At 44.6% G+C, this 57671-nt stretch carries 41 protein-coding genes and 1 other RNA gene (1 of these 42 running past the window's edge); 16 read left to right on the top strand and 26 right to left on the bottom strand.

Going from position 1 to position 57671, the window contains the following annotated elements:
- The 3 genes from MSG36_RS19655 to MSG36_RS19645 form a co-directional block, all read left to right on the top strand.
- Window positions 1-244, top strand: the 3' end of a protein-coding gene (locus MSG36_RS19655; protein WP_248369378.1) for an iron-sulfur cluster assembly scaffold protein. It extends 449 nt beyond the left edge of the window; 244 of the gene's 693 nt are visible here — the last part of the coding sequence; its start codon lies off the left edge, out of view; its stop codon occupies window positions 242-244.
- Window positions 245-265: 21 nt separating this feature from the next.
- Window positions 266-1255 (top strand): GGGtGRT protein, encoded by a 990-nt coding sequence (locus MSG36_RS19650; RefSeq protein WP_248369376.1) that lies wholly within the window; start codon window positions 266-268, stop codon window positions 1253-1255.
- 228 nt (window positions 1256-1483) lie between these two features.
- Entirely contained in the window at window positions 1484-2125 is a 642-nt protein-coding gene (locus MSG36_RS19645) for a MarC family protein (protein WP_060983341.1), read from the top strand.
- Between the two features lie 83 nt (window positions 2126-2208).
- Here the strand turns inward: MSG36_RS19645 and ushA are convergent, their stop codons facing one another.
- On the bottom strand, window positions 2209-3909 hold the full coding sequence (ushA, locus tag MSG36_RS19640; protein ID WP_248369374.1) for a bifunctional UDP-sugar hydrolase/5'-nucleotidase UshA: 1701 nt from the start codon (window positions 3907-3909) through the stop codon (window positions 2209-2211).
- Between the two features lie 504 nt (window positions 3910-4413).
- Here ushA and dapD point away from each other — a divergent pair.
- A complete protein-coding gene (gene dapD / locus MSG36_RS19635; RefSeq protein WP_048608022.1) occupies window positions 4414-5445 on the top strand; it encodes a 2,3,4,5-tetrahydropyridine-2,6-dicarboxylate N-succinyltransferase in 1032 nt (343 codons plus the stop codon).
- Between the two features lie 104 nt (window positions 5446-5549).
- On the opposite strand, the gene MSG36_RS19630 is transcribed toward dapD, so the two are convergent.
- A complete protein-coding gene (locus tag MSG36_RS19630; protein WP_048608024.1) occupies window positions 5550-6083 on the bottom strand; it encodes a DUF3332 domain-containing protein in 534 nt (177 codons plus the stop codon).
- Between the two features lie 254 nt (window positions 6084-6337).
- Window positions 6338-10234, bottom strand: coding sequence for a phosphoribosylformylglycinamidine synthase (gene purL, locus MSG36_RS19625; protein WP_248369372.1), 3897 nt, complete (start codon window positions 10232-10234; stop codon window positions 6338-6340).
- A 329-nt stretch (window positions 10235-10563) separates the two neighbouring features.
- Here purL and mltF point away from each other — a divergent pair, with 329 nt between their 5' ends.
- Both mltF and MSG36_RS23880 read left to right on the top strand, forming a co-directional pair.
- Window positions 10564-12132 carry a membrane-bound lytic murein transglycosylase MltF gene (gene mltF, locus MSG36_RS19620; protein WP_248369370.1) on the top strand — a complete coding sequence of 523 codons (1569 nt, stop codon included), beginning with the start codon at window positions 10564-10566 and terminating at the stop codon, window positions 12130-12132.
- Between the two features lie 317 nt (window positions 12133-12449).
- Entirely contained in the window at window positions 12450-12581 is a 132-nt protein-coding gene (locus MSG36_RS23880; protein ID WP_017059878.1) for a hypothetical protein, read from the top strand.
- Between the two features lie 61 nt (window positions 12582-12642).
- Here the strand turns inward: MSG36_RS23880 and tadA are convergent, their stop codons facing one another.
- The 8 genes from tadA to MSG36_RS19580 form a co-directional block, all read right to left on the bottom strand.
- The gene (gene tadA, locus MSG36_RS19615; protein ID WP_248369368.1) at window positions 12643-13194 is read right to left on the bottom strand and encodes a tRNA adenosine(34) deaminase TadA; all 552 of its coding nucleotides are present in this window, start codon (window positions 13192-13194) and stop codon (window positions 12643-12645) included.
- A gap of 238 nt (window positions 13195-13432) precedes the next feature.
- Window positions 13433-14263, bottom strand: a complete 831-nt coding sequence (locus MSG36_RS19610; RefSeq protein WP_248369366.1) for a hypothetical protein — start codon at window positions 14261-14263, stop codon at window positions 13433-13435.
- Between the two features lie 599 nt (window positions 14264-14862).
- The gene (locus tag MSG36_RS19605) at window positions 14863-16152 is read right to left on the bottom strand and encodes a hemolysin family protein (protein WP_050633779.1); all 1290 of its coding nucleotides are present in this window, start codon (window positions 16150-16152) and stop codon (window positions 14863-14865) included.
- Window positions 16153-16353: 201 nt separating this feature from the next.
- Window positions 16354-17916, bottom strand: coding sequence for an AbgT family transporter (locus tag MSG36_RS19600; protein ID WP_050646965.1), 1563 nt, complete (start codon window positions 17914-17916; stop codon window positions 16354-16356).
- 298 nt (window positions 17917-18214) lie between these two features.
- A complete protein-coding gene (locus MSG36_RS19595; RefSeq protein ID WP_048608036.1) occupies window positions 18215-18664 on the bottom strand; it encodes a prepilin-type N-terminal cleavage/methylation domain-containing protein in 450 nt (149 codons plus the stop codon).
- Complete coding sequence (locus MSG36_RS19590; RefSeq protein ID WP_248369365.1) at window positions 18654-19994, bottom strand: hypothetical protein; 1341 nt, start codon at window positions 19992-19994, stop codon at window positions 18654-18656. The genes MSG36_RS19595 and MSG36_RS19590 overlap by 11 nt, the downstream gene beginning before the upstream one ends.
- Window positions 19991-20623 carry a pilus assembly protein PilW gene (locus MSG36_RS19585; protein ID WP_248369363.1) on the bottom strand — a complete coding sequence of 211 codons (633 nt, stop codon included), beginning with the start codon at window positions 20621-20623 and terminating at the stop codon, window positions 19991-19993. Before MSG36_RS19585 ends, MSG36_RS19590 begins: the two co-directional genes overlap by 4 nt.
- Entirely contained in the window at window positions 20604-21110 is a 507-nt protein-coding gene (locus MSG36_RS19580) for a GspH/FimT family pseudopilin (protein ID WP_050619887.1), read from the bottom strand. The genes MSG36_RS19585 and MSG36_RS19580 overlap by 20 nt, the downstream gene beginning before the upstream one ends.
- Before the next feature lie 102 nt (window positions 21111-21212).
- Here MSG36_RS19580 and MSG36_RS19575 point away from each other — a divergent pair, with 102 nt between their 5' ends.
- The gene (locus tag MSG36_RS19575) at window positions 21213-21644 is read left to right on the top strand and encodes a type IV pilin protein (RefSeq protein ID WP_348983459.1); all 432 of its coding nucleotides are present in this window, start codon (window positions 21213-21215) and stop codon (window positions 21642-21644) included.
- 186 nt (window positions 21645-21830) lie between these two features.
- Here MSG36_RS19575 and dnaJ read toward each other — a convergent pair whose 3' ends face one another.
- The 5 genes from dnaJ to grpE all read right to left on the bottom strand — a co-directional run bounded on the left by dnaJ (window position 21831) and on the right by grpE (window position 29125).
- Complete coding sequence (gene dnaJ / locus MSG36_RS19570; RefSeq protein WP_048608049.1) at window positions 21831-22979, bottom strand: molecular chaperone DnaJ; 1149 nt, start codon at window positions 22977-22979, stop codon at window positions 21831-21833.
- Window positions 22980-23284: 305 nt separating this feature from the next.
- Window positions 23285-25198, bottom strand: coding sequence for a molecular chaperone DnaK (gene dnaK / locus MSG36_RS19565; protein ID WP_017059868.1), 1914 nt, complete (start codon window positions 25196-25198; stop codon window positions 23285-23287).
- A 389-nt stretch (window positions 25199-25587) separates the two neighbouring features.
- Window positions 25588-26625 carry a polysaccharide lyase family 7 protein gene (locus tag MSG36_RS19560; RefSeq protein ID WP_248369357.1) on the bottom strand — a complete coding sequence of 346 codons (1038 nt, stop codon included), beginning with the start codon at window positions 26623-26625 and terminating at the stop codon, window positions 25588-25590.
- A gap of 255 nt (window positions 26626-26880) precedes the next feature.
- Window positions 26881-28155, bottom strand: coding sequence for a dicarboxylate/amino acid:cation symporter (locus MSG36_RS19555; protein WP_019823920.1), 1275 nt, complete (start codon window positions 28153-28155; stop codon window positions 26881-26883).
- A gap of 388 nt (window positions 28156-28543) precedes the next feature.
- Window positions 28544-29125, bottom strand: coding sequence for a nucleotide exchange factor GrpE (grpE, locus tag MSG36_RS19550; RefSeq protein WP_017069543.1), 582 nt, complete (start codon window positions 29123-29125; stop codon window positions 28544-28546).
- A 143-nt stretch (window positions 29126-29268) separates the two neighbouring features.
- Between grpE and nadK the strand changes: the two genes are divergently transcribed.
- The 3 genes from nadK to bamE all read left to right on the top strand — a co-directional run bounded on the left by nadK (window position 29269) and on the right by bamE (window position 32625).
- Complete coding sequence (gene nadK, locus MSG36_RS19545; RefSeq protein ID WP_017066747.1) at window positions 29269-30153, top strand: NAD(+) kinase; 885 nt, start codon at window positions 29269-29271, stop codon at window positions 30151-30153.
- Window positions 30154-30433: 280 nt separating this feature from the next.
- Window positions 30434-32098: a DNA repair protein RecN gene (gene recN, locus MSG36_RS19540; protein ID WP_017059862.1), complete on the top strand. Its 1665-nt coding sequence runs from the start codon at window positions 30434-30436 to the stop codon at window positions 32096-32098.
- A 167-nt stretch (window positions 32099-32265) separates the two neighbouring features.
- On the top strand, window positions 32266-32625 hold the full coding sequence (gene bamE / locus MSG36_RS19535; protein WP_004735159.1) for an outer membrane protein assembly factor BamE: 360 nt from the start codon (window positions 32266-32268) through the stop codon (window positions 32623-32625).
- Between the two features lie 183 nt (window positions 32626-32808).
- Here the strand turns inward: bamE and MSG36_RS19530 are convergent, their stop codons facing one another.
- Window positions 32809-33120 carry an RnfH family protein gene (locus MSG36_RS19530; protein WP_017084430.1) on the bottom strand — a complete coding sequence of 104 codons (312 nt, stop codon included), beginning with the start codon at window positions 33118-33120 and terminating at the stop codon, window positions 32809-32811.
- 3 nt (window positions 33121-33123) lie between these two features.
- Window positions 33124-33552, bottom strand: a complete 429-nt coding sequence (locus tag MSG36_RS19525) for an SRPBCC family protein (protein ID WP_012603332.1) — start codon at window positions 33550-33552, stop codon at window positions 33124-33126.
- Window positions 33553-33671: 119 nt separating this feature from the next.
- Between MSG36_RS19525 and smpB the strand changes: the two genes are divergently transcribed.
- Both smpB and ssrA read left to right on the top strand, forming a co-directional pair.
- Window positions 33672-34157 carry an SsrA-binding protein SmpB gene (smpB, locus tag MSG36_RS19520; protein ID WP_004735156.1) on the top strand — a complete coding sequence of 162 codons (486 nt, stop codon included), beginning with the start codon at window positions 33672-33674 and terminating at the stop codon, window positions 34155-34157.
- Between the two features lie 66 nt (window positions 34158-34223).
- Window positions 34224-34590, top strand: a transfer-messenger RNA (tmRNA) gene (ssrA, locus tag MSG36_RS19515).
- Window positions 34591-34935: 345 nt separating this feature from the next.
- On the opposite strand, the gene MSG36_RS19510 is transcribed toward ssrA, so the two are convergent.
- From MSG36_RS19510 to MSG36_RS19490, 5 genes are all read right to left on the bottom strand, one after another.
- The gene (locus MSG36_RS19510; RefSeq protein ID WP_248369355.1) at window positions 34936-40464 is read right to left on the bottom strand and encodes a putative Ig domain-containing protein; all 5529 of its coding nucleotides are present in this window, start codon (window positions 40462-40464) and stop codon (window positions 34936-34938) included.
- 471 nt (window positions 40465-40935) lie between these two features.
- Window positions 40936-42816: a RimK/LysX family protein gene (locus tag MSG36_RS19505; RefSeq protein WP_248369353.1), complete on the bottom strand. Its 1881-nt coding sequence runs from the start codon at window positions 42814-42816 to the stop codon at window positions 40936-40938.
- Window positions 42817-43121: 305 nt separating this feature from the next.
- Window positions 43122-43931: a M15 family metallopeptidase gene (locus MSG36_RS19500; protein WP_248369351.1), complete on the bottom strand. Its 810-nt coding sequence runs from the start codon at window positions 43929-43931 to the stop codon at window positions 43122-43124.
- A gap of 81 nt (window positions 43932-44012) precedes the next feature.
- Window positions 44013-44741: a DUF429 domain-containing protein gene (locus MSG36_RS19495; protein WP_248369349.1), complete on the bottom strand. Its 729-nt coding sequence runs from the start codon at window positions 44739-44741 to the stop codon at window positions 44013-44015.
- 58 nt (window positions 44742-44799) lie between these two features.
- A complete protein-coding gene (locus tag MSG36_RS19490; protein WP_248369347.1) occupies window positions 44800-46512 on the bottom strand; it encodes a class I SAM-dependent methyltransferase in 1713 nt (570 codons plus the stop codon).
- 270 nt (window positions 46513-46782) lie between these two features.
- On the opposite strand from MSG36_RS19490, the gene MSG36_RS19485 reads away from it, so the two are divergent.
- The 4 genes from MSG36_RS19485 (at window position 46783) to MSG36_RS19470 (ending at window position 52191) form a co-directional block, all read left to right on the top strand.
- Window positions 46783-47721, top strand: a complete 939-nt coding sequence (locus MSG36_RS19485) for a hypothetical protein (protein ID WP_248369345.1) — start codon at window positions 46783-46785, stop codon at window positions 47719-47721.
- Window positions 47722-47917: 196 nt separating this feature from the next.
- Complete coding sequence (locus MSG36_RS19480; protein WP_048615218.1) at window positions 47918-48685, top strand: 1-acylglycerol-3-phosphate O-acyltransferase; 768 nt, start codon at window positions 47918-47920, stop codon at window positions 48683-48685.
- A gap of 147 nt (window positions 48686-48832) precedes the next feature.
- On the top strand, window positions 48833-50188 hold the full coding sequence (locus MSG36_RS19475; protein WP_061019472.1) for an MBL fold metallo-hydrolase: 1356 nt from the start codon (window positions 48833-48835) through the stop codon (window positions 50186-50188).
- Between the two features lie 455 nt (window positions 50189-50643).
- Complete coding sequence (locus tag MSG36_RS19470) at window positions 50644-52191, top strand: alanine/glycine:cation symporter family protein (protein ID WP_017069529.1); 1548 nt, start codon at window positions 50644-50646, stop codon at window positions 52189-52191.
- Window positions 52192-52354: 163 nt separating this feature from the next.
- On the opposite strand, the gene MSG36_RS19465 is transcribed toward MSG36_RS19470, so the two are convergent.
- From MSG36_RS19465 to MSG36_RS19455, 3 genes are all read right to left on the bottom strand, one after another.
- Complete coding sequence (locus MSG36_RS19465; RefSeq protein ID WP_010440610.1) at window positions 52355-52948, bottom strand: GPR1/FUN34/YaaH family transporter; 594 nt, start codon at window positions 52946-52948, stop codon at window positions 52355-52357.
- A gap of 824 nt (window positions 52949-53772) precedes the next feature.
- On the bottom strand, window positions 53773-55323 hold the full coding sequence (locus tag MSG36_RS19460; RefSeq protein ID WP_248369343.1) for a Na+/H+ antiporter NhaC family protein: 1551 nt from the start codon (window positions 55321-55323) through the stop codon (window positions 53773-53775).
- Between the two features lie 275 nt (window positions 55324-55598).
- On the bottom strand, window positions 55599-57296 hold the full coding sequence (locus MSG36_RS19455) for a chitinase (protein ID WP_248369341.1): 1698 nt from the start codon (window positions 57294-57296) through the stop codon (window positions 55599-55601).
- Between the last annotated feature and the right edge of the window lie 375 nt (window positions 57297-57671).

The raw sequence follows: 57671 nt of genomic DNA, 5'->3' as shown, positions 1-57671 counted from the left end.
AGTGGGTACCAGTTACTCAACCGCTGCAAAAGGCGTACGTTACCTAGAGCTTGCAGAAGGTTACGTGACTAAGCTTGCACTTGATGATCACAGCGAAGTGATTGGCTACGAATATCTCAACCTCGGCAAAATGATGAAGGCGATTAACCAAGGCGTGCCAGCGAATGAAGCGGCCGACCTTGCGACAGGGACCTATGGCCGCTTCGATGAAGCCGTGACCACTATTAACCCACGCCAACACTAATTGCCAATTTAGAGGAAAGATATGATGAACACTCAATTTAATGAATCAGTAACTCGCGTATTGGCAGAAATGAACTTCGACTCTTTGGAGCAAGCTGACCAATACTGTAAAGCCCACAACGTTGATCCAAAAGCGTTAGTAATGGACACCCAGCCTATCGCTTTTGAAAGCGCTGCCGATGCCTATATTCTTGGCTCAGCACTAGCGCTATTTCGTAAAGCCACCAGCGCAGAGCAAGCAGCGAATATTATTGGTGAAGGCCTTCAAGCATTCACCAAACCCGGCAGTGTTGCTGAGCAACGCCAAGTTGGTATTGGGCATGGCGCGCTAGCAGCTCGTCTTCTCAATGAAGAGAGCCACTGCTTCGCCTTCCTTGCGGGTCACGAGTCTTTTGCTGCTGCAGAGGGTGCGATTAAAATTGCGCTAAACGTCAACAAGTCACGTCAAAACCCATTGAAAGTTATCTTAAACGGTCTAGGTAAAGATGCGGCTTACTTAATCTCTCGTATCAATGGCTTTACTTATGTTCGCACTCAATTTGATTACCAAACGGGTGAACTCGTTGAAACAGAACGTCGCCGTTTCTCAAATGGCCCTCGTGGCGAGATCTTATGCTACGGCGCCGATGATGTACGTGAAGGTGTAGCGATCATGCACCGAGAAGAGGTGGACGTAAGTATCACGGGGAACTCAACCAACCCAACACGCTTCCAACACCCGGTTGCGGGTATCTACAAAGCAGAACGTACTCGCCAAGGTTTGCCATACTTCTCAGTTGCTTCAGGCGGCGGTACAGGTCGAACATTACACCCAGATAACGTAGCAGCAGGCCCAGCGTCTTACGGCATGACAGATACCATGGGCAGAATGCACGCTGACGCGCAGTTCGCAGGTAGCTCTTCTGTTCCTGCTCACGTGGCAATGATGGGCTTCATAGGCATGGGCAACAACCCAATGGTCGGAGCGACGGTTGCATTGGCTGTGGCAGTGAGCGAATCTCAAAACGCATAATGACAAAGTGAACTCCTCAACCTGCCTGTTATGTAGAGTCTGTTAGTTGAGAATCAAGCAATAACGAACGACTAAAACTCTACACCTATCACTAAAACCAAACAGCCAGCCTTATGCTGGCTGTTTTTTATTCATACTTGCTCTACTATCTATTTCTAATAATTATTTGTATCTAAGATTAAAGACATTCAGCTGTCGCATTTAACTACATATTTTCAAAGGATTAATATGAAAGAGCTCATCATTCATACCATTACCGTGTTCATGGGCTTTTTTGCCATAATGAACCCTATCGCCAACACTCCGATCTTTCTTGGATTAACGGGTGACAATGATAGGGAAACGGTCAAGTCTATCGCTTTCCGCTCGGTGTTCATCGCCTTTATAATCGTCAGTACCTTTGCAGTGTCAGGTAAGCTCATCTTCGACCTATTTGGTATCACGCTTTACGCACTTCGCATCACTGGCGGGATCCTAGTTTTCTTGATTGGCTTTCACATGCTGCAAGGAGACTCAACACACTCTAAAGCGAAAGAGAAGGTCAACTCAGATGCTCAACAAGATGCTGCGCTCAGTATCGCCGTATCGCCATTGGCAATGCCAATATTGGCCGGCCCGGGTACCATTGCCACCGCGATGAACTTTGCCAGCACCGAAGGCATCTATGAAACCATCATCACCATCGTCGCCTTTGGTCTCTTGTGTGCATTAACCTACGTATTGTTTGTATTTGGCGAGCGCTTCGTTAAAGCAGTTGGACCAAGCGCATTGAATGTAATTACCCGAATGATGGGTTTGATACTCGCCGTTATCGGTATGCAGATGCTGATTGAGGGTATAGAACAGGCTTACAAGGCGCTGTTTGTTTAAGCTCAGACTACGAAAATCTAATACAAAAATAGCCAGCTATTTGCTGGCTATTTTCTTTGTCGCTTTTGTTTATGAGTTATAAATTAGTTCGCAGGGCAGCCTTTTACTTCTGAACCATTACTCATGTAGATTAGATCACCATCCACTGGTGCGTAATTCGCTGCAGTGACATCGGGGTTATTAACAAAGAACTCGCGTAGCACTGAGGCATCCGTTAACTGCGTCGATTCAACATCAATTACTGGGTAGTCATCACCACCAGCAGCACTGAAACTTATCACGGAGAACGTGTAGGTGTCCGCTAAGTCAAAGCCTTTGCCGTTGATGTCACGAATGGTCACATCACCCAAATCACAGTCTACAGTTAAACTAATATTATCCAATTGAGCGTAAGCGCCAGAGCCTGCAGTCATAGTCGCAACAACGTCTAAATACGCTTTCACTTCAGCTCCCGTCATCGTTGCTTTAGTCACGAAATTACCGAAAGGCTGTACCGTCAGTACATCACGATAAGCAATATCACCCGCCGCAATTGAGTCACGAACACCACCAGAGTTCATTACACCAAAGTCAGCATTCACTAAGTCGTAAGTACGGTATGCTTCACCTAATAAATGACCCAGATTAGTTTGTTCTGAGCGAACAACATCACGATCACCTTCCAACTTATCATCAGTTTTCGAGATAATGACATCCAACAGCTCTTGCCCCTGCTGCTGATACGCGGAAAGAGTCGCTATTACTGTTGCGTTAGGTTCGATTTCAGCTTGGATAAACTGATAATCACCATTTTCGTCTTTCTCTTTCAAGTTTACCGGCACTAAGTCGTACTTCGCTAAATGCAGTTTACCGTCATAAAACTCAAAGTCAGCTCTGCCTACATACTTACCCCATTCATGTGCTTGCATGATGTAAGTACCATTCTGCTGATCTGGCTTACAGTCATCTCCCGGATTAAAGTCTGCGTATTCATTACCTTCCATACAAACTGGATTTTGAGAGTGTCCGCCAATAATTGCGTCTAGCTGACCTTCTTCTAGAGAGCGAGCAAGTAACACATCACCAGGCGCTTCACTACCATGTTGACCATCGGCGTAGTGACCCATATGCGTGGTAGCAAAAATCAAGTCAACCGTTTCATTCGCCTCGATTTCTTTTATAGCTTTTTTGATTTCTACTTGCGGGTCCGCAAAGTGAATCGTTGCGACATTATCAGGGTTAACCAACTTTGCCGTGTCTTTGGTTGTTAGTCCAATAACAGCCACTTTTAGCCCATTAATAGTGAAGACTTTATATGGAGAGAAAAGGCGTTCATCAGTAACTGTGTCTCCATCTTTGATATAAATATTCGCCGCTAGCATTGGGAAATCAGCTAGCTCAGACTGCATCTCAAGCACATCCAGGGTATTGTCGAATTCATGATTACCTAATGCCATTGCGTCGTAACCAAGAAGGTTCATACCAACAAAGTCTGGTACTGCGTCCTGCATGTCAGACTCAGGCACACCGGTATTAATATCACCACCAGACAATAGAATGGTTTCACCACCGTTTTGGGTGACTTCAGCTCGAATGCTATCGATCAAAGTCTTGCGAGCAGCCATTCCGTACTCACCCTTACTGTTCTCCCAAAAACGACCGTGGTTATCATTAGTATGTAAAACAGTAAACTTGGTACAAGAAGCAGCAGTGTCACATGTCACTGCGGTATCATTGCTGTCCGAGCCACAACCAACCATCGCCACGCCGATAGAGAGCACCAGTAAAGACTTAGTAAAATTCATAGAAGATCCTTTATTAATCGTTTTAATGTCGTTATGGCTGGAAATATACTTAATTAATATAGGGTTATAGTGATCTTCATCTTAATTACGCAGCTGAAAATTTGAGTATTTACTCGGACTGTAGGCACAAGCGATTAATCAACAGAAGTCGAATAATTCTGATAATAAACATAAGTTTATAAAGAAAGTGTGACTCAGCCTATTGATACTGCTAACAACACGGTGAGTTGAATATGAGTGACGGATATAGAAATGAAAGCATACTGAGTGGTTGAATAAAACGCCGTAGCATTAAGAACATGGTGCAATATCCGGATAATGAAAACTATCGCCAGAAAGACAAGCAATATCATTTTACAGACTTTATCCCAATGCGCCCTTTCATAACGAGGGCGCTCTCTTTATGATGAACGCAATTAAATTAACTTTGCTAGCGGCAGCGCTTGTTATTCGAGCCGTTGTTTTGGAATAGCAAAATCAAGACTCAACACATGGAGATTCAACATGGCTTACTTTTCACTAGCCTTCGGTACGGCAACCAAAAATCGCGACAATAAAATCATTGAAGCGTTCTTCCCTAACCCACTTCTAAATCCAAGCGATGCTCTTGTAGCGGCTGTGGCTGAAGTATCAGGTTACTCTGAAGGCAACCAAGCTATCGAAATCTCTGCTGCACAAAGCGCAGAACTCGCGAAAGCATTCGCAGCAAACGATGATGCAGCTAACGCATCTTTCGCAGAAAAAGCGGCGGCGTCTGAACAGCCACTTGTTCTTGTTGTTCTTGCTACTGACGAGAAGCCAGCATCAGTTGCTGAAGGCTTCCTAAAGCTACAACTTATCTCTAACCGCCTAGTACAGCCACACGGTACAGTACTAGACGGCATCTTCGGCCTACTGCACAACATCGCATGGACAAACGAAGGCCCAATCGACCTTCCTGAGCTGGCTGAGCGTCAAATCGAAGCTCGCCTTGCGGGTCGCGCTCTGTCTGTAGATTGCGTAGACAAGTTCCCTAAAATGGTGGATTACGTGGTACCAACAGGTATTCGTATTGCTGACACTTCTCGTGTTCGTCTTGGCGCACATGTGGGTGAAGGCACAACAGTAATGCACGAAGGTTTCATCAACTTCAATGCTGGTACAACTGGCGTGAGCATGGTTGAAGGTCGTATCTCTGCAGGTGTTGTTGTAGGTAACGGTTCAGACATCGGCGGCGGCGCTTCTATCATGGGTACTCTGTCTGGTGGCGGTACTATGGTTATCTCTATCGGCGAAAACTGCCTACTAGGCGCAAACGCTGGTCTTGGCTTCCCTATGGGCGACCGTTGTACGGTTGAGTCTGGTCTTTACGTGACTGCGGGAACTAAGGTTCGCATGCTAGATAAAGAAGGCAACGAAGTAGAAATCATTAAAGCTCGCGATCTAGCTGGCGTTTCTGACCTTCTGTTCCGTCGTAACTCAATCACTGGCCAAATTGAATGTCTTGCGAACAAGTCTGCTGTTGAGCTAAACAGCGAGCTACACAGCAACAACTAATCTAAGCGCTAGATGCTAAATGCTAAATGCTAAATGCTAAAAACTACGAAGCCGTTGGGGTTAAATCCAACGGCTTTTCTTTTATATCTGCAGATCAGAGTGGGTTATGCTTTCTCTGCGGCTAGCTGCTCAAGAGCTTGAATAGAAGTCTCTGAAACTAGTGTGCCATCCATGTAGTAGCTGACCTTGTCACCATCACGAACGCCTGTCAGTACTGCTTTTTGACCATCGTTGTAAGTAATGTCCATACGAATGGTGTTCTCGTCGATTTGCTGCATCTCACCCCACTCAATCTGACGATTGTTGAAGCCAAGTGGCGCATCTTTCAGTGAATCATCAAGGCTGTCGTTCACATCAATCATAGTATCGACTTTACTATCGAAGATGTGAGGCGCGCCAGTCAATGGGTTTTTACCCGCCCAAAATTCGATCGAGTTGAATACGATGTAATCGGCTGCGGTTGTTAGTGCATAAACCGGAGCAAGCAAGAAGTTGACCCCTGCACGAGCGTAACGGTTATCTACAACCTCAACGTTGAACTTCATTAATTTACCAGTAACGGCGTTACTACCGACACACCCAGCTAACGACATGACAATCGCTGCCACTGCAACTGCTTTTGTGATTGTTGTTTTCATAGTTCCCTCTTATGCCACGATGATTGATTCAGTTTTTGCATAGCCAAACCTGCACACATACAGAAATTCATGGCCTAACAAATTGATTCCATAACATTTAGCGTAGTGGAGATTTTTAGAACAGCAAACTGCAAATGTTAATTTCTTCGCTCTGGTTCCTAAATTTTGAGAAATAAAAAAGCGCAGACCTTTCGATCTGCGCTTTTCATTTTTGCATAACCTAGCCTAGATTAATGCGGCTAGTAAGAAAGTGATTAACCCACATTCTTACGTGCGTTTTGGAACATACGCATCCAAGCGCCATTCTCGCCCCAACCTTCCGGAGACCAAGAGTTTGCAACCGTACGGAATACACGCTCTGGGTGCGGCATCATGATAGTCACACGGCCATCTGTAGTCGTTAAACCAGTGATCGCGTTTGGCGAACCATTCGGGTTGTTCGGGTATTGCTGCGTTTGGTTACCGTTGTTATCAACGTAACGTAGTGCAACCGTACCTGAGTTTTCAATCGCGTTTAGGTGGTCGTTGTCACGCACTTCTACGCGGCCTTCACCGTGAGAAACTGCGATTGGCATACGAGAACCTTCCATGCCGTTAAAGAATACAGAATCTGACTTCTGAACCTCAACTAGGCTGAAACGCGCTTCGAAACGCTCTGATTCATTGCGAACAAAACGTGGCCAGTACTCAGCACCAGGGATAAGTTCACGTAGGTTAGACAACATCTGACAACCGTTACACACACCTAGAGAGAAGGTATCTTCACGCTTGAAGAAGTTTTCAAATTGGTCACGCGTAGAGTCGTTAAACAGAACTGACTTAGCCCAGCCTTCGCCAGCGCCTAGTACGTCACCGTAAGAGAAGCCACCACATGCCACAAGGCCGTTGTACTCTTCTAGAACCGCTTGACCCGTTAGGATGTCGCTCATGTGAATATCTGTCGCTTCGAAGCCTGCACGGTCAAATGCTGCTGCCATTTCAACGTGAGAGTTAACACCCTGCTCACGCAGAATCGCCATCTTAGGCTTAGCACCTGTATTGATGAATGGCGCTGCAATATCTTCGTTTACATCAAAGCTTAGTTTTACGTTCAGACCTGGGTCTGAGTTGTCTTTCTTCGCTTCGTGTTCTTGGTCAGCACACACTGGGTTATCACGCAGACCTTGCATCTTGTGCGTGGTTTCAGCCCAGATAGTACGTAGTTCAGTACGGTTACGTTCAATTACTACAGACTCACCAGACTTAATCACTAGCTCATCAGACGCTTCAACAGAACCAATAACATGTGAACACGTTTCTAGGCCGTTTTCTGCAAGAGTAGCAAGTACTACGTCTAGGTCATCGTTGCGAACTTGGATTACTGCACCCAGTTCTTCGTTGAATAGTGCCGCAAGTGTATCTTCGCCTAACGCCGCAATATCAGCGTTAACACCACAGTGACCTGCGAATGCCATTTCAGCTAGCGTTACGAATAGACCGCCATCGCCTTTATCGTGGTAAGCGACAACTTGGTCGTTCGCTACAAGTGCTTGAACGCCTTCGTAGAAACCTTTTAGTTGCGCTGCGTTGTCTACGTCTGCTGGCTTATCACCAAGCTGCTTGTAAACCTGTGCAAGTGCTGTCGCACCCATACGGTTTTTGCCGTTACCTAGGTCGATAAGAACCAGTGAAGTGTCACCTTTGTCAGTGCGAAGCTGAGGAGTAATCGTCTTACGAACATCTTCAACACGTGCGAACGCAGTGATAACAAGAGATAGCGGAGACGTTACTTCTTTTTGCTCGCCGTTCTCTTCCCACTTAGTCTTCATCGACATTGAGTCTTTACCCACTGGGATAGTTAGCCCCAGTGCTGGACATAGTTCTTCACCAACCGCTTTAACCGCTTCGTAAAGACCGGCATCTTCACCTGGGTGACCTGCTGGAGACATCCAGTTAGCCGACAGTTTAATGTGTTTGATATCGCCGATGTTGGTCGCAGCGATGTTAGTGATTGCTTCACCAACCGCTAGACGAGCCGATGCGCCGAAGTCTAGAAGTGCAACTGGCGTACGCTCACCAAGAGACATTGCCTCACCGTGGTAAGAGTCGTAGCTTGCCGCTGTTACAGCACAGTTAGCAACAGGAACCTGCCATGGACCAACCATTTGGTCACGAGCTACAAGGCCTGTTACCGAGCGGTCACCGATGGTGATAAGGAATGTTTTCTCAGCGACTGTTGGCAAGCGAAGAACACGGTCAACCGCTTCGTTCATCTCGATACCAGAACGGTCAATCGCAGGGTTGTTTGCTTTTAGCGTTTTCGCGTCACGGTGCATCTTAGGTGTCTTACCTAATAGGATGTCCATTGGCATGTCGATTGGCGTGTTGTCAAAGTGTGAATCTTCAAGTTTAAGTTCACGCTCTTCCGTTGCTTTACCAACCACTGCGTATGGTGCACGCTCACGCTTACAAATCGCGTCGAATGTTGCCATGTCTTTATCAGCAACTGCCATTACGTAACGCTCTTGAGATTCGTTACACCAGATCTCAAGTGGGCTCATGCCCGGCTCATCGTTTGGCACGTCGCGTAGGTTGAAGATACCGCCACGCTCACCGTCGTCTACTAGCTCAGGAAGTGCGTTCGAGATACCGCCCGCGCCCACATCGTGGATGAATGCGATTGGGTTCGCATCACCTAGTTGCCAACAACGGTCAATAACTTCCTGACAACGACGCTCCATTTCTGGGTTTTCACGTTGTACAGAAGCGAAATCAAGATCTTCAGAAGAAGAACCAGAATCCATTGAAGATGCCGCACCGCCACCAAGGCCGATGTTCATCGCAGGACCACCAAGAACGATTAGGCTTGCACCTACTGGGATCTCTTTCTTCTGAACGTGCTCGTCACGGATGTTACCAAGACCACCAGCTAGCATGATTGGTTTGTGGTAACCACGCACTTCTTCACCTGCGTGAGAGTTTACTTTCTCTTCGTAAGTACGGAAGTAGCCAAGTAGGTTTGGACGACCAAATTCGTTGTTGAATGCCGCACCACCAAGAGGACCTTCAAGCATGATGTCCAAAGCAGTCACGATACGGCTTGGCTTGCCAAAGTCAGTTTCCCAAGGTTGAACGAAGTTCGGGATCTTAAGGTTAGATACAGAGAAAGCAACAAGACCCGCTTTTGGCTTACCACCAATTCCGGTTGCGCCTTCATCACGGATTTCACCGCCTGAACCTGTCGATGCGCCCGGCCACGGAGAGATTGCCGTTGGGTGGTTGTGCGTTTCAACTTTCATCAAGATGTGTGTTTTTTCTTGGTGGTAGCTGTACTGGCGAGTTTCTGGATCTGGGAAGAAACGACCTACTTCAGAACCTGTCATTACTGCTGCGTTATCTTTATAAGCAGACAGAACGTGCTCTGGTGTCGTTTCAAAAGTGTTCTTAATCATCTTGAACAATGATTTTTCTTGCTTAACGCCGTCGATAGTCCAATCAGCGTTAAAGATCTTGTGACGACAGTGCTCTGAGTTCGCTTGTGCAAACATCATTAGCTCGATGTCAGTCGGGTTACGACCTAGCTTCTCAGTGAAGCTTTCAAGAAGGTAATCAATCTCATCTTCTGCAAGTGCAAGACCTAGGGTAACGTTTGCTTTTTCAAGCGCTTTACGTCCGCCAGTTAATAGGTCAACTTCCGCATAAGGAGCAGGTTCAGCAACGGTAAATAGTGCCGCCGCTGATTCGAAGTCAGTGAAAACCACTTCCATCATACGGTCGTGCAGGATTGCTTTCAGCTCAACAAGTTGAAGCTCAGAAAGTTCAGCAGAGGTTTCAATGTAGAAAGCAGTACCGCGCTCTAGACGTGACACTTTAGCCAGTCCGCAGTTGTGTGCGATATCTGTTGATTTTGAAGACCAAGGCGAGATAGTGCCCGGGCGTGGCGTTGCAAGCAGCAGTAAACCTTCAGGTTCATGCTCTTCAATCGTTGGACCGTAAGTCAGTAGCTTTTCTAGCTTCTCAACTTCAGACTCATCTAGGTCTGCCGTTAGATCAGCAAAGTGGGCAAACTCAGCGTAAATACCTGTTACAGGTAAGCTTAATTCACGACAAAGCTCTAAAAGCTTGTTAACACGAAACTCAGATAGAGCTGGGGAGCCACGCAAAATTCTCATGTGCTTACGTCTCTTATGCAGTTGATTAAGGTAGTATTGGAATAAATTCAGTGGGTTATAGGAACAACCTAACTGTTTTCTTCGAAGCTATTCCCGAAGGTTGCCAAACCTATGCCGATTCCACCTCTTCAATGCGAGCGCATTATAAAGCATTTCTTTTTGTGACGTAACACCAAAAGCAACCGTTTGCGTGATTTTTTTTATCTTTCTGCGTAAATGGTACTTTTGCTGCATTTATCACCACTTTTACAACTGTTTAATTAAACCTGCTTTGCCAGCCTTGCGGGGTTTGGTATAAAGGGGCTTCCACTTTTCGAGATTTCATTTTGATGCCTAAATTTACGCTCATCTTTTCGTCTAAGTTCCTTCTGCTCGCCATCGCCCTATTTGGGTTGGCTGGATGCCAGATTGAATCTGAACCTAAAAGTGTCCTTGAGCAGATACGAGATCGTGGTGTTCTTCGTGTCGGCACCCTAAATAACCAACTCTCTTATTACATCGGTCCTGATGGCCCTGCAGGCTTGGATTACGAATTAGCTCGTGAATTTGCGCAGGAGCTTGGTGTAAAGCTTGAGGTTAAACCCGCTTACCGTTTGTCTGGCTTGTTCCCTGCACTGCAGAAAGGCGAGATCGATCTTATCGCGACCGGCTTAACGCAAAACAACAAACTGACACGCGCTTATCGCGCCGCGCCCGCTTATTACTATGTAAGCCAACAGGTCGTATACAAAAAGGGCCAGTGGCGACCAAGGAACCTTGAGCAACTGATCAATTTTGAGAATGAGCGTCAGGCTGACTTTGTTAAAGCGCAAACTGAATCAGAAGAGGCGGCGTCTACTGACACATTAACGCCATCTTTGGTTGTGGTGAAAGACTCACACTTTGAGCCAACACTAAAACATCTGCAGAAAACACACGATGACTTTATCTATGATGCGGTCGGTAATGCTGATATCAACGACCTGTTAAAAGAAGTTTCGACTGGCGAGCGCTTATTCACTGTGGCTGACTCGATTGAGCTGTCACTGGCACAACGTTTATACCCAGACGTAGCTTTGGCTTTTGAATTGACAGAAGACCAACCTATCTCTTGGTATCTACAGAAGTCTGAAGATGAAAGCCTGTATGCTCTGTTGATTGAGTTCTTCGGAAACCTAAAACAGTCTGGTGAACTGGCTTCCCTGGAAGAGAAATACATCGGCCACATCGGTACTTTTGACTACGTTGATACTCGCGCCTTTATCCGCGCACTAGACAGCAAGCTGCCAAAATGGTCGCCGCTATTTCAAAAGTACTCTCAAGAATTTGATTGGCGTTTGATTGCCGCTTTGGCCTATCAAGAATCACACTGGAACCCTGTTGCGCGCTCACCAACGGGTGTTCGTGGCATGATGATGTTGACACTACCTACCGCGAAGAGTGTCGGGGTAACCAACCGTCTCGACCCGAAACAGTCGGTACAAGGCGGTGTTGAGTACCTGCGTCGTATCGTTAATCGAGTGCCCGATTCAATCACTCAGCACGAGAAGATCTGGTTTGCCCTAGCCTCATACAACGTAGGTTACGGACACATGATGGATGCTCGACGCTTAACCAAAGCACAAGGTGGTGATCCTGATGCTTGGGGTGATGTAAAAGACCGATTGCCTCTATTGAGACAGAAGAAATACTACAGCCAAACTCGATATGGGTATGCACGTGGCGATGAAGCGAGAAACTACGTTGAAAACATTCGCCGTTATTACCAAAGTATTATTGGCCATGTAAATAAGCGCAATAAAGAACAAGAAGCGACCCTTGAAGGTTTGGTGGTGATCCCACCTTTAGAAACCTCGGGTGCTGAATCGAGTATCAGCGCAGCTCAGTCGACAGTAAGCAGTTCTGAGCCTTCACAGTAAAACCCAAAAGAGCAATGCCATCTAGCATTGCTCTTTTTTATTGTCTTTTTTCGACTCTTCTTTCGTCGCTACGTGATAAGGAGAAGAGACAGGGAAAATAATAATGAGAGCTCGAGTGTCATATTACAGTAACAATCGAACCTTATAACGGCACACCACAATCAAGATTATGCTCTGTTGCACTACGATGCTGGCTTTAGACTAGAACTGCTCTTCTATTTAAGCCAAGCGTGCGACACGCCAAACAAACGAATAACACTATAATTAAATCGTTAGTCCAAACTAAAAAGTCAGACGACAAATAGGAAATCATTGAAATGATGAAGAAACTGAAATCGAAACGCCTTGATAAGACCGTTGCTGCAAACCGTCGTAAGCGTATGCTTTCAAATAATAAGAAGAAGATCATTTGGCGCAATCGCGCTTTCATGCAGATGATTGCTGAGTAAATGTAGTTACTCAGTCAGTTTGCTTGGCACTCTTGCGATTGAGAGTGCCGAAAGCACGCTGCTATTTCTTGTCGCTAGCCTTCATCTCTGCTTCTAAACGCTGCTCTTCCAACAGACGTTCTTGCTTTCGCTTCTCTTTTATCTCTTTTCTACGACGCTTGAAAAACGCCTGTAATTGTTCACGGCACTCTTCCTCTAACAAACCATGTTCAACGTCGGCATAGTGGTATGAGGCTTGGCTTTCAAACAAATTCAACACTGTACCTGCAGCGCCCGCTTTTAAGTCTGGAGCACCAAACACAATACGCTTTACTCGGCTATGTAACAAGGCACCTGCGCACATTGGGCAAGGCTCTAGCGTGACGTATAAAGTGGTATCGAGTAGGCGATAGTTTTCTAAGGTTTGACCGGCTTTACGCAAGGTTTCAATTTCTGCGTGTGCCGTTGCATCGTGGCTGCCAATCGAACGGTTCCATCCTTCAGAGATAATCTCCCCATCTTTCACTAATACAGCACCCACTGGAACCTCTCCCTCGCTCTCTGCTTGCTTAGCCACCTCGATGGCGCGTCGCATGAAGATTTCATCTTGAGGGGTGAATTGATGGTCTGACAAAGGGAACTCCAGAAAAACAATAGGAACAAAAAAGGTATGCGGTGAAGCATACCTAATATTCATCACTATAAACAACCGCCTTGTGTTGCTCAGTAATTTTTTGGCTCTCAAGCAAAAAAGCCACTCGTTCCTTGAGTGGCGTTGAAGATAAATTTACAGACTGGCTTAACCAAAACAGCGTCCTAGCTGAAAGCAGGTAGTTTATAGAAAGTCAGGATCTACATAATAAAGGTGAACCTTATAAAGCGATAACAACACCCGCAGTGAAGGTGGTATCTTCAATATCAGAGTTGTCAGCAGCCACTTTAACGTACGGCTGAACTTCACCAGAATTAACATAAGTCACTTTCAATGTAGATGTTGACCATTCGCTATCAACTTCTTCTCCATCAACATAGATGCCTTCAGCAAGTTGAGAGTAAGCGTCTAGGTCGTAAGAAAGTACAACCGTTTTGGCGATGTTGTAATCAAGGCCTAGGTTCACTTTCACGACTTGTGATTCGTTGTTGCCCTCAGCCATGCTTAGGTTTTGGATACCAATATCCGGTAGAAGGTGACCATCAGGGGTAGGTGCAGGTAGAATAACATTACTATTTGTAGCTCCTTCAAACGGCACAAAAGGATCAATACCAATATCTGGAAGTGTGTGCGGGTCAATACCAATATCTGGTACAGTATCTTTGCCACCAGATGTTGGATCCCAGAAATCTGCACCTACGGCATCTAAACCGTGGTGGTACTCCACCCCACCAGAAAGCGTTAAAGAAGAACCGAAAGTGTATGCGGTTGAAGCTTTCACACGTACTTCATCAGCACCACCGTAGCCGCCCTGTACATAAGAACCGCCTAAATCAAAATGCTCGTTAATGCTGTAGCCATAGCCTAATTCAACAAAGCTGTCATTTGTTACTTCTCCCGTAACAAAGTGCTGACCATCCTCACCAAAGTTATAATCTCCATACATACCAATTACATCATTCTCGTCTCCATAAACTTCAATTGATGTCGCATGCGCTTGTAGTGAAATAGCAGATAAAATAGAAGCTGCTATAAAAGTAATATTCTTCATTCTTAAAACCTTAAATACGTGTGCAGAGCGTTAATTTCGTGACTCTTCCCGGTCAAGAGCGATGAAAACGATACATAGCGCAAAGATTCAAAACAACGTAAAACACCTCATTAAAGTTTTTGGTTTTCTAAACTAAAAGTCATTAACCTACCCTTACATAAATGATAATTATGACAATAATAATTTCAATAAAATCAGACAATTAAAATCATGGTTACTGAATTAATTTAGCTTTTTATATTCTCGCATAGTTCTCTAAACGCGAATAGCTATACTCTTACAAACATAAAAATGCCTGTCTACAGAGAAAAATAAAATAGTTTTTACATCAATAATCTGAAGAAAATTTGATAAGGCAAAGTAAATAGTAGAAAGGAATAATTAAAATAAAAAATCATAGATATAAGACAACAACTCGTTGTGTATAGGCTGGTTTGCACAATAGAATTGATAAACTAAACAAGAATGAATTGGCTCGTTCGGTATTACGAAAATAGGTATGCGGTGAAGCATACCTAATCTTCGTGATAATGAACAATAAAGAGATAACAGACAACAAGAGACAATGAACCATTGCCGCTTGCTGGTTGATCGAACTGTTAGCTATTAGCGTCTTCTGTGTCATCGACTATTGGCGTCGCTTTGATACTCACAATGCGATTGTTCTCAACAGAGATAATTTCAAACTGCCACTGCTGGTATTGAACAACTTCGCCTGCATCCGGTAAACGCCCGATTAACCAAGTCACAAGGCCATTCAACGTTTGGAAGCTCTCGCTTTCGCCCTCAATATCTGACAGCTCTAAACGGTTTTTCAGTTCACTGATAGGAATCAATCCATCCACCAGCAAACCGTCTTCCACTTGCTCGGTCCAAAGATCGTTTGGGTTATTCGATAGCTCGCCAGCAATCGCCTCAAGAATATCGTAATGAGTCACAAGGCCTTGAACATCGCCATACTCGTCGACAATGAATGCCATCTCGGTACCCGACTCTTTAAAGTAGCCAAGTAAACGCAGAGCTTTCATCGATTCTGGAACATAGATCGGCGAGCGAGACAGCCCCATGATCACTTGAATGCTTAAATTGCCCGCCTGATTCAGTAACGCTTTGGCTGACACTGTACCCACCACTTTATTGAGGTGGTCTTGGCACAATGGAAACACACTGTGTTTTGATGAGCGCAGTTTCTTTAATATCTGCTCAACGGGTTGGTCGACATCCAGAAAATCGATGTCTCGACGGGGAGTCATCAATGAGCTCACAAGGCGATCATCAAGCTGCAATATATTACGAATCATCTCTTGTTCGCCGCGTTCAATCACACCCGATTCAGAGCCCTCTTTCACAAGAGCATGGATATCGTCTTCAGTAACGCTATCTTCTTCACCGCCTCGGCCCATCAACTTAAGAATACCTTCCGTTGAAGCCGACAGCGCAAACACAAACGGCGTCGCGATTTTAGATAACCAGAAGATTGGCAGCGCGACTAACACAGCAATGTTTTCAGCTTGAGACTGAGCAAAACGCTTTGGTACCAACTCACCGACAACGATGGCGAAATAAGTAATACCTACCACCACAACTGCAGTAGACAAGATATTTGCTTGTGTTGGGTCTAATCCCCACAGTTCAAGTTGAACGGCCAGTGGAGCCGATAGCGTCGCCTCACCCACAATACCGCTGAGTAGGCCGATTACCGTGATACCGATTTGGATTGTTGAGAGGAAGCGGGTTGGGTTTTCTTTGAGCTCAAGAGCAATCTGAGCGGAGCGGTGTTTTTCGGCTAAGCGTTTCAGCCGACTATTTTTTGCTGCTACCAATGCAATCTCTGACATGGCAAACAGACCATTTAAAACAATTAACCCTACTAAAAGCAGAATCTTCATGTGGCTTGGATTTCCTAAATTTACCGGCCAACAATTAGCCGTAATCCGGAGTATAAGCTGAGTTCGTTTATTTTGGATATAAAAAGTTTTGGATATAGAAAAAGTCTTGGATATAGAAAAAATAGCGAAAAAAAAGCCCGCACATTTCGGTGCGGGCTTCGATGATTTTTATGTTACTTACTTTTGCTTTTCTTACTTCGCTTACATTGTGTAAGTGTAAGGTGCTTGGATACCTAGTGGGATACCAAGAGCCCAGTAAGCTAGCAAGAAGATAGACCAACCGATTAGCATCGCAATCGAGAATGGCATCATTAGAGAAGCTAGAGTACCGATACCTGTCGACTTAACGTAGCGCTGACAGTAAACAACAACCAGTGGGAAGAACACCATTAGTGGAGAGATGATGTTAGACACAGAGTCACCTACACGGTAAGCCGCTTGAGATAGCTCAGGAGAGATACCCACAACCATTAGCATTGGAACTAGGATTGGACCGATAAGAGCCCACTTAGCTGAAGCCGAACCTACAAGCAGGTTAACTGAAGCCGTTAGTAGAATCATACCAACAACCGTTGCTTCACCAGGAAGGTCCATCGCTTTCAAGCCTTCAGCACCGTAAAGTGCCAGCATAGTACCGATGTTTGATTGAGCGAATGCAGATAGGAACTGAGCACAGAAGAACGACATTACAATGTATGCGCCCATCGTTGCCATCGTCTCAGACATTGCTTTGATAACATCATTACTATTCTTGAATGTACCCGCTACACGGCCGTAGACGATACCCGGAATAATAAACAGGATGAAGATAAGAGGAACGATAGACTTCATCACTGGTGCTGAGAACGCTGTTAGCTCACCTTCAGGCGAACGAAGTGCTGAGTTTTCAGGAACCAAAGCTGCGATAAGCAGACCAATACCCGCAACCATTGCCCAACCAGCAAATTTGAATGCTTTAGATTCAATCGCCGTGAACGTACCTAGATCAGGAGCTTGCTCTGCATCTTCATCAACAGGAGTGTTAGCAAGACGAGGCTCGATAATCTTCTCAGTTACGTACCAACCGATAGCAACAATAAGAACTGAAGATAGGCCAGTAAAGAAGATGTTCGCTAGAGGGTTAACCACGTATGCAGGGTCAAGAACGTTTGCCGCTGTTTGAGTGAAACCTGCTAGTAGCGGATCAATACCTGAAGGGATAAAGTTCGCTGAGAAACCACCTGATACACCAGCAAACGCTGCTGCAATACCCGCTAGAGGGTGACGACCCGCAGCGTGGAAGATGATACCGCCAAGAGGGATTACTAGAACGTAACCTGCATCTGCTGCTGTGTGAGACACGATAGCAACAAGAATTAGCATTGGCGTTAGTAGCTTAGCTGGCGTGAAGTTAAGCATCTTCTTAAGGCCAGTCGTAATGAAGCCTGAAGAGTCTGCAACGCCAACACCTAGCATAGCAACAAGTACGATGCCTAGAGGTGCGAAGCCTGTGAACGTGGTAACCATATTCGCTAGGAAGCTAGCAAGCGCTTCACCAGTTAGTAGGTTGTTTACTTCAAGAGCAGCACCCGTTTGAGGGTTGATTAAGTCGAATGAAAGATTCGATAAAAGTGCAGATGCTACCCATACAATAACTAGAGCCCAGAAGAACAGGATTGCTGGATCTGGAATTTTGTTGCCGGCGCGTTCAATGAAGTTTAGAAAGCGGTCCATACCACTGATCTTCTCAGTCGATGGTGCTTTTTTTACGGCTTGGTTACTCATTGTAACTCCATATGTGATGTTGTTTTGTTTAGGCCTAATATAAGTTTTGACCACGGCCTATTGGTACAGCACATATTCTATTAAAGTCGTTGTTAAAAAGCACAAGATTCCACCTGATTTTCCATAAATGGAGACATATTTTGCAAAAATACCATACAACCACAACAATATAAAAACACAAAAAACACCATTCTATATACAGAGTTTTAACTAGCACGCAAACAATGTCCGAGAAGTGAAAATTATCAGTAAAAGGAGTGGCATGAGCCTTGGCATGCAGTAAACGTTTGCTTGAGGGTCAATCAAACTCACTGTATTTGGAGAGCATAGTTTCGAGGTAAATACTTTGTGCGTGGTTCATACGATCTTGCCATGCAATTGTGACAGTAATGCTTTTTAACGCACTAGACAGAGCACCGTTTGCATCAGTCACTTCACAGGTCATGGCATAGGCAGAACCCGACAAACCGGATAAAGGATCTGAACTTGCTATGTTGAGACAATGACTCGCCTGATTTAGTTCCGAAAAAGGAATTAAACCTACCGCCCCACTCACATTAGACGCCCGAGTTCGATAATACTCCATCTGCCTTTCAGCAAAATGCAGCGCCTCTACACTATGGAGCGCAAAATCCGATTTTTGTTCAGCGTAGACCTGCAATTTAACCAGCCCTAGTGAGGCAACACCAATCAACAGAAAAGAGATAAGAACCTCTATCAAGCTAAAACCTGAGTTCTTAGAAATCATTCCATGATCCTCGCTTCCACTGATAAGTTGAAGGCGGATCAATCGGATTAGAATGCGCACGAAAATCTAAGTCCATGTCACCAACAATGGTCGTCACACCTGCAGGTGAATCAAAAATAAGGCCACCAGAAGGCAAACCAGATGCAAACTGAATCCCGACACTTTTTTTAATGACGCTAGCCTCATCAATATCTTTGATAAAAGGTGCAAAAACGTTATTAGCAGCAAGCGAATTCCAGAAACCATCGACTCGATTTTTCACGTGGCTCTTTTGATAATCGACCAAATGATAAATCACTCCGTTGTAAGCCATTGCTCCATTAAGTGCCAACACACCATCCTGCACAACCAAAAGCTGTGATGGATTGATTGTCGCCGCAACCGCAGCGTTGATATGGCAGTTGCCTTCAATCCACAGCCCCTTGGTTTGCCCTGCAGTAAAGTGGTCCATTATCTCAGTACCGCACTCCGTCGCATTCAATAGCTGAACATGCTTAAACAAATCCGTATCTTGTGATAAATCGACAATATTTTGCTCGGTTTTAGCGACACCAAAAAAGGTGTAAAAGGGATTCATATTGGGATCAGGATTAAAGTCTTTTTGGAAAGGCGCTGGATTAGTGCCTTGATAGTAATCAGGGGCATAAATCGAATGAGTAGTACCGGAAGTACCTTTCGGGATCTCCGTTTTATAGTCACTATGGCATATGCCATCGAAGCCAGAAAATGGACCATCAACACTCGGATCCAACACCTCTAACCCTAATGCCTGCCCAGAATTACTATGTTTTGTGTCATATTGATAGGTGAAGAGATCAGCAAAAGAGACGCTGACACACTCGTATTCATTGCCGCTGATTGGGTCTTCTTTTGCTGTCGGTTTCAAGCTTAAGGTACCAATAAGCTCAATAGGCCCCGTCGACTGAATCGCTCCACTGCCGAACTGAGATCTTTCTCTTATTGTTTTAAAAAGTGACTGTGCGTTTGAGGCTGACGCTACGATGTAAGCGCTAGAAATCGCACTATCAGAGATGTCGATCTGCGGTTTATTTTCGTAAGGAGTACACCAATCAGAAAAATCTGCAGGACGAGCACTCGCGTCTTTGATATCAGCAATTGTCTTGTCTAATTCAAGTAAGTAGGAGTAGGTACACTCTAAGCCCCCTTCCGAGCCCCAGTGTTCTTGTCTGCCCTGCACTTCATTCTGTGCGACTTTAATTTGATGGAAAACACTGCGATACGTGCCTAACGTCACCACCAAAGCCCCCACTAAAAGAACCGATGTCACCAACAAGGTCACTACGCCGCGTTGCTTTCTAGACATCATCATTGCCAATTCCTTTGCTTGACGGAAACCGAAACCGACTTAGAAACACCCGCGGTTGGAATTGAAGCTGTGATATTGATATCAGTGAGCGTGGTCTTGATAGAGTTTTGCCCTAATGCCTGAGAATTAATGTTGAACTCGTCCACTTCGATAAGACTGTCATCGAACAATGAATAACACGATGTGATTTCATTGAACGAAAGGAGGTCATCTGAAACAAGCGTGCCTTTTTCACATATTTGTAGTCGAGTACCATTCTTACGGTAAACGATATGTCGATGATCTTTACTTGCGCTCGAACCCTCTCGGAAGTAAACAAAACCAACCGCAACACCACCGCTCACTTGAATGGTATCTGTCGCGCCAGACAACTTGATTGAGTAGCCATTAGAACCATCGTAGCCCGCTCGTTGAATATCTTCTTTCATGACCTGCATGGTGCTGGTTAGGTTTTGTAGCAGTAATAATTCAATCCCCTTATCTTTGGCAATTCGCTGCCCGGTGATGAACACACTGCCGATAATCGAAATCGCGAATAGGCCAATAACAGACGCCACCATTAACTCAATCAATGATGTGCCTTGTTGCTTGCTAGGCACTGCCACTATCGGCTTAACACGCATAATAGCCATACTGTGCGCTCGACTCGCCGCATACCTTTATTCGACCCGGTGGGCTAGATAGTTTGATTAAAAGTCGATCGGTTGATACACCATTAGGAAAGAGATAAATAGTCCCTCTGGATGGCCTTCCTCTTACACTCTCAAAACTGATTCTTGCACCTGTGTAGTTATGGGAAAACGATACATCTCGAAACGGTTCGCCTGACAACATCAGTAATGTTTCTCCAGAAAGATCCTCCGTAGGCTTTAACCGCACAGTCCATTCTCCGGTAGATTGCACTTCATTTTTATCCATAGAGAAATGCACCCACAGATCTTGGTTCCTTTTAACCGATTCAGACTTGGCTTGAATGAGAAAACCATTCAACTCTCCGGCGAGTCGCTGCATCTTGACGGTTTCAGTAACCGAACTAAAACTCGGGGCAGCCGCAGCTATCAGTATCGACAGCACCGATACCGTTACTAACAGCTCTAATAAAGTAAACCCGCGAGTCATTTCCCAAATTCCTATGTAACTCAATGCGTAACTGCATTTAATCTTGCACCGATGCTACCACCAGAGAAAAATGGGCAGAGCTATGAAAGGAAACTACTCGCGATGATTCGAAGAAATATATGCAACAACAACAACTTAAGCATTAGAGGAATGACATTGATCGAATTATTGCTCGCTGTCGTCATCGTAGGGATGCTTGGCACCATTGCGTACCCGAGTTATACCAGCCATGTTACCAAGGCGCATCGAGTTACAGCGATGGCCGACTTAACCAAGATACAATTGGAAATAGAAACCCTATACACAGGGAACTATGCATCGGCAGCGGAGAATATTATTTCAGGAGGGACATGCTTGTTTTGCGATACCGATACTAACCGGTACACGCTGGCGATCTCTGCGAGTAGCACTACCTATTCGATTCAGGCTGAACCACTTTCACCACAAACCAACGATGAGTGCTTAGGTTCAACGACCGATATCTTGGAATTACACCACTCAGGGGGTTCAGAACCAGAAGCGTGTTGGAAGTAGAAAGAGCAACCGCCAAAGGGCTCTAGAATTTATCTGAGAAACCTCGTTCTCTTTCTTCTCGAGATTCCTTCCCCCTGATCTACAGATACAAAAAAGCCTGCTACATGAGCAGGCTTTTCCATTCTTATCAACAACTTAAATTATCAAAATTCAATGTATCAATAACCTAAGACATCAATAAATTGATTACTTAGTTAGGTCATCGAAGAAGTTTTTAACGCCGCTGAAGAAACCTTCAGACTTTGGCTTGTGCTTGCTTGCCGCTTCGCCACAACATGTTTCTTCGAATTCACGCAGTAGTTCTTTCTGACGAGAGCTTAGCTTAACTGGAGTCTCAACCACTAGCTTAACGATTAGGTCACCCACACCGCCGCCACGAACCCCTTTCACGCCTTTGCCACGCATACGGAACATACGACCCGTTTGTGTTTCTTCTGGCACTTTAAGGTTTACACGACCATCCAGTGTTGGAACTTCAACTTCACCGCCTAAAGCAGCCATAGAGAAGCTTACTGGCACTTCACAGTAAAGGTTGTTGCCGTCACGCTCAAAGATGTTGTGCTCTTTTACGTGTACTTGTACGTACAGGTCGCCAGCTGGAGCGCCTTGCTCTCCCGCTTCGCCTTCACCTGATAGACGAATACGATCGCCAGTATCAACACCAGCAGGGATCTTAACGTTAAGTGTTTTCGTCTTCTGTTTGCGACCTTGACCATGACATGAGTTACATGGGTCTTTGATGATCTTGCCTTTACCGTTACAAGTAGGACAAGTCTGTTGAACCGCAAAGAAACCTTGGCGCATTTGTACTTGGCCGTGGCCATGACAAGTGCCACACGTTTGTGCAGAAGAACCTGCTTTCGCGCCGCTGCCATCACAAGTATCACACTCTACAAGCGTTGGTACTTCGATTTCTTTAGAAACACCACGAACCGCTTCTTCTAGAGAAAGTTCCATGTTGTAACGTAGATCTGAACCACGTTGTGCACGCTGTTGACCGCCACCACGACGACCGCCGCCGAAGATGTCGCCAAATACGTCACCGAAGATATCGCCGAAGTCACCTTGGCCACCGCCGCCGAAACCGCCGCCGCCGCCCATGCCACCTTGTTCAAAGGCTGCGTGACCGTATTGGTCGTAAGCTGCTTTCTTTTGAGAATCGGTTAGGATCTCGTACGCTACTTTTACTTCTTTAAACTTATCTGCTGCGGTCTCGTCACCCTGGTTACGGTCCGGGTGGAATTTCATCGCTAAGCGTTTGTACGCTTTTTTAATATCGCGCTCTGATGCATCGCGGCTTACGCCTAATACTTCGTAAAAATCACGTTTTGACATGTTCTAGGTCACCAAAATAATTGCTACTACCGAATGATCACTTCAGTAGTCTGTGTATCAATCTAGATAAAAGTTCTGCCGGCTGAAACGCCGAATAAAGCTATTATCTAGATCGACAAGTCTAAATACAAATTTACGGGCGTGAGAGTTACCTCTGACGCCCGTATATTTAGAAATCGAAAAACGAGTTTTCTATGCTTAAACACGTTAGTTCAAGGAGAAGGCACGGACTTTCTTAGCCAATAAAGAGGCAGATGTAAGTGAGTACCTTCGACGCAGAAATTACGTGTTATAGCGACGAAAAATTATTTTTTGTCTTCTTTTACTTCTTCGAACTCAGCGTCTACAACATCGTCGTCTTGCTTAGGTTGTTCACCAGCGTCAGCACCAGCTTGTTCAGCTTGAGCTTTCTGTTGAGCAATTTCCATTAGCTTTTGAGCTGCTTGCATAAGTTCTTGAACTTTAGCGTCGATAGCTTCTTTGTCGTTACCAGACTTAACTTCTTCTAGTGCCGTGATAGCCGCTTCGATTTTAGCTTTCTCGTCTGCAGGTAGAGCTTCACCAGCTTCTTCTACTTGCTTCTTAGTGCCGTGAATCATTTGGTCAGCTTGGTTACGTGCAGTTACTAGCTCTTCGAACTTTTTGTCCGCTTCTTTGTTAGCTTCTGCTTCTTGTACCATTGCTTCGATCTCTTCCTCAGACAGGCCGCCTGATGCTTGGATAGTGATCTTCTGCTCTTTACCTGTTGCTTTATCTTTAGCAGATACGTTCAGGATACCATCAGCATCTAGGTCGAATGTTACTTCGATTTGTGGCATGCCACGTGGTGCTGGTTGGATACCTTCTAGGTTGAACTGACCAAGAGACTTGTTGTAAGTCGCTTGCTTACGCTCACCTTGAAGAACGTGGATAGTTACTGCGTTTTGGTTGTCTTCAGCTGTAGAGAACACTTGATCCGCTTTAGTAGGGATAGTTGTGTTTTTCTCGATAAGCTTAGTCATCACGCCGCCCATCGTTTCGATACCGAAAGATAGAGGAGTAACGTCTAGTAGTAGAACGTCTTTAACGTCACCAGCTAGTACACCACCTTGAACAGCAGCACCCATTGCAACAGCTTCGTCAGGGTTCACGTCTTTACGTGGCTCTTTACCGAAGAATTCAGTTACTTTAGCTTGAACCATAGGCATACGAGTTTGACCACCAACTAGGATAACGTCAGTGATTTCGCCTACAGATAGGTCAGCATCTGCTAGAGCAACTTTTAGTGGCTCAAGAGAACGTTGAACTAGGTCTTCAACTAGAGACTCAAGCTTCGCACGAGTCACTTTGATGTTCATGTGCTTAGGACCAGTCGCATCAGCAGTAACGTAAGGTAGATTTACGTCAGTTTGAGTAGTAGAAGAAAGCTCGATTTTCGCTTTTTCTGCTGCTTCTTTAACACGCTGCATTGCTAGTGGATCAGCTTTAAGGTCGATGCCTTGCTCTTTCTTGAACTCATCTACTAGGTAGTTGATCATGCGGTTATCGAAATCTTCACCACCAAGGTGAGTGTCACCGTTAGTTGAAAGAACTTCGAAAGTCTTCTCGCCTTCTACTTCATCGATTTCGATGATAGAGATATCGAATGTACCACCACCAAGGTCGTATACAGCGATAGTGCGATCACCACCTTGCTTGTCTAGGCCGTAAGCTAGAGCAGCAGCAGTTGGTTCATTGATGATACGTTTAACATCTAGACCAGCGATACGGCCAGCATCTTTAGTTGCTTGACGTTGAGCATCGTTGAAGTAAGCAGGAACAGTAACAACTGCGCCAGTTACTTCTTCGCCTAGGAAGTCTTCAGCTGTTTTCTTCATTTTCTTAAGAACTTCAGCAGATACTTGAGGAGCAGCCATTTTTTGGCCTTGCGCTTCAACCCATGCATCACCGTTATCAGCTTTAACAATGTTAAAAGGCATGATTTCGATATCGCGTTGAACTTCTTCATCTTCAAAACGACGACCGATTAGACGCTTAATTGCGTATAGCGTGTTTTGAGGGTTAGTAACTGCTTGACGTTTCGCAGGTTGACCAACTAGCGTCTCGCCGTCAGTGTATGCGATTACCGATGCTGTTGTGCGTTCGCCTTCAGCATTTTCTAGTACGCGTGGTTTGTCGCCGTCTAAAACAGCAACACAAGAGTTAGTAGTACCTAAATCAATACCAATGATTCGACCCATCAGGCTATCTCCGAAATATAATCTATATTAGTTTTTTGCTATACCCACATATGTGGGGGGCGGTAATCAGGGATTCAACCCTAATACACAAAATTTAAGTGCAAATGTAATTTGCTTTCGTATGCACCATAGATAAGGGCTGCAAACTGGTTTTCAAGGGAATAAGTAAAAAAAATCTATTTTTTCCCGTATCTTTTTACATAAAGGTAAAAAGTGACCGATCCCTTGTCAATTAAGGCTCCGATGTTGAGAAGGTCTCGCATTTGACGCCATATTAAAACCTCAACCCTATTCCAGATGCCATAAAAAAAGACCTTCATGTAGAAGGTCTTTTTCAAATAGATATTAATCAGTTAAATATTGTTCAAATGATTACTGATTCATACATGTTATTGGTTGAGCACTAACTGGTAGAAGCTCGCTTGAGTGTAATCACCTGCTTCCATACCACGCCATTCACAGGCAGAGCTCGACTTCTTGGTGTTGCATTGATTGTATGCACCCGCCTTGAAGTACATCCAGTCTTGTCCATAACCAAGGTCGATATCATTCCCCTGATACTTACCCTTTGCTAAATCGACATCATACGTCTTCACAATTGGATCAGCTGAGTTTGGATTCTTAGTAAAGGTTAAGTGCATGATGTTGTCTTTGATATTCACATCGTATGAGAACACTTCACCTAGCTTGATGCCATCAGCAGGATCCGAGCTGCCTTTTTTCAGATTGTATTGACCAAATACATCATGGCGAATGTCTTTACGAAGTTTCTTTCCGTTTTCATCCTTCGCATCTTTCATCTCTGTCGGCGGATTGAGTTCATAGTTCCACGTTAACGAACCATGCTCATGCTCCGGCAGTTTACGGTAAACAATTTTCAGAGGCTCATTGTCTGAACCATGAATTTGGCCAATCACTACCGAGAATGCGCCTGTTTTTTTGTAGCTTCCGCTGGTACTCACCTGATCAACAGAAAGTGTTGCCGTCATTTGGCCACCGATAGAACCAAACTCTTCTGCATTCTTATGGCTTGAAATCGCGAAGTTGTTGCTCGGCGCCGAGTAGCTGTCTGCCAGCATCGCTCTTAGTTCACTGCGTGTGTTTTTACTGTTTGGTGTCGTTGGTGCTGTATTCGGAGCCACAAATACCATCGCGCCAGATTCTGCATCAGTGTAGAACCATTTAGGATGAACGTAAGGCGTGTCTACATTCGACAATTCTTGCTTACCGATCTCCAATGTTTTGCCTTTTCTAGAGCCTTCTGTTGTTAGCTCCGGTAGGTTAATTTTCCATTTAGATAAATCGAAGTTTTGTGCTGGCGCTTTTGCTGGATCAAGATTGAACTGCTGACCAATATCGTGATTAGAAGCAAGAGCGGGAGCTGCTAAGAGGCTAGCAGTCAGTAGGCTAAGGTAAGACAACTTCATTATTTGGTTTCCTTTATGTCGTCATAATGTAGGTTGCCAGAACAATAAAATAATATTGTATTATTATATGTGATCTATATTAAATATTGAAAACTGATGACCCATTCAGCGCGAGTAAAAAGAAAAAATGAGACTTCGCACCAACACTGCCCCTTTTTGACCTAGCAGCAGATAGCCGAAAACACCGATCAGCAGAAATAAAAAAGCCCCGCTCTAGTTGAGCGGGGCTTCTAATTATCAAGTCTTAATTAAGGATTAAGCTTCTGCTTTTTGCAGCTCAGCTTCTTCGTTAGCTTCAACGCCAATTTCGTTTTCAGATTTAGCAACGATAGTGTTCACCGCTGTGTCTCCGACTACGTTTGAAGAAGTACAGAACATGTCACAGATACGGTCAACAGCAGCAACAATCGCTAGACCTTCTGGTGGTAAACCTAGTTGGTGTAATAGAACACCTACCATCACAACACCGCCACCAGGAACACCACCAGCACCGATAGACAGTAGCAAGATAGTTAGACCAAGAGTGAAGATATCAGCAGTGTTGATTGGCTGACCAAATGCGTTTGCTACGAACATAGTTGCTAGTGCGATGTAGATAGATACACCAGACATGTTCATTGTTGCACCTAGTGGTACACCGAAACCTGCTACTGACTTAGATACGTTTAGTTTGTCAGTTAGAGTACGCATTGTTACTGGGATTGTTGCATTCGAACTTGCTGTAGATAGTGAGAATAGAACTTGCTCACGAGTTGCACGTAGGAACTGCTTTGGAGAAATACCAGTGAATGAACCAACCATCATTGGGTAGAAGAAGAAAATCCAGAACACAAGCATTGCAACCACAAGCGCCACATAGCCAGCAACTGACATTAGCGTGTCTGCATCCAGTGTTGCGCCCAGTTGAATCATCAGAGCAAATACACCGTAAGGTGCCAAGCTCATTACTAGGCCGATAAGCTTCATCATGATTTCGTTAGCCATCTTGAATGTCTTGATAGCTGGGCCACCACGAGAATCAAGCGCTTGAATAGCAAGACCTGTCAAAATTGCCATGAAGATGATTTGTAGCATGTCGCCGCTTGCAAACGCTTCTACAGGGTTGCTAGGAACGATGTTAACAACAAGAGAGAAGATGTCTGGTGTTTCAGTTGTTGTAAGCGCAATTGTCTCAGAAACCGTACCCGCAAGGTTCGCACCTGCACCTGGTTGGAAAATAAGACCAATCGTTAACGCTGCTGAAATCGCGATGATGGTGTTAATAATGTAAAGACCAAAGGTTTTACCACCAAGACGACCAAATGAACGAATATCTTTTAGCTCAACAATACCGCAAACAATAGATACGTATACAAGAGGAACTACAAGCAATTTGATAAGTGATACGAACATACCACCAGCACCTTCGGCAGCGCCAAGTAGATACGTATCAAAAATAGCAATACCGCTGAATAGGTACTGAATAGCAGTACCAATAAGTAGACCGGCGAACAAGCCTACAAAAATTTTACTTGAGAGCGATTTATCCATCGTTCTTCTCCAGTTTGTTGTGTTTAAAATTTGTACTTTTATAGTTATATATGCGACCAAAATCGCTATATGGCAGTGGATTTTACATACAAAGATAACAATTAAAAGTATTTATTTACAAAAACATCACAAATGTGACATCAAAACATTTACTCAATCACAACAAGTTTCATAACACAAAACTCTAAATCGCTGATCTGAATGAAATAAAAAGAACGACATTCTTAATGCGGTTTTGATGCTTATTTACGTGGACTCTCAAGTTATAGGCACAAAAAAAGAGAGGCCTATGCCTCTCTTTTTATTTTACGTAAACCAGTGATTTATTTTGTCGCAGCGACTAACTCAGTCAATGTGCCAGTCAATCACTTGGCAACGTAATTCGTCATTACTTAGCAACCATAACCATCGCTGGGCGAACCACACGACCGTTTAGTTCGTAGCCTTTTTGCATCACAAACATAACTGTGTTTGATTCGTGATCTGGGCTTTCTTGGATAGACATCGCTTGGTGGAATTCAGGGTTGAACGCTTCACCTTCAGGGTTGATCTCTTTAAGACCAAACTTAGCAACTGTGTCTACGAACGTTTTGTGCGTTAGCTCAACACCTTCATACAGTGGCTTAACCACTTCGTTTTCAGCGTCTGCCGCTTGCATTGCACGCTCTAGGTTGTCGATTACAGGAAGCAGACCTTCAGCAAACTTGTTCAAAGCGAATTTACGCGCTTTATCAATTTCTTGTTCGCTACGGCGACGCATGTTTTCAACTTCAGCTTTCGCGCGAAGAACAGAATCTTGCTGCTCTTTCACTTTAGATTCGCTAGAAAGCAGTGCAGCTTCCAGTTGAGCGATTTTTGCTTCCTGCTCATCAGCAGCGTCTTCATTCAGTTCAGCTTCTTCAACTTTCTCAGCTTCAGCGATGATCTGATCTAGCTCTGCTTCGGTTACTTTGTTTTCTTCGTTGCTCATGATATCTCCAGAATTCGTTTTCAATGCAAGTGACAGGCGTGTTTGCGCCCCAAATTGATATAAAACACTCGCATAGACGTTCAACTTGCCTTTATTATGGGGATGAAGAATTTTGATTCAAGCCTAATTCGTTTGGAAACGTTATGAAAAAGCCATTTGAAGTCATCGCCATTATCGGTAAACCTCGAGATCAGCAAGCAATTCAGACTCATAGAGAGCTCTATCAGTGGTTAAGTGCTGAGGGTTATCAAGTGTTTGTTGATGACAGACTCGCCACTATTTTAGACGACATCCCAAAAGAACATTTTTCTAGCCTGATTGAATTAGGTAAACGCGCCGATCTCGCCATTGTGGTCGGTGGTGACGGAAATATGCTCGGTGCCGCTAGAATCTTGTCACGTTTCGACATTTCAGTGATTGGTGTTAACCGAGGCAACCTTGGCTTCCTAACCGATCTTAACCCTGAAAACTTCCAGAGCGCGCTGACTGATGTACTCAAAGGCGAATTCATGGAAGAAGAGCGATTCTTACTTGAAACGGAAATTCATCGTCACGGCCAGATAAAAAGCCACAATGCAGCACTTAATGAAGCTGTACTGCACCCCGGCCAAGTTGCTCACATGATCGAGTTCGAAGTGTATATCGATGACAGCTTCGCCTTCTCACAGCGCTCTGATGGCTTAATCGTCTCAACACCGACAGGTTCTACCGCCTACTCGCTTTCTGGCGGCGGCCCTATCCTATCATCAAGCCTAAATGCTATTTCACTCGTGCCAATGTTCCCGCACACCCTTTCAAGCCGCCCACTTGTAGTAGATGGCAAGCGTCGTATCAAGCTGATCGTATCGCCTGATAACCGCGGAACTCAGGAAGTGAGCTGCGATGGTCAAATCTCTCTGCCTGTTTCCCCTGGTGATGAGATCCACATTTACCAAAGCCCAAATGTGCTCAAACTGATCCACCCTAAAGACTACAACTACTACCACGTTCTACGTAACAAGCTAGGCTGGTCGAGTAAGCTGTTCTAAGTGAAAAGCAAACTATTTTAAAAGGCTGACGACATTCGTCAGCCTTTTTTATTGCCGATTAAAAGCCCACCGCCTCTATCTTTATGCCAATCCACCACATCGTCATACCCAAGAGGGAAGAACGACTGAGTTGGGAATCTATTGCGGTTTCAGTGATCTACAGACAAGCTCAATTCTGAGAGCTGTCGCAAAAAATTTTCACCTGTCGACTTTACTGTATAAAGAAACAGTATATACTGAGCTTATATACAGTATTGTTCAGTTATACAGGTAAATAAAAATGCTGGCTCATTTAAGTGTTAATAATTTCGCTATTGTTAAGTCTTTACAGCTAGAACTCTCTAAAGGCATGACAACAATCACCGGGGAAACTGGTGCGGGTAAATCTATCGCTATCGATGCTTTAGGCTTATGCCTTGGAGGAAGATCCGATGCAGGAATGGTTCGACAAGGTGAAGAAAAAACCGAAGTCAGTGCCGCTTTTTTACTTGAGAACAATCTGCATGCTACCCGCTGGTTAGAAGACAACGAACTACTTGATGGCAGTGAGTGCATCCTGCGCAGAACCATCTCAAAAGAAGGTCGTTCTCGTGCATTCATCAACGGTAGCCCTGTCCCTCTTTCGCAATTGAAATCGCTAGGACAACTGCTGATCAACATCCATGGTCAACACGCGCATCACCAGTTGATGAAAAGCGATTACCAAATGGCCATGCTTGATCAATACGCAGGCCACTTGAACCTATTGAAATCGACACGTAATGCTTATCAAGCGTGGCGACAAGCGGATAACCACTTAAAAGAGTTACGTGAAAATAGCCAGCAAAACCAAGCTCAAAAACAACTTCTTGAATACCAAATCAAAGAGTTAAATGAGCTGTCTATTGGGGAGGAAGAATATGAAGACCTCGAACAAGAGCATAAGCGCCTCTCCAATAGCGGAGAACTGGCCACAACCTGTCAGCAAGCTATCGAGCTTATTTATGAAGGCGAAGAAGTTAATGCGCTTGGTATTCTGCAATCGGCCAATAACTCCTTAATTCAGTTAGCTGAGCTAGATGAAAGACTGGCTGAGTTACCGAATTTACTTTCTGAAGCCATTATTCAGATTGAAGAGACCAACAACGAGTTAAGAACATACCTAGACAGCATTGATGTTGATCCCGGTCGTATGGCTTACGTTGAGGAGCGTTTCTCTAAAGTGATGTCGATGTCTCGTAAACACCACGTGTTACCTGAAGAGCTGTATAAGCACCATCAAGACTTACTACAACAAGTTGAAGCGCTTGATTGCTCTGATGAAAAATTGGAAGAACTGGCAAACGAGGTAGAAAACCAATACCAATCATTCGTTGCTAAATCAGAGAAGCTTCATAAATCTCGAACTCGTTACGCAAAAGAGCTCAACAAGCTGATCACGCAAAGCATGCACGAACTGAGCATGGAAAAAGCGCAGTTTGCCATTGAAGTGAACAACACCAACACACACCCTTCTCCATTGGGTATGGATAACGTGACCTTCATTGTTTCGACCAACCCAGGCCAACCAATGCAGCCGATTGCGAAAGTGGCCTCTGGTGGTGAGTTATCACGAATTTCATTAGCGATTCAGGTGATCACAGCGCAAAAAGTGGACACACCAAGCCTGATTTTCGATGAAGTCGATGTAGGTATCAGTGGACCAACCGCTGCGGTTGTCGGAAAAATGCTACGTAAGCTAGGCGAGTCTACGCAAGTGATGTGTGTGACTCACTTACCTCAAGTTGCCGGTTGCGGCCACCAACAGCTGTTTGTAGCGAAGAACACGAAATCAGGTAAAACCGAGACTCAAATGCACACGCTTGATGAGCAACAACGCGTTTCAGAGCTTGCTCGACTGCTTGGTGGCAGCCAGATTACCGAATCGACGCTTGCCAACGCAAAAGAGTTATTAATCGCAGCTTAGGTTACATATTCAGCAACTTTCTGATAATTTACCGAAAAATCTTGGCAATTTTGCAACTTAATTCAAAATTGCCAGTCATAACAAGCTCAAAGCGCAAGGAGCTTTTTACTTCTTGCTGGAGCTTGTTTATTATCAGGCAGTATTTTAGCGAAGAAAGATCTCAAACTATGCGAATTAAAAAGTGGTTAGTTGCAGTTCCACTTGCACTAACAATGTTGACCGGTTGCTCTCTATTAGAGAAGTTGGTTTATCGAATTGACATCAATCAGGGTAACTATGTTGAACAGGAAGCTGTCGACCAGCTCAAGTTTGGCATGACAAAAACACAAGTTCGTTACGTTATGGGCTCACCTATGCTTATCGAAAATGGCTACCCAGATACGTGGTACTACATTTACCACCACCAAAAAGGCCATGAAGACCCGATTCAGAAAAACCTAGTCGTGAACTTTGATGCCACAGGCACTCTAGTAACGATCAATGGTGATTTTGAAGCCAGTGATGAGTTCTTCGAAAGCCTTCGCTAGCTTTCCAGTCAACAAAGCTCTCAGCCGACAAAGCTATCCGTCGACAGAGCCAGAATCGCAAAAGCCTGCTCAATGAGCAGGCTTTTTAATATCGGCTAACAAATTAGGTCCGTTGTCTAATCCGCAGGCACAAAAAAGCTCGCCAATATAGCGAGCTCTCTTCTTAGTCAAACTTGTTTAGCATTACGATTTAGCTGCGGCCGCTTTTGCTTGTTCAGCGCGCTTACGACGAATCTCTTTTGGATCAGCCAACAATGCGCGGTAGATTTCGATACGATCTTTATCGCGAACCGTCGCATCAAGCTTAACGTTACGACTGAACACGCCAACCTTATTTTTCGCTAAGTCGATCTCTGGATACAGTTCCAAAACGCCAGACTGCGCAATAATCTCTTCAACGGTTGCGTTCTTGTTCACTATCAAGGTAAACACACGCTGCTCGTGCGGAAGTGCAAACACAACCTCTACGTGGATCATATCTGATTCAATAGTCATGGCTTAGTAAACCTGTTTCGCACGTTGAGTAAAAGCACTGACCATATTACTCGTCAGCTCATTGAAAACCTTACCAAATGCCATTTCAATCATTCGGCTAGAGAATTCAAACTCCAACTTAAGCTCAACCTTACACGCTTGATCGTCGAGCGGAGTGAAATACCAACCACCCTGCAGTTTCTTAAATGGGCCATCCACCAGCTCCATCAAGATCTCTGCGCCATCCGCTAAGCGGTTAGACGTAGTAAATGTTTTGCTGATACCGGCTTTAGATACATCAACCGAAGCCACCATAGCTGAATCTGAAGATTCGATCACACGTGAACCAGAACACCCTGGCAAAAACTCGTGATAACGAGCAACATCATTGACCAAGCTGAACATCTGGTCGGCACTAAACGACACTAATGCTGAACGAGTAACCTTTGGCATATAGACTCCTGTTAAAGACAGCGTTACATTAACACAAACTGCAATTTTAATTGTATTGGGCCAGAGCGCAAATAAAAAGGATTCCCCAACTAGGGCGCAATCCGTATAATGAGGCCATTATGGCAAAGAATAAATCAAAATCAAAAGCCGGTAGTAATACCATTGCGCTTAATAAGAAAGCTCGCCACGAATATTTCATCGACGATGAGATAGAAGCGGGGCTTGAGCTACAAGGCTGGGAAGTAAAATCCCTACGTGAAGGCAAAACCAATATCGCAGAAAGCTACGTTTACATCCGAGATGGCGAAGCATTCATCAGTGGTATGACGATCACTCCGCTAACTCAAGCGAGTACTCATATCGTGGCGAACCCAACACGTATCCGTAAACTCCTGATGTCGAGAAAAGAACTCGATAACCTTATCGGTCGTATTAACCGTGAAGGCATGACACTTGTCGCAACCGCACTTTACTGGTCTCGCTCTTGGGCGAAGATTAAAGTTGGCGTAGCGAAAGGTAAAAAGCTGCACGATAAACGTACTGATATGAAAGAAAAAGATTGGGCGAGAGATAAAGCACGAATTATGAAGAGTAATTTGCGTTAATTTTAAGCACTTAAACGCACAGTGCTAGACAGGGTAAGCTTTTCTGGTACTATGCAAATAACACTTGGGGCTGATTTAGGATTCGACAGGAATTTTGAAGTCTGAGGTGCATGCCGTGGGGCGGTTGGCCACGTTAAAAGCCGCAAAAAAATAGTCGCAAACGACGAAAACTACGCACTAGCAGCTTAATAACCTGCTCAGAGCTCTCTTACCCTAGCTTCCGCTCGTAAGACGGGGACCAATAAGAGATCAAACCCAAACTAGCTAGCGTGGCTTCTCCCACCTGAGAGGAAAAGCGCGAATTATAATTCAGGTTAGCCTTTAACTAGCGTGTCGGTTCGCAGGTTGCTGGTGAAATTAAAGATCGACTAAGCATGTAGTACCAATGATGAATGATTTTTGGACGCGGGTTCAACTCCCGCCAGCTCCACCAAACGTTTGGAAAGGGCCAACTCGAAAGAGTTGGCCCTTTTTGTTTTGCTGGAATTTAGGTTTCACTTAACAAAACAAAAATAAAATATGAAACCGTTAAAGGCAGATATCCCACTAATAAAATGCCACCACAGGGTTGGTGCGTGAGGGTAAAACCTTCTCCCAAATCTTCAATATCAGTTCACTTGTTATCTGATGCAGCCCCATCGTCTTCCGCTATCAATGAGGATGAATTCGTAGCTTGATCAGCAGTCTATGTAAGCATCGAAACTGCTGAAACGGATTCACCACCTACTTATAAAGCAACATTAAATAGGTGACGAATAAAAGATTTACTGTATTGAGGTTAAAAATAATATCGAAGATTAACGGCAGCAGTATCAGTTTGATAACTGTCTATGTCATAGCGAACCCATTCAGCCCCTATGGAGATACCGTGCCAGGGCATTGTCATAAGACCAGCGCCATAGTACCCATCAATGCCATTGTCACTATCACTCATGGGCATTGTCTCTAAGGTATCCGTATTGGTCGAATGTGAATTATACTCACCGTACCAAAAGAATGCCCCGCCTTTCACGTACACAGAGAAATAGTCTGCTATCGGGTAAGATAACGCGAAGCCAACAGTGCCCCCCTGAGCGCTCCTCAACTGCAACTTAGACATAGACTCCGCAAATTCATCTACTTCTAGATCAGGCACAGAATCAGTAGCCGTAAACTCTCGACTGCCTAAATCAACATACGCTGCTTCAAGAGCAATGTAAGAGTTAAACCTATATCCTCCACCCAAAGCAAAATAGAAATCATCTTGGTCTTGAGAGGTAAGCATTGCGGTTGATGAAACTTCACTTATTTTGGACTGCAATTCACCATCACTCGTATTGTCATAGCCCAAACCAAAACTTCCATTAAGGTAGAACCCGTTTGCTTGAGCACTGAATGACAGACTCATAGCAGTCAACACTATTGCTCCCCCCGCTATAGCGGTACGAAGATTACGTAGCAATAACAACAAGGCTAAAACCATCAGCGCAAATACCGACATATTTCCGCCCGACGATGAATTGGTACTCGTCATAGATTGATACCCTCTTACACCAACACCGCCGGGATCTTTAAGAACACCGTTCTCGATACCATCGCTGTCATTAGCGCCCCCCTCTTTCATTGTTAACTGAATACACCAATCACCAATACTCATGCCTCGAGTGTATTCTCCACTACTTGGCGGTGGACAGTATCCCTCTTCACCGGGTGCTGAACTGATATAGTCTGTGTCATTCTCAACAAAATCAGCCCAACCTGTTGTAGTACTGTATTTACGATATACCGCCTCTACGGGAACAGGCTCACGCTGAGGTATTACAACGTTGACCACCTGACCAAGCGTCAACTCGTTCACGTTGAAGTCAAACATCCCACCGACGTTATTGACCTCTTCATCTGGAAGTATCGACAAGCCTTGCAAATGGTCGCTATCGACTAATGCTCCCGAGTGCTCATTACTAATTGAACTATCACCAAGCGACAGATGTACACCAGGGTCTGATTCAATGATGAACTTGTTCATATCCATAGCTTTGTGAGGTAAAATATGGGGTACAGAAACAACATCTAGGTAATCTGGAATACCGTTGTTGTTTTCATCGCTCATCCCCTCATCAATGTCATAGATGCCGTCTCCATCAGTATCAACACCCTCAATAAATGTACGCCCTTGAGCCACTACGTTAAAGCTGTATGAACGCTTGATCTGAAATGCCTTATTAGATCGATTAACCAGCATGACAGAGACAGTATTTACTCCCAACTTCAAGTCAGAAGCCTGTAAGGTTAGCAAGTCGATAAATTCTTCTTGATTGGACTCATACTGCCACGCAATAGAGAACTCCTCCGCATTTAGCAGTTGACCATTCACTGAATCATAAAGCTCAAAACTAACATCACCGCCATTGGCGACCAACGTTGATTTGACTGTGTCATCTTGGGTGATACGCAAACGGAACTTAGGCAACGTGATTTCACTGACCACCAGCGTTTCATGTGTTGCTTTTAGTGACGTATGCGCCACATTCAACAACTCAACATAAAGGGACTCTGAAACCGCATTACTATCGGTTAAGAAGATAGTGTAATCAACAACCTCCTCAACCATGTCGTGGTGGTCTGTCTTGCCTTTATAATCATCAGCTTCTTCAAAGACAATCGTATGAGAATCCAAACCATGCTCCGCATCACCACTAATACCTAAATCCACGAACAGCGGGTATTCCGGTGCGAGTCCACTTAGTACAACTTTAAAGTGACCTTTACTGCCATCGCGTACACTGACATCTTTACTCAAAGAAATCATGGGATGGATGTCTACTTGCTGCTCTTGAATCTGAACGTTACCCGCATAGTCAACTGCTTTCCATTGAATCAGATGCCTACCCGATCTTAAGTAAGTGTTTCCACTATTGTATTCTTCAAGGAAGACCTCACAACAGTCACCACTGCCATAGTCTGATGCGGTCGGCCAATCCCCACCAGTGAGGCGTTCAGCATCCACTTTAGTGAAGAGCGACGTTGCATAGATGTTTAGGTTTGATGGTAGTTCAATGACTGGATTAACATCATCATCATGTGGGTTATTACCTTTTGCAAATTCATCTCGATTTGAGCGGCCATCGTTATCGGCATCACCTTCACCATCTTCACCGTTTAACGGATCAAACCCTTTCTCTCGTTCCCAGTTATCCGGCATACCATCGCCATCATCATCAGAGTCGTAAACATCAGGCATTTGGTCTAAATCAGTATCCAATAACACCGCCAAATCAAACGTTGTGTCTACGGACAAAGGTTCATCATCGCTTGCTCGAAGGGTAATAGTGTATTCGCCGATATGCTCCGTAGTAGGATTCATTGTAAGGGTCGTTCCAGAAAGCGTTAACCAACTAGGTGCACCCACTAACGAATAGCTCAAACTATCATTATCGATATCAGAGAAGATATCCGACAACAATTCTTGAGTCGTTTGACTACCTGTTGGGGCCTCAGCATCGGAATAACCTTGGTCAACGATTGGAGCATCATTGACTGGAGTGATAACAATTTCATAGTCCGTGTACTCTTGAGTTTGCAAACCGTAGCCGTCACTCACATAAAAATGGAACGTATCCTCTGTGGTTTCACTTCCGTCATGCACATAGCGTATGTCCGACTCTGTTTCTATATCAGCCTGTGTGAAGGTATCATTCACCGCGAGTTCAGTGTTTGACTTGAACAGAGCACCATACTCAGGTAGGCGAGTAATGACATAGACCAGATCATCATAATTCTGCTCAACATCCATAAAATGCACATCGTCATGAACAAAAGTAATACCTCCCCCTTCATTCACCTCCAATGTCGTCCAGTGGTGCTTCATTGGCATTGTATTGGTTCCGGTGACCTCAATAGTGAAATCACTCGTAGCACTTTCTAGTGCAATATCCCTCGCGGTAACGGTTATAGTGTAAGTACCAATATCATACCATGTTGGTGCAGTCACAAATCGTTTCTGCTCAGTGCTAAAGCTGATAAATAAAGGGAGGGGATCGCCATTTGAAAGAGTGGCTGAATAAGTAATGGTATCACTCTGACCTTGAGTAATATCCTCATCAACGAAACTCGCGTCAGCCAACGTATAGTTCAGATCGTCTCCAACATCGGTAATATCAAAAACTTGATTAACCAACACTTGATTAGCGACTGGTGCATCGTTTGAATTCAGTATTTCAATATTAAAAGTATTGCTAGACTGTCGACCGCCATCATCAGTAGCTGAAATCGCAGCCGAGTACACACCAGGAGTTATGGCAGTACCCGTAATCAATCCACTATCACTATCAAAACTCAAACCCGCAGGTAATCCCAAAACACTTCCAACAATAACCATTCCTCCTTCCGGATCACTGTAGGCCAGAGCAGTATCTATCGCTTCAATTTCGATATCTTCTGTTCTGCTGTGGGCACTAAATTCATTATTGAAAACTGGGGAGAGGTTAGGGTTTACGTTAATAATGAAGTTAGCGTTAGCGACGCCACCATTTCCATCTCTGGCGGTAACTGTCACACCATAGTTTGATAAAGCAGTAGTTAATGTGGTCTTACCGCTAATCGTTGCCGTGCCTGCATTATGGTCATAGCTTATCGATAAACCGGCTAATAGACTCTGAATATCGAGTGTCAGCACATCATTGTCAAGATCAGTAAAATAATTTATTGGCAAGTGATAGACAATATCACTACCACGTACATTCCCAACTGGGCTTAACACGCCATTCGCGACAGGAGGGTGGTTTACACTCCCCGAAATCGTTACCGATGTGGTGTAATTATTGGCATTCCCATTAGTATCCTCTATCTTAGTAGTCATTATCCGTGTTGAATTATCGGCATCAGCTCCCCCCTTATCCGAAGTAAACACCACACTTCTTAATGTTGCCTCCATCGCCGCTAACGTTGCATTAGCGCCAAAAGAAATAGCAAGGTTCGAATCACTGGCCACTAGCGCCCCAATCGTCACACTTTCAAACAATACACTCGAGCCATCAATGAGAATTTCATTGGACCCAGTTCCTACCGAACGAAGAGTAATTTGATTAGAGTGATTAGTCACCGATGGCGTACTAACTGATAATGTATAGCCATCAAAACTAGAATCATCAGACACTATCACTGCGTCCGAACCCACATCAATCATTACCTCATCACCATTGAGTGACGTAGCACCATCACCCGGAAAGTACGTTATGCTCGGAGCATCTGGATTTGGGATGATGAAATTAATTGTTAAGTAATTGCGAATTTTCTCACTCTCTTTCACAGAGAGATTGATAGGATAAACCCCAGGTTCTAACCCATCCGGATCAAACGTAAATTGATTCTCTTCGTTATCCGTTAGTGCAGGTTCATTGCTAGCGTTAAACACATTACCAATATTCTCAGTAGTGATACCCGCCCCATCAACAGTAAACGTAAAGGGAGTGTTGTCTTCTAGAGTAATAGTCTTTGTTTCGGAAGGGATGTTGTCAGAGAGATAAAACTCCTCTGTAGTACTCTTATCCTGCAGATAGAAAATTAAGTCGACATGCGTTTTAGATTTAATGGCATTGTCAGCATCAAAATCCTCCACGACAAAACCACCTGAATACAACCCTTCACTAAGAGAGCCAGATCCTGTCCATGTAATAAGCCCCGTCGCAGTATCAATGGATATTCCAACAGGGTTAACACCCTCTCCACCCAACTCATCCAAATTGGCCATACGATACGACACACGGTCACCATCAGGGTCCAACACATTGAGCTGATACGTCCAATCAACGAGACTGGTGACACCATCAGCCTGCAACTTAGGCACTTCTAAAATAATCGGCAACTGTATCGTGGGAGCCTGGTTTCCATTCCTTGGATCTATAATGGTCTGTATTTTCCAATAATCATCGCTATTATTTTGCAAATTTGAAATACGACAACAACTCTTATAGTACACATTGTATTGCTCGCCTAAATCGATGTTGCTCGCTGTAAACTTAGAGGTCTGCAGCGTATATTGGTTCGCAGTATCTGAGTCAGTAGAAAAGTTTTGCCTCACCTCCGAACCATCAACAGGCACTAGAACCATACCGTTATCCGCATTCAATCCACTAGACCCACTTGAGACACTAATTGTGTTAGCACGATTTAATGCCCACGCGGTTGTGATGGTTAACGTAACATCGTTGTCTACCCCTCCCCCATCTAAGTCTGCCAACTGCCACTTAATACTCCCTCCCCGAAAGTGAGAAGCCGACGCAGTTGTAGACGCAAGCAACGCTGATATCAATATCAAATTTTTAAACATACTTTTCCTTCTACTATTTCCGTTCCGCTTCATTAAAGAGAAAGTTATTGTTTCCCCAAAAAAAAATAGCGAAGGACAATCAATAGCTTCTACATATATTTCACTAGCTATCAATCAGGATAGTATACATGTTGCATATATCAATCAGACTGAATCAAGAACCTACGAGCTGAACAGCTACGTTCGCACCTCTCGTAGCCTAGTTACAAAACAGTCAATCGTAGTTCTCTGATCTTTTGGATTCATCGAGACAAATAACTCCATACAGTCCGTCAGCGTCTAAATAATACCTCGCTAGCTATGGGGCATGTGTATCATCACATTATGGGGGCGAGTCTTTTAAGGCGTGGTTTTAAGGTCTCATTCATACCTGCACATAAAAAGTAAACTCAACAAAAAGCCACACATCCCATTACTGAAATGTGTGGCCGTTTAGAACTGTTCTGATACGAACTTAGATAAGTTTAGGGATTACTCCATATCACCTAACAAGTAATCTTCATCGCTGCTGACTACCGCGCCGTGCTTTAAGAAGTTCTTACCTAAGATCATGCTGTATTCAAAACGAGAGCGATCTTGAAGGTTTACCCTCACCTCTTTCTCTAGGTCACCCAACTTAACCTTCATTTCTACTACAGGGCGAATGTTCACCTTCTCGCCTTTCTTGGCTTTGATGCGCATTACATCAATCACTGGCTTGGTGAAGTCTTGCTTATCGCCTTGGTTGTTTTGATAAGTAAAGGTCACCATGTCTTGGCCATCTTTCTTAAATCGTTTGATATTGACTGCGTTCATTGAACTTACATCCGCGCCAGTATCTAGCTTGGCCGGGAACTTCATACCATTCACTTCAACAACTTCGATGTGTCCAACTTTAAACAGTGGCTCAGCCTTCAGAAGGTAATCAGAGCGCGTATTAACGTAAACGCCTTCTTTTGCCATCTTCTTACCTAAAATAAAGTACGCTTCTTTCTCATTTGTGTTGAGCACGTCGATGGCAAACTCTTGCGTACGAACGTTTCCAGAGACCGCAAACTCACCACTTACAACCGGACGAGTATCATCCCCGACTTTAAGCTTCTTAATAATTGGCTTGGTCACCTTCTGCTTCTCACCATTTACATCCGTAAGATAAAATTCGACGGAAGCATCTTTGCCTTTACCTGTCATTTCAAAACTGTCGACCTTCAGCAAAGGCGTATTGACAGTGAAAGAAGCCACCGCCTTAAGCGGGAAGTCATCTAGGGTGATGTCCTCTTCCGGCGAGATAATCATAGGCTCACCAGACTCAACCACATCACTAAAGTTCTCTGAACCTTCGGATAAAATATTCTCAGCACTGGTATCAATCATGAAGAGTTCGCTGGCGGTGTTGGTTCCAAATCTCAACTGTGACTCACTACTCGAGCGCTCACGTAGGTACACCAGAACGTCTTTAGTAGTGTTTTCATCGAGTTGAACAGGCACATACACCAAAGGTCTCTTCTTACCGCTCACGCTTAACATACGAACCAACGGCAACGTCATCTCTTTTTGCTTGCCGTCGTTGTCGAACATATCAAACGTCACTTCTTTGTTCTTTTTGTCTATGTCGATGTCTTTTGCATGCAAAATGCTGTAGCGGTTCTTTAAAGAGAAGGTCGCATTCATCGCCATTCCCGAGATAGACACTACCTCTTTACGGCCCACCACCGTTGCGTTCTCTTGCTCTTGCAAGTAGTCATAACCTGCAAACACCAGAGCGTTGTCCGCAAGGAAGGTTTTGCCGATCAATACTGGCGCAGAGAAGTGACTTCTGTCTGTCAGGTTAACATCGGTTTTTAATTCTTGACCCGCAATGGTAAGCGACATTTTTACGGTAGGACGAAGTAAAGGCGTGCTGCTAGTGCGGCTGCGTATCATGCTGACACGCTCTAAAGGCGCTTCGATTAATACCATGTCTCCCGTACGTGGGTTTTGGACCTTAAAAGACACCACAGCCTCATATTTCGCAAAGGTGCTGCCATCCCAATCATCGTAATCAACATCAGAATTGTTCAACAGGTCTTCGGTTAACGCCGCCATCAACTCTTTATCTTTGAGGTTTTGGTAATCGGGATTAGAGCTCTTCACATGAATATCTTCAGCATGCATAGAAGTGGTTTCTGCACCGGTATCAATTTTACCAATGAAAGGAACGTCTTTTAGCCCTTGAACGCTAGATAAGTACACGTTCTCAGTGCGACCTAATACCGACTTACCATCGAGTTCGTAAGTGGGATTTTGAGTGGTAGGTGAAGTGTCAGTAGCCAAAGTGTATTGTGAAAAAAGTAGAGTGCTTAAAAGAGTTAGAGCCAAAGGTATCTTTTTCATTAGTTGGTCCGTTGTGATCAGTTCACTAATAATACTGGCGTTTCCGCGAAGAGTTCCCCCACCAGCAATGGTTCTCACATAACGTTAACGCTATGAGTTTTTAAATGACAAACCGATGACTTTGCGCTGCATTCGCTTATCGATTATTGACTAATGGATACCCAATAACCTTTTCAATGCTCGGTGTTCTATTGAAGAAATGAATACAAAAAAGGCCAACGACGAGCGCTGACCTTAGCGATTCAAAACACACCTGAAGCGAGTTTAACTTGCTAAAACACAAACGGTTCTAGATAAACATAGCACTAAAAAGTCCCGACTGTTTTCTTTGCACAGATAGCTCGAGCTTTTTCTGCGTCCTCACCTTTATTTTTGAGATAGCACTGTCGATAAGATTCGACGTAGCGCTCAAATAACACCTCGGCTTCAGGTTGTGGTTTAGAGAGCAGTTGGTTAACAAACTTTCTTGAGCCGACCTCAAAATGCTGAGTATCAATTGGGGAATTCCAATCCCCTCCCCAGATCATAAATCCGTGATGGGCAAACAGCTCCACCACATCTTCCGCCATGCCGCGGCGTTCTATTTCATCACGCGCACGAAAGCGAGTACGGTTCACATAACTTGTCGCAGATTGTGAAGGCTTTACCGTGATTTTTCCGTTGCTATCGAACTCTAAGAAAGGGTTTTGCACTGGGTTGATGTCTATCGCTACACCATAAGCATGCTTCGACCAACCACCTCCGCCGGTAATAGGACGAGCGTTAAACGCACTGCTGTTATTCGCGTCCATTGAGGCGTTGTCGTCACCTCTGAATTCACGCATTAATCGAGCGGAGTGAAGAGGAAAATTGCGCTGTTTGAGTTCTGAAAAGATTTGTTCAACAGCAGGTGCAACCACATCAAGCACGATCATATTGCCCTGTTGCGTTTCCCCTTTGAAATTAATGAAATCAAAGTCCACTTTGGATAGTCGCTCACAACCAACGGGCGCGCCACGACTCAAGACATTGTTCTTTTTCATCATGTCGCACTGCCATTGAGATATAGGGGCGACTTGGGCATAACTCGCAACACTGAGCACAGTGGTCAGCAAGCCGACAATAAAACGTTTCATATCAAAGACTCAAAAATAGTAAGAGTGAAAAGTAGCAGAGTTGGAAAATAACATATTAAGCCAAGTTGAGCGCACGCTTTGTTAACGCGTTTTGTCCCAATAGACAATTTCTCGAACTCGTCCGTTCTGGTCGATATCCGCTTTTCCACCAACATCAGAAGGCTCAGGTAAGGTCGATAATTGCGGAGCGTTATAGGCAACCAACATAAGTACGAACGCATCGTAAATATCGTCTATCGCGACGTCTTTACGTTTAGTATTTGAAATGGCCAACGACAAGCCTTCACACCATTGAGGGGTGAGTTGCTGAATAATAGAAAGCCGTTCTTCTTTGCCTTCTGGCATTCGTTTGGAAAAGGTCAGTGGCTCGCCTTTCAAAGCTGCAAACACCACCTCAGGATGTGATTCCCTTATCGAAAGGCTTGGGTGAGTTTCAATGAGCTCATCAAGCTCGCGGATCTTGGGCACAATTCCCCAAGTCTGTTTAGAAAACTTCTTATCAAGCTGCTCCACATTGGCACTGCACGCCGCAACGTAATCGGTTTGGTAAACCGCCTCTCGACACGGAACAGGAAACACGGAGAAACCACGCTTGCTGGTTAGAAAACGTCTTGCCGCTTTATCGCATAATCTATCTGGAGTCAGTGAATCGCTAAAGCCAATAGGCATGTCGATTAACGTTGTTGCTCCAGTAAGATCATCAACCAACTCATCGAGCGTGTTTACCACTTTGAACGTAGGTGGCTCATTGCCAAAGACAATCCAAGCGATCCAACCCGCCTTGCAGCCATCAATTCCGATGTATTTCATTATGTTCTCGATGATTAAATTGTTGAGGGCTATTTGAGATAACTAGCCCACTTAATGATCAGTGCCACTCACTAATCAGCAGTCTGCTTTTTACACCACGTACCTGCAAGCCCATTGCATCGAACACCTCTTCAAAGTCTCGACACTGCGCTGGTATGTTAGGTAACGAAAGCGCGGCCTCTGAAAAGAATTGTTGTTCAAAATGAGCCGAATCGTTCCAAGCGAGTTGCCACCACTCTAGAATCCTCGACTTAGACGAGCGCAGCTTTTCAGCCGTAGGAACTTTGTCACTTTTACTTAAGTTCTCTTTGCTTGTAGTTGGAAAAAGATTCCACTTATCGTTGTTTGGCCAGTAAGCGAAAGGCAAACAATGATCAACGTGAAACTCATTTTTTAATGTTTTTCCACTCCACACGCTGACAATGTCGGCACGATCAGACCTAAGTTTCTCGACACGTTTACGCACATCGCGAGTATCGTGGTTTTGATCGATCCATACCAAGCAGTCGTGATACGTCTGCAATGAGATACTTCGCTGTCGGTTCAACTCGAAACGCTGCATCTCCATGACCCATTGATTCACCACCAGCGGTTCAATCCAAGAGTGGTAGATTCTAAAGCATTCCCATAAGCTTTCATCGAGAGTGAAATAACCAAAGCTTTCTAAGAACTCACTATCAATGACCAGTGATTCTCGGCTCTTCCGTCGTTTCTGAGGTGGGTATATATCGAATAGTCGGTTGTCTTTCGAGCCTTGATAAATAAAAGTCACAGGTCCTGATTTAATGGTGCTGATCGTTTGTGAAAATAGCTTTTGTAGAGCCTTGGCTTCATCGCCGAGAAACATAGCGCCTATCGCTAGGTCATCAGCACTTAGGTGTTTGAGTTTATTCCACCCATCCTCTTTTACAAACCCAAGTCCCTTCGTTGTGTTGCTATTTTGCTGAATCCCAGCGCCTTCTATGTCGATATCAATCAGTCGCTTAAACTGCCTAACCCAATACAGAGCAACCAAGCCCACTGGTAGAGAAATTTTCCCATCAGTTCGATCAATCACAGCGCCTGAATGCGCATCCGCAATTCTCAGTAGAGTTCTCAACAAAGCCAACTTGTATGTGGCCGACTTATTGTCATTCACAATAATGTGGCGCACCTTGTTCAAATCACCGGAGCCATCGTCTGGCAGTGTCATCACCACGGTTTGCCACCACACTTCACTGCGGTTCAATGTATCTTGGCTATCATCAACATGACGAACCAACAAGGCGCTGTTTTTTGATAAACGCTCTAGCTCTTCAACCGAGACTTCATAGCCTTGTCGACTGTCTTGAAACTCCCCATGACGCAGAGTGATCACCAACTTGCCATTTGGAGCCAGCAAGTTAGACAACTTTCTAAATGCTCGTTCTCGATGAGACGGGGCTAAGTGCATCCAAACCGCGCTCACCAATACCAAGTCAAAACGCATTCCGAGGTTTTCAGTGCGGCTAAGCGAGGGAAGTGAATCATCAATCCAGGTAACACTTGGACCTGTATATTTCGAGCCTTGTTCGCGTAATGAAGCACTTGGTTCTATCGCAATAACATCAGCTCCGGCTTTGTGCATCCATAGCGCATCACGACCGCTCCCAGCACCGACATCTAATACTTTATCGCCATCTAAAGGCCAATAAGCTTGCCAGCTTTTATGCACCGTCTCGAACGTCACTGAGTTGTACTGCTGGCAAAGTGTGTGAGCATTTTTATCGTAAAAAGGAATCGATGAGGACATATGCGCTATTGGGGTAAGGAGTCTATCTCAATAGTAATGGGGAGCTTAAGCGATTGCTAGCAGCTCATGCAAGTTCAGCCACACCGAGCAATATTTATCGTTAGTGACTGTTTTATATCAATATCCTCCTAATGAGTTCATCAGGCGAGTCACACCTCGAATTAATCTCGTCAGAAAAACAAAAACAAACAAGGTGCAAGCTGACGTGCGAACAGAGATAATTGTTTGAAGATGATTAACTCACCTCAAGCACCTAGCCGATAAAGACTAATGAACACATACTCGCACATAGATACCCCATTCAACCTGCGCCACACCTGTTGGTTTTGTGGTGAACCTTCCAGTAACCTTGTTGAATTTCCCAAGACAGCGCAGGCTGTTGCCAAGATAGGCCATTCACCGATAGCACTGCCCGCTTGTAATGAGTGTGCGAGAATTAACTATTCAAAGAATCTGACCTCAATTTGGTCTGTGCGCGATCAGATAAAACACACTCTGATAGACAAGTACGCTAAGCACCTTGGCATCGGTGAGAATTGGACGGAGCAAGAACTTATTGATTCTGATTTCTCGGGTTCGACGCTTGGTGGGTTTGGGCGCAGTGCTTGGAAGATGTATCAAATCGCCAAGCAACGCGTCGATTATAAAGGCTGGCCTTTGTCGGTTGATGACATCCCACTTGAGGTATACGACGAAACCAGTGGCTTTGAGTTTGACGGTACTCGTTATGCCTCAATCAATTCGTGTATCGACTATTTCACCAAGGCAGCAGGCGTAGACAAAGAGCTGTTGTCGCAGCTTGTCGACATCGTTTCATCAGACCGATTTAGCTACGCACTGCGAATCGCCAAGTTGAACAAGAGTGTTTCTAATACTAAGCGCTCGGAGATCGTCGAAGAGGTACTGCAACAAGAGTCTGAACAAGAAGAGATACTGCTCGAGCAAGCTAATTCAATGTTTAACCCAAACGTCGAAGAGGTGAATATATCAGGCTCAATAGCGCCTGTATTTGCCATTCAGTGGGCGCTGGCTAACAAGGTTAAAGATTTAGCCCACCTTTGTACTCTCGAAGATGATTATTTTGACTATTTCGAACACCTCGGCGGCCCTGCAGCTTTCATGTCTTATAACGGCCTACAACTCTACTTAGAATCGCGTCAAGATCCGGAATGGGTAGAAAAATCGGATCCAAACAAACAGTATTGGTGATCATGAGCCATTACTGGTGAACACGTGTAAGCCCGATAACTGTGTCAAACACCCATTGTTAGTCCTTGTTTTATATAAAGATCTAAAAATAGCCCGCTATCACAGTTAATTGTTGCAATTCGGTTAAATAGAGTGAAAACTTCAAGCATCTAAAACTATTTAATCACTGCCATCTGCGGTGAGTAAGGAGTGAGTTGTGCTTGCTGTTCTTCGTATTATTTTGGCTACGGTGTTTATTATTTTCACCACTCTATGTGCTTTTGTTTACTGCTTGTTTAGCCCCAAGAACCCCAAGCATGTGTACGTTTTCTGTCGTTGGTTCAACCAACTCCAAAAGATCATCGGTGTAAAATTGGTGCAGCGCGGCCTAGATAATGCGCCTACACCAGAAAACAGCGTCTACATCTCTAACCACCAAAGCATATTAGACTTTGTGACCGACCCAGGAATGCTAAGACCACGCACTGTTTCATTGGGCAAACGCGATTTGTTGTACGTGCCTTTCTTTGGCTTGCTGTATTGGATCACCGGTAACATCATGATTAACCGCGAAGATAAATCCAAAGCACGCGATACCATCAAGCAAGTGGCGGAAGCGATTCATCAGAGAAACCTGTCTGTTTGGGTTTACCCGGAAGGAACCCGTAGTAAAGGGCGTGGATTGCTGCCATTCAAAACGGGCGCTTTCCGAATGGCGATTGAAGCTGGTGTGCCTATCACCCCGATGTGTACCAGCACCACGCACAATAAGATCGACTTTAATCGTGCCAATAATGGCATTGTGATCACCGAGATGCTGGAACCTATCGATGTATCCGGCTACAAGCTTAGTGATGCAAGGGAGCTGGCCAATCGCTGTCACGCACTCATGGCAGAGAAAATTGCAGAGCTTGATGCCGAAGTGGCTCGTTTAGAGGCACAGCAAAAACCAGAGTTGGATTCAGATCGTTCTTCTACGAACTAACTCGCAACGAAACCACTGAGTCATCGCTCAGTTACTTAAAAAGACACTCAACGATCGCAACTCTCATTGTTCTTGTTTTACTTGCTGGCACTTATCCGCAAAATAAAAACAGGCGTTATCGGCTTTATAGAGCAATGGGAGTAAACGATGGAAGTGATTCACCATGGTGGCAAACATACTGTCACAGGATCTTGTCACGAGCTAAGAGATTCAGGCCAAGCGGTGCTCATCGATTGTGGCCTTTTTCAAGGTAAAGAGTCCCAAGGAGAAGATGCACGCCCTCTTGATATTGAATTTGAAACGTCCCACCTCAACGCTCTGCTGCTGACCCATACTCACATTGATCATATTGGCCGATTACCTTGGTTACTCGCCAGTGGCTTTAACCAACCTATTTATTGCACGCAAGCCACCGCTGAACTCGCCCCTTTAATGATTGAAGATGGCTTAAAACTGCAAGGACTCAGCAATAAACAATCAAAGCTGATACTCAAAAAAATTCATTCGTTAATGGCTCCCAAGCCTTACGGGGAATGGTTTCCAATCACATCTAAACAGCGAAACAACGGAAAGGATCATCATAGGCCAAGTACTCTGCATGCCCGTTTTCAACCCGCTGGGCACATCTTAGGTTCCGCCTATATCGAGATTAAGTTACCCAACAAAGAAGTAGTTGTGTTTTCTGGCGACTTGGGCCCGAGTAACACACCACTGCTGCCGGATCCTCAGCCACCACAGCAAGCTGATTATCTGTTTATCGAATCCACTTATGGCACCAGTACACATGATGATATTGCTACGCGATCTGAGCGTCTCAAGGCCATTATTGATCGTTCACTACTTGATGGTGGCGTTATTCTAATCCCGGCTTTTAGTATCGGCAGAACTCAGGAATTGTTGTTTGATATCGAACACCTGATCTTTGAGCACCAACTCAGCAGCGATATTCCTATTATTCTCGATTCTCCGATGGCTCAAAAAGTGACGCGTTCATACCGACGTTTTAAAGAGTTGTGGGGACAAGAAGCAAAGCAACGCCTTGAACTGAAACGCCACCCACTCGCTTTTGAGCAATGCATTACCGTTGATGGGCATAGAATGCACAAGAAAATCGTGAATCGCCTTAAGTCGACAGGTGAACCCGCGATTGTGGTCGCAGCTTCTGGAATGTGTCAGGGTGGCAGGATAATGAACTACTTATCGGCCTTGCTTCCCGATAAACGAACCGATGTAATTTTAGCGGGCTATCAAGCGCACGGGACGCTCGGACGAGAGCTGCAACAAGGCGAAATGCAGGTTTTTATTGATAACAAAGACGTTGAGGTTAACGCTCAAATTCATGGCATGTCTGGCTATTCTGCCCATGCAGATAAAGAGGATCTCTACCAATTTATAGAAGGCATCGCGACTCCACCGAAAGAGGTGCATTTGATTCACGGTGAGCCAAATACTCAGTCCGAATTCACTCAAGAATTACAAGAGCGAGGGTTCGTGGTTGTTTGAAACAGGTATCAAATAAGTAACTTTTACTGATTAGACATTAAAGCCTTAGTTATCGAGCCTTCCAAAACGATAGTCTCTTAGACCTGCTAGCTCACACGATGCAGGTGATATATTCCAACCTAGTTATCCCTGCACTCCTATATCAGTCGTTCATGCTAAGCGACTTCAACTTCTGTTTGCCACGATTTCGCTTCTTATGCGCACCTCAAATTCCTCTTTCTGTATTAATCACTATTTATTCACTTTGCAAAACACCAAAAATCATAACCAGTTGCATAACAAACTAAATAGAACGATTATCGAATTAGCACTAAGAGTTAACAAATACCCTCTACAACATGCTTTATGTCACAGTAATCCTAATGCGTAGTTAAATAATTTAACACCTGGGTTACAAGTGAAGTATTGTGTTGTTCGAAAAACAATCATAAGCAAAACTAACAGGGAAAATACTCATGCAGTCATTCGTTGATTTTTTGAATGGAATAATCTGGAGCCCAGTACTTATCTACCTATGTTTAGGTGCAGGTTTGTTCTACTCCATCATGACTCGATTTGTTCAAATCCGTCACTTCTTTGAAATGTGGCGCTTGCTACTATCGGGTAAAAGCTCATCAAAAGGCATCTCGTCTTTCCAAGCTCTAGCCGTTTCGCTATCTGGCCGTGTCGGTACAGGTAACATTGCTGGTGTTGCTGCCGCTATCGGTTTCGGTGGCCCAGGTGCAGTATTCTGGATGTGGGTTGTAGCCTTCTTTGGTGCCGCGACTGCTTACGCAGAATCTACGCTAGCGCAAATCTACAAAGAAGAAGATGAAGGCCAGTTCCGTGGTGGTCCGGCTTACTACATTGAAAAAGCAATGGGTCAGAAGTGGTACGCATGGATCTTCGCTATCGCGACTATTTTTGCATGTGGTATTTTGCTTCCAGGTGTTCAGTCAAACAGTATCGGTAATGCTGTAGAAGCTGCATTTGGCTCAGGTGACATGATTGAAACAGCTGTCGGTACATTCAGTTTCGCTAAAATTTTCACCGGTACTGTTGTTGCTATCATCCTTGCTTTCATCATCTTTGGTGGTGTCAAACGTATTGCGAACTTCACACAGATCGTTGTTCCTTTCATGGCATTGGCTTACATCATCATCGCGTTCGTTATCATTCTGCTAAACATCAGCCAAGTGCCAACTGTTTTCGCAATGATTGTTGGTGATGCATTCACACCTATGGCAGGCTTCGGTGCTGCAATTGGTTGGGGTGTTAAGCGTGGTGTTTACTCAAACGAAGCGGGTCAAGGTACTGGTCCTCACGCGGCAGCGGCTGCAAGTGTTGATCACCCAGCTCAGCAAGGTTTGGTACAAGCATTCTCTATCTACATCGATACTCTTCTAGTATGTTCTGCTACAGCGTTCATGATCATCATCACTGGTGCTTACAACGTTCATGGCGGCGCTGAAGGTGTGTTCCTTGTTCAGAACCTAGCAGCAAACATCGGTGCGAATGGTCCTGTATTTACACAGCTTGCTATTGAAAGTGCACTACCAGGCATTGGTAAGCCATTCATCGCATTTGCTCTGTTCTTCTTCGCATTTACAACGATACTTGCTTACTACTACATCGCAGAAACGAATATTGCTTACCTACGTCGTACCATCAAGATCCCTGGCATGATGTTCGTACTTAAGCTTGTTCTTATCACTGCGGTTTTCTATGGCACAGTTAAAACTGCGAACCTTGCATGGGCAATGGGTGATGTTGGTGTTGGCTTGATGGCATGGTTAAACATCGTTGGTATTCTGATCATCTTCTTCATGTCTAAGCCTGCGCTTAAAGCTCTAGCAGACTACGAAGAACAGCAGAAACAAGGTGTGACAGAGTACACATTCAACCCTGTAAAACTAGGCATTAAAGGTGCAACTTACTGGGAAGAGAAGTACAAGCGTAAAACAGGCAAGTCTCCTGAAGCAGAAGCTGCAGACACTAAACCTGTAGAGCAACCTTCAGCTTAAGCTTTCCTTAGCAAATAGATCGCTTTAACAAATAGATCGCTTAAAAAAAATAGCGCTATTAATAACGCATAAAAAAGGGGTTAGCCATTTCGGCTAACCCCTTTTGTTTTATTCATAACCAATAAACGGCTTATAACAAACTAACTGTTCCCGAGTTAGAGTATTAAGCAGCGATTTCTTGTGTTGCCATCTGAGGTGCTTTCTTCTCACCGATAGGCAGTACTGTGCGACCGTATTCGTTGTTGATTACTTGTGCCATTGCAAAGTAGATAGCTGAAGCGCCACAGAAGATACCTTCAAAACCAGCGATAGTGCCGATTAGTTCGCTGCCAGTGAAATCACGAGCTGCAAGTAGGAAGAACAAGATAGTCAGTGAACCGAATACTACTTGCTTCGCAACTGGGTAGCATAGAGAACCGATGAACATGAAGCCTGTGAAGATGCCCCATAGTAGTAGGTACCAACCCATGAATGCAGCAGGGCTTGCAGGTAGACCCATGTAAGGCATCACGATTAAACCAACCAAAGACAACCAAAATAGGCCGTAAGAAGTAAACGCAGTTGTACCGAACGTGTCACCACGTTTGAAACACATTGTGCCCACGATAACTTGGCTCAAACCACCGTAAAAAATACCCATAGCAAGAATCATTGAATCGATTGGAAAGAAACCTGCGTTGTGGATATTAAGAAGAATAGTGGTCATACCGAAACCCATTAAGCCTAGTGGCGCTGGGTTAGCTAGTTTGGTCGACATTGCGAATTTACCTTATTAAAGTGGTTGATTAAAAAAAAACGATAAAAGTTATCAGAAAATTTTAATCTATAAACCGTACAACTAGGTAATCCAGTTATCGAAAACTAAGATTGTGTAAATGATCTTATGGAAAATTAGTTTCATAACGACACAAATTAATTCACAGAAACTATAAGTAAGCAAATTCCCTATCGCGTATCTACTCATTAGATCGTCATTCCAGAATCGAGGGACGAGATATCTGGAATCTCGCCCTTAGACATAAATACCAACCGTAAACGCCAGAGATTCCCTATCACGTTCGTTCCTCACTGTAGGGAATGACGGTGGTGTGTTTAGGTACGCGTAAACGAGATTCGGGATACGGGATGCGAAGAACGTGTTGAGATTGAAGTCAGTGATATGCATATGAAAAAGATGCGGGTAGCGAGACTCAGGATGCGAAAAGAGTCTTTATATTTGAGTAAGCGCCCCCTTAATAGCAAACGTAGGTAACAGAGGGCGAGCTTTTCGTTACTCGTTTACTCGCATCCCGTATCTACTCATTGAATCGTCATTCCAGAATCGAGGGACGAGATATCTGGAATCTCTTCTTAGACATAAATACCGACGATAAACGCTAGATATTCCCTATCACGTTCGTTCCTCACTGCAGGGAATGACGATGGTTTTCGTAGATGCGGGTAACGAGATTCGGGATGCGAACAGCGGGCTCAGATTGAGTAAGCGAGAAACTAAATAGCAAACACGAACAATAATAAGTCGGTTTTTTCGCTACTCGTTTACTCGCATCCCGTATCTAGTCTCTCATTTGTAATCTTAAATTACGCTTGTTGTGGCTTAGATTCAGACACTTGAGATTGAACGTCTGAAAAAGCATTTTTACTCGCGTCGCGCTTGGCTAACAGAGTTACAAGAATAAGCTGAACAACAAGAGCGCCCAACACAACCAGTGCACTTCCCGTAAAGCCAGCCACAACAAAACTAACTAAAGCGATAGAGCCGTTCATCAATGCGTAAGGCAGCTGTGTCTTAAAGTGTTCAAACTGATCACACCCTGCCCCGGTTGAAGAAAGAATCGTGGTTTCAGAGATCGGTGAGCAGTGATCACCAAACAAGCCACCTGATAACACGGCGCCAATTGCGACAAGAAGCGGTGCATCTATCGCAATCGCGGTTGGAATAACCAATGGCATCATTATCGCGAAGGTTCCCCACGATGAGCCCGTTGCGAATGAAATAATGGCAGACAACAGGAACGCGACCGCAGGTACTAACCAGTATGGAAAACCACTCTGTGCTTGCTCGGCAATATAAGCGGCTGCGCCCAACTCTTTACCGACTGTGCTTAACGCCCAAGCCAATACCAAGATGATCGCTACGGGCATCATGTTTCCCATACCTTTTAAATACACTGAAACACCGTCTGAAAGCTTTCTTACACCGTAGTAAGCCATTAGCGAGATTAAGGTAATCGCGGCAAAGAAGTAAGCCGATGATAACGCTGCTCTGAACGATGAACCTGCGACCTTTTGGAACGGGAAGCCTTGTGGAACCAACATGGCACACAACACCACCAGCATCACTAGCAACGGCGCCCAAACAAAAGAGGCCTTTGCATTTTTATGCGAGAACGGATTTAGTGATTCGTTATTCACGCCAGAGTTAATTCCCGCTTGGCAATCACGCTCGGCTTTTGCCATTGGTCCAAAGTCTAAACCTTTAACGGACACTAACGGAACGATGAAAATCGCGAGGAATGCGTAGAACTGAAAAGGAATTGCACCAATGAACGCATCCCAGTCAGACATGTTGACATTCAACGCCGTAAACTCTTTTTGGATCAGGCTCATGATGTAAACGCCCCACCCAATGAAAGGAATGAGGATCGCAACTGGCGACGAGGTTGAATCAATGATGAATGCTAGCTTCTGTCTAGAAAGTTTCAGTTTATCGAAAAGAGGACGAAAAACAGGGCCAACAATTAACGGAGTACCTAAGTCTGAGAAAAATATAACGATTCCACCCAACCATGCTGACAATTGAGCTTGGCATTTATTGCTTACCCATTGGGTAACACGTTTGGCAAACGCAACGCCACCACCGGACTTTTCCATCAATGCGACAAAGCCACCAATGAATACCAACAGCATGATCACACCAGCGTTATAACTGTCGGTAAGTTGAGGGACTAGGTAACCTTTAACCATGGTACCAAACGTATCAAGCGGGTTAAGTTCGCTAAACATGCCAGTCAGCATCGCAACACCACTCAGCACGCCAGCAAAAAGGCCAATCACCACATTCCTTGTCGCCAACGACAACACCAAAGTAATCACAATGGGGATGAGTGACGTGATATCTGTCTGTTCCATAGGTACACCTTAACCCTAAAATAAAGAGAATAAATATAAATTAAATTTGAATATAAATTCACACTCATCATTTGTACAGGACTTTATCCTTTAACTGGATAATTAGTCTTTAAATGCGCTTCAACATAGCCAAATAGACCAGTCGAACTTCTTAGATAACCAAGTTCGAAGCGAAAAAAAACCGAAAGTAGACACTTTCGGCTTTTGATTATTTATATCATTATGGTCGTACGACTAAACTCGTAACTTAGGTCATTTCCTCAGTATTCAGACGATCAATTACAACTGATTTCATCCCAGAACCAATTTGACTGAACTGGGCTTTCCCAGACGCCAGGGCCGTTTTTAGCCACGAAGCACTTGCCGTTATGCGTCACTTTATCGCCATTACTCACTTGGCTAACACCCGCTTGCCATGTGATAAACACCGATGGGTCAACAACGACAGGTGGCTCGGTAACTGGCGGTTCAACTGGTGTTGGGTCTACCGGAGCAGGATCAACTGGCGCAGGATCGGTGACGACTGGCGGTGTAGGCTCTCCAGCAATCAATTTCCAAGGACCGCCATTGGCAGGGTCATCCCCTTGTGTCCACCATTTCGCTTCATAGGTTGCGCCATTATGAGTCACTTGGTCACCCGCGTTGTAAACCTTGGTCGCACTCCAACCATTACCACCCGGATCTGTACCAGGGTCTACCGGATCCAGCTTATCGGCCACTTTCACTTCAGGCCAACTCGCATGAGAACCATAAAAGTTGGTCACACACTTCTCGTAATCTCCAGCCACCAGCGCAGAATAAGCAGTTTGGAAACCAACAAGCTCACACTCAAATGAGTAACCTTCTGGGCGGTCAGCGTAGTATTTCCAGTTGCCATCCCAGTTGGTGTACAACACATCCGTTGCGCCGTTGAGATTCAAGCTTCCGTAAGGCGTTTGTTGCCAACAAGTATTAGCTTCATCCGCTTCGACAGGAATCTCGTAGTGCGCCGCTAGCCCTTCCCAGTAACGAATACGGTTAACGGGTTGGCCTTTGTCTTTGTTCTGCTCACCACATTCAATACCACCATTAATCACGTTGATCGTGGTACCGAATCCATAACCAATACCCGCATCCAACTCACGTTGAGACGGCGTCCAAGTACGGTCGATGACATGCAGCATGGCTGGTTTAGGTGCTTGAGGGGTAAGGAAGAACCAGATAGCAGAAGCCAAGTTCAACCAAGAATCAGCCACTAAACCCGGATTGTTGAGAAGCACCGTCGCATCACCATCAAACATCACTTCAGAGAACGCGCCGTAATTAAAATGGTAAGAAAGCTGTTTAGCACCACGTCCAAAGTAACCCTGCCCCGCAGCACATGGCCAGCGGGCATTCTGCCAATCGTTCTGACCACAACCTGTGGTGTAACCTTCTTGGCCTTCAGACCAACCCATTTCACGAACATGCACCAGCGCTTGCTGCCACTCTTCGAGAGCTAATGGGTTATCAGAGGTGTTGTCTATCGCGATGTGACCGCCCGTCTCTTGTGAAAAGTGAGCAAAGGCCGTGATGATGGATTTCTTACAGATGGCGTCGGAGTCACGGCCATCGGTGTACTCTCCACAGAAGGCTGGGAATTTACCGATCGCACGTAAGAAGCGAGTGTAGGTGTATTCTGGCGCTGCCATCTGAGTGAGGAAGTCCCATTTCGATTGAGGGAACACGCGCTCTACACGCTTTACGTTTTCAGGGTTGGAGGGGGAACCGGGTTCAATCGCTTCAACGATGGTGTTCGGGCGAGTCTGAAGCGCCTGTGACCAGATCGCATACATAGGATCGGATGTTTTCGCTTGTTCAGCAGCTTGTAAGGCCGACTTTTCAACAAGGTAACCATTCGGGTTTTGCGGATCAGGTTGAATGTTCAAAGACGCATGACTTTGCGCTGCTAATGTGCAGCCCAGTACTGTCGCCAAATATTTGATTTTTAACATGATGGATTCTCTTATCTGTCCTTAATAAGTCCATCAAAGAGTATGCTTCACATGTGAAATGGCCTAGCTGTAGCTGTGTGAATTTATAAAAAGTGTGAGTGATCTTTTTGATATTTGGCTCAACACAACAAAGCGTCTCATGGTTTCTTGAGCTGATATCTAGTTTCCAACTCATTTGGTTTCTAGGTATTGTTCATTTGATTTCGAGGTATTGCTCATAAGCCTTTAATGCAATGAATCAATATAATGAATCGAAAAGAAAAAAGCCCCGAACTGAGTTCGAGGCTTAAGATCTTAATCTGTCCCGTCCTGAAATGTGTTTACACATTGAGGACGAATTATGACTACTTCAAATAATACCTACATTAAGCGCAC

This window comes from Vibrio sp. 1CM8B (genome assembly GCF_023161685.1).
GTDB classification, from domain to species: Bacteria; Pseudomonadota; Gammaproteobacteria; order Enterobacterales; family Vibrionaceae; genus Vibrio; species Vibrio coralliirubri.
The sequence above is the reverse complement of the archived record's forward strand: the minus strand, read 5'-3'. Positions and strand labels throughout refer to the sequence as shown.

What these genes read in the sequence shown, in the direction of transcription:
- MSG36_RS19500 (WP_248369351.1), bottom strand. Translation starts at nt 43,931, where the DNA reads ATGAAACGTTTTATTGTCGGCTTGCTGACCACTGTGCTCAGTGTTGCG.
- dapD (WP_048608022.1), top strand. Translation starts at nt 4,414, where the DNA reads ATGGCTTACTTTTCACTAGCCTTCGGTACGGCAACCAAAAATCGCGAC.
- MSG36_RS19595 (WP_048608036.1), bottom strand. Translation starts at nt 18,664, where the DNA reads ATGATTTCTAAGAACTCAGGTTTTAGCTTGATAGAGGTTCTTATCTCT.
- MSG36_RS19605 (WP_050633779.1), bottom strand. Translation starts at nt 16,152, where the DNA reads ATGAAGATTCTGCTTTTAGTAGGGTTAATTGTTTTAAATGGTCTGTTT.
- MSG36_RS19610 (WP_248369366.1), bottom strand. Translation starts at nt 14,263, where the DNA reads ATGAAGAATATTACTTTTATAGCAGCTTCTATTTTATCTGCTATTTCA.
- nadK (WP_017066747.1), top strand. Translation starts at nt 29,269, where the DNA reads ATGAAAAAGCCATTTGAAGTCATCGCCATTATCGGTAAACCTCGAGAT.
- MSG36_RS19580 (WP_050619887.1), bottom strand. Translation starts at nt 21,110, where the DNA reads ATGACTCGCGGGTTTACTTTATTAGAGCTGTTAGTAACGGTATCGGTG.
- MSG36_RS19465 (WP_010440610.1), bottom strand. Translation starts at nt 52,948, where the DNA reads ATGTCGACCAAACTAGCTAACCCAGCGCCACTAGGCTTAATGGGTTTC.
- bamE (WP_004735159.1), top strand. Translation starts at nt 32,266, where the DNA reads ATGCGAATTAAAAAGTGGTTAGTTGCAGTTCCACTTGCACTAACAATG.
- MSG36_RS19525 (WP_012603332.1), bottom strand. Translation starts at nt 33,552, where the DNA reads ATGCCAAAGGTTACTCGTTCAGCATTAGTGTCGTTTAGTGCCGACCAG.
- grpE (WP_017069543.1), bottom strand. Translation starts at nt 29,125, where the DNA reads ATGAGCAACGAAGAAAACAAAGTAACCGAAGCAGAGCTAGATCAGATC.
- MSG36_RS19555 (WP_019823920.1), bottom strand. Translation starts at nt 28,155, where the DNA reads ATGGATAAATCGCTCTCAAGTAAAATTTTTGTAGGCTTGTTCGCCGGT.
- MSG36_RS19460 (WP_248369343.1), bottom strand. Translation starts at nt 55,323, where the DNA reads ATGGAACAGACAGATATCACGTCACTCATCCCCATTGTGATTACTTTG.
- MSG36_RS19585 (WP_248369363.1), bottom strand. Translation starts at nt 20,623, where the DNA reads ATGGCTATTATGCGTGTTAAGCCGATAGTGGCAGTGCCTAGCAAGCAA.
- smpB (WP_004735156.1), top strand. Translation starts at nt 33,672, where the DNA reads ATGGCAAAGAATAAATCAAAATCAAAAGCCGGTAGTAATACCATTGCG.
- MSG36_RS19630 (WP_048608024.1), bottom strand. Translation starts at nt 6,083, where the DNA reads ATGAAAACAACAATCACAAAAGCAGTTGCAGTGGCAGCGATTGTCATG.
- purL (WP_248369372.1), bottom strand. Translation starts at nt 10,234, where the DNA reads ATGAGAATTTTGCGTGGCTCCCCAGCTCTATCTGAGTTTCGTGTTAAC.
- MSG36_RS19530 (WP_017084430.1), bottom strand. Translation starts at nt 33,120, where the DNA reads ATGACTATTGAATCAGATATGATCCACGTAGAGGTTGTGTTTGCACTT.
- MSG36_RS19485 (WP_248369345.1), top strand. Translation starts at nt 46,783, where the DNA reads ATGAACACATACTCGCACATAGATACCCCATTCAACCTGCGCCACACC.
- ushA (WP_248369374.1), bottom strand. Translation starts at nt 3,909, where the DNA reads ATGAATTTTACTAAGTCTTTACTGGTGCTCTCTATCGGCGTGGCGATG.
- MSG36_RS19590 (WP_248369365.1), bottom strand. Translation starts at nt 19,994, where the DNA reads ATGATGATGTCTAGAAAGCAACGCGGCGTAGTGACCTTGTTGGTGACA.
- MSG36_RS19505 (WP_248369353.1), bottom strand. Translation starts at nt 42,816, where the DNA reads ATGAAAAAGATACCTTTGGCTCTAACTCTTTTAAGCACTCTACTTTTT.
- MSG36_RS19650 (WP_248369376.1), top strand. Translation starts at nt 266, where the DNA reads ATGATGAACACTCAATTTAATGAATCAGTAACTCGCGTATTGGCAGAA.
- mltF (WP_248369370.1), top strand. Translation starts at nt 10,564, where the DNA reads ATGCCTAAATTTACGCTCATCTTTTCGTCTAAGTTCCTTCTGCTCGCC.
- dnaJ (WP_048608049.1), bottom strand. Translation starts at nt 22,979, where the DNA reads ATGTCAAAACGTGATTTTTACGAAGTATTAGGCGTAAGCCGCGATGCA.
- MSG36_RS19455 (WP_248369341.1), bottom strand. Translation starts at nt 57,296, where the DNA reads ATGTTAAAAATCAAATATTTGGCGACAGTACTGGGCTGCACATTAGCA.
- MSG36_RS19510 (WP_248369355.1), bottom strand. Translation starts at nt 40,464, where the DNA reads ATGTTTAAAAATTTGATATTGATATCAGCGTTGCTTGCGTCTACAACT.
- MSG36_RS19645 (WP_060983341.1), top strand. Translation starts at nt 1,484, where the DNA reads ATGAAAGAGCTCATCATTCATACCATTACCGTGTTCATGGGCTTTTTT.
- MSG36_RS19600 (WP_050646965.1), bottom strand. Translation starts at nt 17,916, where the DNA reads ATGAGTAACCAAGCCGTAAAAAAAGCACCATCGACTGAGAAGATCAGT.
- MSG36_RS19560 (WP_248369357.1), bottom strand. Translation starts at nt 26,625, where the DNA reads ATGAAGTTGTCTTACCTTAGCCTACTGACTGCTAGCCTCTTAGCAGCT.
- MSG36_RS23880 (WP_017059878.1), top strand. Translation starts at nt 12,450, where the DNA reads ATGATGAAGAAACTGAAATCGAAACGCCTTGATAAGACCGTTGCTGCA.
- MSG36_RS19470 (WP_017069529.1), top strand. Translation starts at nt 50,644, where the DNA reads ATGCAGTCATTCGTTGATTTTTTGAATGGAATAATCTGGAGCCCAGTA.
- MSG36_RS19575 (WP_348983459.1), top strand. Translation starts at nt 21,213, where the DNA reads ATGATTCGAAGAAATATATGCAACAACAACAACTTAAGCATTAGAGGA.
- MSG36_RS19495 (WP_248369349.1), bottom strand. Translation starts at nt 44,741, where the DNA reads ATGAAATACATCGGAATTGATGGCTGCAAGGCGGGTTGGATCGCTTGG.
- MSG36_RS19475 (WP_061019472.1), top strand. Translation starts at nt 48,833, where the DNA reads ATGGAAGTGATTCACCATGGTGGCAAACATACTGTCACAGGATCTTGT.
- recN (WP_017059862.1), top strand. Translation starts at nt 30,434, where the DNA reads ATGCTGGCTCATTTAAGTGTTAATAATTTCGCTATTGTTAAGTCTTTA.
- MSG36_RS19490 (WP_248369347.1), bottom strand. Translation starts at nt 46,512, where the DNA reads ATGTCCTCATCGATTCCTTTTTACGATAAAAATGCTCACACACTTTGC.
- dnaK (WP_017059868.1), bottom strand. Translation starts at nt 25,198, where the DNA reads ATGGGTCGAATCATTGGTATTGATTTAGGTACTACTAACTCTTGTGTT.